Source organism: Streptomyces capparidis, from assembly GCF_054782095.1.
The window spans coordinates 9398-66102 of record NZ_BAAGTD010000001.1 but is presented as its reverse complement, the minus strand read 5'-3'; the positions used below and the strand labels follow the sequence as shown (position 1 = coordinate 66102).

Below are 56705 nucleotides of genomic sequence, written 5' to 3'. Positions count from 1 at the left end.
CAGCCGCACCCGCCGCCGCACCCACTCCTCGGTGACCGGCCCCCCGTCGAACACGAACACCACCAGCGGCAGCCGCTCCGCCCGCCCCGGCACCCAGTCCACCCCGAGCAGCCGCCCCCGGCCCAACTCCAGGTCCAGCTCCTCCTTGACCTCGCGCCGGGCCGTCTCCCACGGGAACTCCCCCGCCTCCATCGCCCCGCCCGGGACCTCCCAGGTCCCCTCCCGATAGGCGGGCTTCACCAACAGCACCCGCCCCGCCTCGTCATGGAACAGCACCCCCGCCCCGGCGATGCTCCGGGGCAGCGACGCGTAGTACTCGGCGGGGGGCAGCGGGGGAGTCGTCATATGACGGAACGCTAGGCGCCGAACTCGTACTCGAGGATGTAGGAGGACGCGTCCAGCGTCATCAGATTCACCTCGACGGGCGAGCCGCCCGCCGTGTACGCGGTACGGCACAGATCCACGACCGGCGTCCCCGCCGGAAGCGCCAGACGCGCGGACTCCTGAGCCGTGGGCATCCTGCACCTCACCTCCTCCCGAAACCGCACCGGCTCGTGCCCGAGCTCGGCGAGCCGCGCGTAGATCCCGCCGTCGGGTGTCGGCCGCTCCTCCACCTCGACCTCGTCAACGATCAAGTCCCGGCCCTCGGTGTCCGTGGACCAGATGGACCGCCCCGTTCCCCACTGTTCCCGGCTCAGCCGCCGGAGGCCGCTCCGCCGCAGCGGCCGGAACGCCCGGACGAAGACGCCCGCCCCCTTGCGCGACTCCACCAGCCCCGGACCACCACGTCCGCCCGGGAGGCGGGGTCGGTCGTGGCGAGGTAGTGGTCCTCGGCGGCACGCCAGCGCAGGATCCACTCCTCGGAGTTCTCACCGCGGGCCCGTAGCCGCTCCAGACAGACCTCGCGGGGCGTGTCCACGTACACCGTCAGGTCGTACAGGTCCGCCAGCTCAGGACGGGCCGCGTACACGCCCTCCACCACGACCAAGCCACCGGGTGCGACCTCCGCCCGCTCCCCCAGGTCCCCGCTTCCCCAGTCGTACCGCCGGTACCGCACCGGGCCGCCGCCGTCGCGCAGGGGCCGCAGCACCTCGGCGGCCAGCCGCTCCCAGTCGAAGTACCACCGATACCCGCCCTCGGCGTCCAGCTCCCGCCGCTCCGCCTCCGGCATCGGCCGGTAGAAGTCGTCCCCGTGCACCAGCCGGACCCCGGCCACCCGGCGGGCGACTTCCCGCGCCAGGGTCGTCTTGCCCGAGCCCCCCGCCCCGTCGACCGCCACGATGCGTGTCCCCGCACCGGCCAGCCGACCGACGGCGTCCAGCACCTCCGTCGGCGGCGGCTTTTCCGTCGTCATGCGAGGGCTCCGTCCTGTCCGGTGGCCCATGATCGCCGTACAACGACAGAGGGGCCGCTCACCAACGCTGGTGAGCGGCCCCTCTGTCTGCTGCGCGCTCGGCAGGACTCGAACCTGCAACCTTCTGATCCGTAGTCAGATGCTCTATCCGTTGAGCTACGAGCGCTTGCTCGGCCTTGCTGCGGTTTCTCGCCGCTCGGCGTTGCGGGGACAACATTACATGAGCGGTGGCCGGACATGAAATCGAGTATTCGGGGGTGCGAGGGGGTGCGAGGAGAGGGGCCGGAGAACGCCGCAGCCCCGGCGGCCGGGGGCCGACGGGGCTGGGTGGAGTGCGGAGGCTCCGGGATTTGAACCCGGGAGGGGGTTGAAGCCCCCAACCGCATTAGCAGTGCGGCGCCATAGACCAGACTAGGCGAAGCCTCCTCGCACACGACCGCGTGCGCGATGTGTGTGATGCAGATGATGGCACAGCCTGTGCGAGTGCCACCAACCAGAAGCCTACGGTACTCGCACGGTAGTCGGCACAGCAAAAACCGGGGGCCCGCGGGGGCGCGGCGCGGGGGGATTGGCGGCGGTGCGGCGGGGAGACAGCCGTACACTCCCCTAGTGACATGCCTGGGGGGAGCGGCGAAGATAGGCCGTCGGCGCAGGGGTCGTAGCTAGGGAGGACGCGTCGTCGTGAGCAGCAGGCCATCCCGAGGCGCTGCTCGCCTCGCAGCCATACTCGACGCCCTCCCTGACGCGTTGCTGCTGGTCAACTGCAACGGCACGGTGGTCAACGCCAACGCGATAGCGCTGGAGACGTTCGAGACTCCGGGCACCGCCCTGGTGGGGCGGGGGCTGCTGGATCTGCTGCCGTCGTTCGACAGCAAGCGGATCCCCGGAGGCATGCGGCGCGCGGACGAGCCGGTGGTGGGCCGTACCCGGCCGACCCGCATGATCGCGCGCAGGACGGACGGGGTGGAGTTCCCCGTCGAGGTGACCAGCGCGAACCTGGAGGACGGCCGCACCCCGTACGCCCTGCCCGACCACTACACCGGCGACGAGCTGCTGATGCTGGTGGTGCGGGACCTGACCGGCACCCTCGACACCGAGGCGGAGCTGGCCCGGCAGCAGCGGCAGACGGAGATGATCCTGCGGGCCGCCGCCGAGGGCGTGGTGGGCGTGGACATCGAGGGGAAGGTCGTCCTGGTCAATCCGTCGGCGGCGCAGATCCTCGGGTTCCGGGCCAGTGACCTGGGCGGCCAGGAGCTGCACCCGCTGATCCACCACTCGCGGCCGGACGGCTCGCCGCTGCCGGCGGAGGAGTCGCCGCTGACCGACACCCTGCGCTCGGGCCGCAAGCACCGGGTGCGGGGCAGTGTGCTGTGGCGCAAGGACGGGCAGCCGGTGCCGGTGGACCTGACCACGGCGCCGGTGCGGGACGGGGATCAGTTGGTCGGCGCGGTGATGACGTTCACCGACCGGTCCCGCCTGGACGAGCTCACGGCCCGGAACGAGCAGTTGCGGGCGGTGCTGGAGACGTCGCTGCTCGGGCCGCTGGTGGAGCTGCGGCAGCAGTTGGCCGGGCTGGCCGACGACTCCGCCGGGCAGTTGTGGCCCGAGGCGAACCAGATCCTGCACCACCTGGCCGCCGGCTACGGCCGCATCACCACGCTGCTGGACAACGTGCTGGCCTTCCAGCGCCTGGAGAGCGGCGAGGAGCGGCTGGACCGGCAGCCGGTGGGCCTGGACAAGGTGGTCGCCGCCGGGGTCGAGGGCGCCGTCGAGCTGATCGGTCCCGGCCGGGCCCAGTACGCGGTGCACGCGCCGCCCGTGGAGGTGGTCCTCGACGGGGAGCGCATGGCGCAGGCGCTGGCGCACCTGATCGCGGACACCGTCGGGGTGGACGCCACCGGGACGAGCGCCACCGGGGACTCCACGGTCGTGGTGGCGGCGGCGCAGCGCGGCGATGTGGCCCGTATCGAGGTGCGGGGTCCGCAGAGCGGGGGGCACCCGGTGCACCTGCCGATGGCGCGCGGCGTCGTGGAGCGGCACGGCGGGGTGCTCCAGGTGCACGAGGTGCCCGGCGGGCAGGGCAGCGCCTACGTGGTGGAGGTGCCCGTCGGCCCGGACGGCGCCGGGTCCGAGGACGGGGCGCCGCAGGGCGGCACGGCGGAGCCGACCCCGAGCAGCGGCACCACGGTGATGCCCGTCCCGGCGGAGCCGATGCGCGGCACCGCCCCCGCGCAGGCGCCCGCCCCGGAGCGCAGGACGGACCGGCCGCCGCGGCAGCGGCAGGCCCCGCCGGAGGGCGCGCTGGCGCTGCCCGCGGGTCCTTCGGGTGAGCTGACCCCGGTGGCCGCCCCGGCGCTGCCAGCGGTGCCGGAGCAGCCGACGGGGCGGCGACGCGCGTTGCGCCCGGCCGACCCGCGGGGGCTGCCCGAGGGCGCGGCGGCCGCGGTGCCCGCGCCGCAGCCGGTGCCCGCGGACGGGTCCGGCGCCGAGCAGCGGGCGGCCACGGGACGGCGGGGCAGGCGGGCGCTGCCCCAGGCCCCGGCGCAGCCCGCGGACGGGCCGCCGTTCGCGATCCCGGCGCAGGTGCCGCCGTACGAGGTGAGCGTGCGCACGCTGGGGCAGGGGGTGCCGCTGGCCCCGCCCGCGGGTGACGGTTCCACGGGCGGGCAGAACGTGCTGGTGCCGGCGCCCTCGGGGCGGCGGCGCAAGCTGGCGGCGCCGGAGAACCGGCCGGTGCGGGCGCCGGGGGAGCAGGGCCCGCCGCCCGCGTCCCGGCGCGTCCCCGCGGGGGGCGGCGGCCCGGTGGACGTGAGCGACGGGCGGGGGTTCGCGACGGGGGCGGGGGCGGCCGACGCCCCGGCGGCACCCGAGGGCGCGGAGGCGCAGACGGGTCCGGCGGCGCAGACGGGTCCGGCGGCGCGGCAGGGCCCGGCGGCGCAGCAGGGCTTCCCTGAAAGGGCGGTGGCGGGCGACGGAATGCAAAGCAGCAGCCCGCAGGGCTTCCCTGAAAGGGCGGTGGCGGGCGACGGGCGGGCGTTCACGATAGGCGCCCCCGCCGAAGGCGCCGAGGGGCCGGAGCACCTGGACGAGGTGACGTCCGTGGCGGAGCCCGACGACCCGGACGAGAGCCACCCGCGGCGGCTGCTGGTGTGGCCGGAGCCGGACGTCTCGACCCGGCAGGCGCTGACCGAGCGCGGCTACCGGCCGGTCATCGTGCGGTCGCGCGAGGAGGTGGACGCGCAGGTCGCGGAGTTCCCGGCGGCGCTGTTCGTCGATCCGCTGACCGGCCCGATCACCCGGACGGCCTTGCAGTCGCTGCGGACGGCCGCGGTGGCGGCGGAGGTCCCGGTGCTGGTGACGGCGGGGCTCGGGCAGGCCACCAGGGAGGCGGCGTACGGGGCGGATCCGGCGGTGCTGCTGAAGGCGCTGGCGCCGCGGGACGGTGAGCCGGTGCCGCCCCGGGTGCTGCTGGTCGAGGGGCACCAAGACATCGCGGCGGCGTTCACGGCGACGCTGGAGCGGCGCGGGATGATGGTGGCGCACGCCCCGTCGGACGCGGACGCGGTGGCGGCGGCCGAGCAGGTGCGGCCGAACCTGGTGGTGATGGATCTGATGCTGATCCGGCGCCGCCGGGTGGGGATCGTGGACTGGCTGCGCGGCAGCGGGCAGCTCAACCGCACCCCGCTGGTCGTCTACACCTCGGTGGACATCGACCCGAACGAGCTGCCGAGGCTGCGGTCCGGGGAGACGGTGCTGTTCCTGGCGGAGCGTTCCACCAGCCCCGATGTGCAGCGGCGGATCGTGGACCTGCTGGGGAAGATCGGCTCCCGGCTGCCGGGGCGCTGAGCGGGCCCCGGCGGCCGGAGGGGCTGCCGGGGCGCGGGGCGCCCGGGCGGGCGCGGGTCAGGCCAGCGTGGTGACGTCCAGCTCGCCTTCGGCGTAGCTCTTCCTGATCGTCTTCTTGTCGAACTTGCCGACGGACGTCTTGGGGACGGCGGGCACCACGGCCCAGCGCTCCGGGAGCTGCCACTTGGGGACGCGCTCGGCGAGGAAGGCGCGCAGCGCGTCGAAGTCCGCCCGCGCCCCCTCCTTCAGCACGACGGTGGCCAGCGGCCGCTCGTCCCACCGCTCGTCGGGGACGGCGACGACCGCGGCCTCGGCCACGTCCGGGTGGGCCATCAGGTGGTTCTCCAGCTCCACGGAGGAGATCCACTCGCCGCCCGACTTGATCACGTCCTTGGCCCGGTCGGTGAGCACCAGGTAGCCGTCGGGGCTGATGCTGCCGATGTCGCCGGTGCGCAGCCAGCCGTCGCGGAACTTGTCCTCGGGGCGCTCGGGTTCCCGGCCCGCGCCGCCGTGGTACGCCGCGGCGATCCACGGGCCGCGCACCTCGAGCTCGCCCACCGACTGCCCGTCGTGCGGCATGGCCTCCCCGTTCGGGCCGACCAGCCGCGCCTCCACGCCCGCGGGGAAGCGGCCCTGCTTGGCGCGGTACTCCCACTCGGTGTCCTCGTCCAGGCCGACGGGCGGGTGGGAGACGCAGCCGAGCGGGGAGGTCTCCGTCATGCCCCAGGCGTGGGTGAGCCGCATGCCGTGGCGCTCTTCGAACGCCTTCATCAGCGTGGGCGGGCAGGCGGAGCCGCCGACGATGACCTCGCGGACGGAGGAGGTGTCGCGGGGGCGGGCGTCGAGTTCGGCGAGCAGCGCCGTCCAGATGGTGGGGACGGCGCCGGCGACGGTGGGCCGCTCCCGCTCGATCATGTCGGCCAGCGGCGCCGGCTGGAGGAACCGGTCGGGCATCACCTGGGAGGCGCCCGCCATGAACGCGGCGTACGGCAGCCCCCACGCGTTCACGTGGAACATGGGCACCACCGGCAGCAGCCGGTCGCGCCAGCTCAGGCCGAAGGACTCCGCGGCGTTGACGTGCATCGCGTGCAAGTACATCGAGCGGTGGCTGTACACCACGCCCTTGGGCTCGCCGGTGGTGCCGGAGGTATAGCACATGGCACCGGCGGTGCGCTCGTCGAGCTCGGGCCAGGGGTACTCGACGGGGCGGCCGGCCAGCAGTTCCTCGTAGTCGTGCACGTCCTGGCGGCAGTCGCCGAGCACCGAGCGGTCGCCCGGGCCGACGACCACGATGTGCCGGACGGTCTCCAGGTGCGGCAGCACCGAGGCGAGCAGCGGCAGCAGGGTGCCGTTGACGAGGATCACCCGGTCGGCGGCGTGGTTGGCGATCCAGGTGAGCTGGTTCTGGGGCAGCCGCAGGTTCAGGGTGTGCAGGACGCCGCCCATGGACGGGACCGCGAGGTACGCCTCCAGGTGCTCGGCGTTGTTCCACATCAGCGTTCCCGTGACCGCGCCCTCGCCGGCGCCGAGGTCCCGCAGGGCGTGCGCCAGCCGGGCCGCCCTGGCGCCGATCTCCTGGTAGGTGCGGCGCCGCGGCTCGGCCCCGGTCCAGGTGGTCACCTCGGCGGCGCCGTGCACGGTCGCACCGTGCCGGAGCACGCGTGAGATCAGCAGCGGGACTTCTTGCATGGTGTGGTGCACGGCTACCTCCCGAGGTGAGGTGGGTGTCGCGGGTGATTCTCACGTAGTGGGACGCACGGTGTCACCACCTGCGGCCCCGCTTTCCGCCGGTCGGGGCGGCGGGGACGGCGCGGTCGCCGCGAGCCCGGCGGGGACGGGCGCCGCGGGGGCGCGGCGGACCCACAGCGCGGCGCCCGCCAGGAGCACCGCGGTGGCCGGCAGCCACGCCGGGGCCCCGCCCGCCAGCGCGCCCGCGCCGAGCCCGGCCAGGGCGCCCGCCGCCTGGAGGCACAGCGACTGCACGGACAGCGCGGTGGCGCGCACCGCGCCGGGGACGCGGTGGTGCAGCAGGTCGTTGCCGTTGGGGGAGGCGGCGCCCAGGCCGACGTAGACCAGGGCGTAGCCGGCGGCGGCGAGGGCCAGCGCGGCCGGGCCGGCCCACGGCGCGGTCACGGCGAGCAGCACCAGGCCCGCCCCGGCCACGGCCAGGCTCACCAGGACCGCGCGCTCCCCGCCGCGCGCGGCCCTGGCCAGCCATGGCGCGCCGTGGCTGCCCGCGGCCGTGCAGGCGAACCCGGCGCAGGCCAGCGACGCGTACAGCAGCGCCCCCGAGTCGGTGCCGCCGGTGACGTCCGCGGCCCGCATGGGGGAGAGCAGCTCGACGGTGGCCAGGGCCGCGCCCATCGCGCCCGCGGTGAGCAGCAGCCTGCGGACCAGGGTGTCCGTGCCGCCCAGGCGCAGGCCGTCCCGCACGGTGCCGGGGACCCCGCGCAGCACGCCGCGCAGCGTCGCCGGGGGGCGGGGCGGCTCGGGCAGGGCCGTCAGCACGTACCCGGTGTACGCCGCGGCGACGGCCGCGCCGAGCAGCACCGGCAGCGACAGCGGCAGGACCAGCCCCGAGGTGGCCGCGGCGAGCCGGGCGCCCGGGTCGGCGCCGAGGCCGAGCAGCCAGGGCAGGCCGCCGCCGGCCAGGGTGCCCAGCGCCAGGGCGGCGGCGGAGGCGGTGCCGGAGCGGGCCAGGCCGCGGCGCAGCTCCGCGCCGGGGCCGGAGTGGGCGTGCACGGTGTCCACGTACCACGCCTCCGCGGGCCCGCTGGACAGGGCGCGGCCGCAGGCCAGCAGCAGCTTCGCGGCGACCAGCGGCGCGAGGGAGGTGCCCAGGGCGAGCAGCGCCAGGCCGCCCGCGGTGAGCAGCCCGGCGGCGGCCAGCACCACCCGGCGGCCGATCACGTCGGACAGGCCGCCGGTGGGCAGCTCCAGGGCGGCGACGGTGCAGGAGTAGACGGCGAACAGGGCGGAGACGGCCGCCGGGCTCATCCCGCGCTCGGTGAGCAGCAGCACGTTCGCCGGTATGTAGAGGCCGACCGGCAGCCAGAACAGGAAGGTGACGGCGGTGAACCTGCGGCGGGCGGCGTCCGGGGTCAGCGGCGCACCGGTCACGACGCCGCCCCGCCCGGCTCGTCCGCGCCGGGGTCGTCCGCGCCGGGGTCGTGCGGGGCGGGGTCGTGCGGGGCGGGGTCGTGCGGGGCGGTGGGGTCGTGCGGGGCGAGCGGCAGGGCGGCGTGGAAGAGGACGGTCTGCCGGGCGCGCGGGTCGCCCTCGTCGCGGGCGGCGAGCGCGTCCACCGTGCGGTCGATGACCTCCCACAGCTCGGCGACGGACTCGGGCGTGAGGTGGGCGAGCCGGTCGGCGAGGTTCGACGGCTCCACCCACTCCGGGCCCAGTCGCCCGGAGGCCAGGTCCCGCCGGTGCCGCTCGACGGAGCGGGCGAGGTTGTCGAGCTGCACGCTCCGGGTGACGTCGAGGAAGGCGCGGCTGTCCGGGGCGGCCTCCATCGCCGTGTTGCTCCAGGCCGTCACCTCGTGCACCGCCCGCCACCGGCGCTCCCGGGCGTCGCGGTGCTCGGCCTCGGCGACGAACGCGTACTTCGCCAGCACCCGCAGGTGGTAGCTGGTGGACGCGGACGACTCCCCGGTGGCGGTGGCCAGCTCACTGGCGGTCGCGGGCCCGTCCCTGCGGAGCAGGCCGAGCAGCCGGATGCGCAGGGGGTGGGTGAGGGCCTTCAGTGCCGCCGCGTCCCGCTCGGGGTCGAGGACGCGCCTGCGTGCTTCGCTGACCATGGCGGGAGGGTAGGCGCCGGCGGACCGTTCGCAAAACTATTTTTGCAGAACTTGTTCGGGGAAGCGGAGGCGCGGGGTCGCGGGATCGCGAGGGGCGCGAGATCTGCGAGGGGCGCGAGCGCGGCGGAGGGCGCCGTCCTTCAGGGTGGGCCGCCCCCCTGAGGCCCTCACGCCGCGGTGCGGTCCGCCGGGTCCGGGAGGCGCGGGGAGGAGCCGGGGCGGCGGAGGTGGGGGTCGTGGCGGAGTTTGGTGAGGGCGCGGGAGACGGCGCTCTTCACCGTGCCGACGCTGGTGCCCATGACCGCGGCGGTCTGGGCCTCGGTGAGGTCCTCGTAGTAGCGCAGCACCACCATCGCCTGCTGGCGCGGCGGCAGGCGGCGCACCGCCCGCCACACCGCGTCCCGCAGGGCGTGCTGCTCGGCGGAGTCGGGGCCGGGGTGCGGGCGCTCGGGCAGTTCGTCGGTGGCGTACTCGTCCACCCTGCGGCGGCGCCACTCGGAGGTGCGGGTGTTGACCAGCACCCGGCGCACATAGCCCTCGACCGCGTTCTTGTCGTCGATGCGGTCCCACGCCTGGTACGTCTTGGCGAGGGCCGTCTGGAGCAGGTCCTCGGCGTCGGCGGGGTTGGGGGTGAGCGACCGCGCGGTGCGCAGCAGCACTGTCTTCCTGGCCTGCACATAGTCACTGAAGGCACAGACCTCGCCGGCCGGGGAGGAGGCCGGGGACGCCGTGCCGCACCACGCGGTACTCATGGCGCCAACGCTATGCAGCGCGCCGAGGGGCCGGGATCGGCCGCAGGTGCCGACCCGGGTACATCTCAGGGTGGAGCCGGGTGCGACCACGGTATCCCTGGGGGATGACGGCACCCGGGGGGCGGCTCAGGGGTGGGCCCCGGGGGGGTCACGGGGAGACCACCGCCACGGGGGCGTCGACGATGTTGCGGTCGATGACCAGGGTGTGGCCGCCGTGGCGCTCGCGGACGTTGCCCCGGTACTGGTGGGCGCGGCGGTGCGGGTGCCACTCGGCGGCGCGCAGGACCGGGTCGGTGAGGACGGCGCGGTTGTTCCAGCGGGCGAACCAGACCGCGTCCGGCAGGTACGTCGTCTTCTTGCGCCTGGCCTCGGCGAGCTGCCGCACGGCCGAGGTGGAGTTGCCGTACACGCCCGCGAGGTAGCCGTGGGAGCGCACGGTGCGGGACCACCGCCGGGTGAAGGCGAGCACGGCGCGGGAGCAGGCGGCGTTGCGGATGTCGTAGTGCTCGATGTCGAGATAGAGGGCGCTGCCCTTGGCCATGCCCAGGGCGCGGGCGCGGCGCACCGCGTCCTGCCCCTCGCGCAGGCCGTGGCGGTAGGGGTGCTTGGCGTCGATGGGGAACCTCCGCTTGGCCTTGGCGTACACGCACGGGGCCTGAGAGCCGAGGTACAGCGGCAGCAGGCGCCAGCCCGCCCGGTCGGCGGCGCGCACCCAGGAGCGGGTGAGCCTCGGCTGCGCGCAGGCGCGGGCCCGGCCGCCCATGTACACGCCGACGGCCCGGTAGCGGCTGGCCTTCCGCCAGGCGGTCAGCGTGGCCAGGGACGGGGCCGTGCAGGTGTCGAACGCCAAGCCGCGGAAGTGCCGGGCGGCGGCGGGCGCGGCCGGGACACCGCCCGGCGCGCTCCCGGGCGGTGCCGCGGTGGCCGCGGCGGGCGCCACCGGGGTGGCGGCGGCGGGGGTGAGCAGGCAGGCGATCAGGACGAGGAGGGCACCCGGGGTGAGCAGGACAGTACTACGAGTAGTCATTCCGTCAGATTAAGTGACAGTGAGTGATGACGGGGTGAGGCTCGCCCGCGCCCGGCGCGCGGGGTGCGCGCCCGGCGCGTCAGGGGGCCGCGCTGAGCACCAGCGCGGACGTCGGCACGCCCGTCCCCGCCGTCACCAGCACGTGCTCCACCTCCGGCACCTGGTTCACCGAGGTGCCCCGCACCAGGCGCACCGCCTCCGCGATCCCGTTCATCCCGTGCAGGTACGCCTCCCCCAACTGCCCGCCGTGGGTGTTCAGCGGCAGCCGGTCCTCGGCGACGAACGCCGCCGCCTCGCCGCGCCCGCAGAAGCCGTACTCCTCCAGTTGCATCAGCACGTACGGGGTGAAGTGGTCGTACAGGACGGCCGCGGACATCTCCCGGGCGCCCATGCCGCAGGACCGCCACAAGTTGCGGGCGGTGACGCCCGCCTCGGGCAGCCCCGCGAGGTCGCCCCGGTAGTAGTTCGTCATCTGCTCCTGCCCGCGCGCCGCGCCCTGCGCCGCCGCGGTGACCAGCGCGGGCGGGTGCCGCAGTGCCGCGGCCCGCTCCGCCGTGGTGACGACCAGGGCCTGCCCGCCGTCCGTCTCCTGGCAGCAGTCCAGCAGCCGCAGCGGCTCCACGATCCAGCGCGACGCGGCGTGGTCGGCGAGCGTGATCGGGCGGCCGTGGAAGTGGGCGGCGGGGTTGCGGGCGGCGTGGCGGCGCGCGGTGACCGCCACATGGCCGAACGCCTCCGGGGTGAGGCCGTGGGCGTGCAGGTAGCGGCGGGCGGTCATGGCCACCCACGACGCCGGGGTGAGCAGCCCGAACGGCAACCCCCAGCCGAGCGCGACACCCTCCGCGGACGGCTCCCGGTGCCGCACCCCGGCCCCGAAGCGGTGCCCCGAGCGCTCGTTGAACGCCCGGTAGCACACGACGACCTCGGCGGCGCCCGCCGCCACCGCGAGCGCGGCCTGCGCCACGGTGGCGCAGGCCGCGCCCCCGCCGTAGTGCACCCGGGAGAAGAACGCCAGCTCCCCGATCCCCGCGGCCTGGGCGACGGTGATCTCCGGGTTGGTGTCCATGGTGAACGTGACCATGCCGTCCACGTCGCCGGGGGCCAGCCCGGCGTCGTCCAGCGCCGCCCGCACCGCCTCCACGGCGAGGGACAGCTCGCTGCGGCCCGAGTCCTTGGAGAACGCGGTGGCGCCGATCCCGGCCACGGCCGCCCGGCCGCCCGCGCCCCTCACCGCTCCCCCAGCCGCAGCCGGACCGTGCCGGTGACGTGGTCGCCGAGCCGGTTGGCGCCGGTGACCGCGACCTCGGCCCGCGCGCCGTCCACCGCGGTGACCCGGCCGGTGAGGACCATCTCGTCGCCCGGGTGGTTGGGGGCGCCCAGGCGGATGGCGATGCCGAGCAGCTCGGCGTCCGGGCCCGCCCAGTCGGTGACGAAGCGGCCGACCAGGCCGTTGGTGGTCAGGATGTTCATGAAGATGTCCGGTGCGCCCTTGGCCCTGGCCAGCTCCGGGTCGTGGTGGACGTCCTGGTAGTCCCGGGAGGCGATGGCGCCCGCGACGATCAGGGTGCGGGTGACCGGGACCCGCAGCACGGGCAGGGCCAGGCCGGGGGCGACGGTGGCGGGGGTGGGGGGCGCGGCGGGTGGCGGTGGGGGCGGGGGCGGCTCGGGCGGGCGGGGGCGCGGGGCCCCGGACGGCCGGAACAGCGGCAGGGTCAGCTCCTCGTCCACCCGCCGGAACTCCAGCTCCACGGGCATGCCGACGACGACCTCCTCCGGCGGCACGTCCACCACGTTGCTCAGCACCCGCACGCCCTCGGCGAGCTCCACCAGGGCGACCACGCACGGCGGTGGGATGCCGGGCGGCGCGGGGTGGTGCACGACGATGTGCGAGTACACCGTGCCGCGCCCGCTCACGGCGAACGGCTCCCAGTCGCCGCTGCCGCAGTCGTTGCAGCCGGGCAGCCAGGGGAAGCGCGGCGCCTGACAGGCGCGGCAGCGCTGGACGAGCAGCCGGTGGGCGGCGACGCCGTCCCAGAAGCCCTGGTTGTCCCGGTTGACCACGGGCCTGGGGCGCCTGGCGTCCGGCCGCCCCGCCGCCGCCCGGCCGCGCCCGGCGGGGCGGTACTTCAGGATGCGGAAGCGGTGCGTGCCCGCGAGTCGCCCGTCCACCTCGACGTCGGTGCGGGTGGTGACGAAGTGGCCCGCGCCGAGGGCGGTCTCCTTGCGGGCGGAGACGGACTCGACGACCTCCCGGTAGGCGACGCGGTCGCCGGGGCGCAGCGGGCGGGCGTAGGTCTGCTCGCAGTCGGTGGCGACGACGGCGGCGCAGCCCTCGGCGTCGAGCCGGCCGAGGAGCTCGTCGTAGGCCCCGGCGCGGGCGGTCCTTCCGGACAGGCCGGCCATGAGCCACGCCTGGAGCATGGCCGGGGGCGCGACGATCCCGCCGAAGTGGGTCCGCGCCGCGCGCTCGGGGTCGGTGTAGACGGGGTTGGCGTCGCCCATGGCCTCGCACCAGTGCCGGATCATGGGCTCGTTGACCGGGTCCTTCCCGATCCCGGAGGCGGCGGGCTCGCCCTGGTAGGAGTCGAGGGTGCGGGTGGTCGGCATTTTCTGACTGTCCGTCAGTTGCCGGAGGGGTGTCAAGGGGTGTCCGCGGCGGGGGATGGCGGTTGGCACTTCCCGGGTTTTGTCCACAGGCGGCGTCCACAGGGTGTGGACAAGTGTTCGATAAGGGTGGGGTGGGCTGGGGCGCTTGGTTGTCCACAGGCTGTGGAAACTCCGGGCGGAGTGGGCGGGGAGTTCGCGGGGCGGGGTGGGGTGCGACGGAGCGGAGCGGCCGAGGAGGGGCGGCAGCCCGGTCGCGGGGCGGCCTCGGCCTCCCGGGCGTCGCGGCACTGACCCGATGTCAGCGCCCTGCCGCCGGCGGTCCGCCCCCGGCGGGGACACGGGCGAGCGCCACCCGCGCAACCGCCCGGCACCCCGCAGACCCATCCCGCCAAGCGCGGGCGCGGCCCCGATCCGCCGCAGGCCGCCCTCACGTCCCGCCCCGCCGGTCCGCCCCGGGGCCCGCGAGCCGTCCCCTCAGCCCGCGTTCGACAGGTGTCTGCCCCTGCGCAGGGCGTCCACGCGGCGTTCCACCGCGCGCAGGGCGCGGTCGGAGGTGCCGGGGACCTTTCGGCGCAGGTCCAGCATCTGCGGGCCCAGGCGCAGCGCGGCCTCCTGGTCGGTGAGGCGCTGCCAGACGTGGTGGGCGTTGTCCACCGCGCTCACCGCGTCGGGGTGGTCCGCCGGGTGCCAGGCCAGGCGGCCCTGGGCGGCGATGATCCAGCGTTCGGCGGCGCGGGTGAGCTGCCCGGACTCGAAGGCGATCTGCGCCTGCGCCTCGATGACGTGCACCATCTCCATCGACTGCGGGCCGTGGGAGCGCAGCGCGTACTGCTCCCACCCCGCGGCGAGCGCCGCGGCCTCGCTGAACCGCTTGGCCCGCAGCGCCTCCCCGATGGCCGCCCTGGGATCGTGCGCCGGGGGCGCGGCGGGGGGCGGCGCGGGGCGGGCGGCCGCCGCCTTCGACACGGCGGGCGCCGAGCCCAGCTCCTCCGCGGAGAAGCCCGCGCCCTGCGTGACCGGGAACCCGGTGGGCAGGGGCGGCGGGGGCGGCGGGGTGAAGCCCGCGGGAACCTGCGGCGGCGCCACCGGCGGGGACGGGGGCGCGGACGGCGGGGCGGGCGCGGGCACCGGCTCCCGCACCGGCTCCCGCACCGGCTCAGGGGGCAGCTCCGGCGGCTCCGCTCCCGGCGAGGCCGCCACCGGAGGAGCCGCGGCCGGAGCGGCCGGCACCCGGGGCGCCGCGGGAGCGGTAGCGGGCGCAGGCGCAGGCGCAGGCACGGGAGAGGCAGCGGGAGCGGGAGCGGCCGCAGGCACGGGAGCAGCCGCCGCCACCGGTGGCACCGAAGGCAGCTCCGGCGGCAGCCCGCCCGGCTCCAGCAGCACCGCGGCCGTCCCCAGGCCGCTCTGCCCCGCCGCGTGCAGGCGGGCCATCTCCGGCCGGGTGGCGCAGTCCCGCAGCAGCCCGGCCAGCGCCCGGGTGTAGCCGGGGGCGTCGCCGTCCCCGCGGCCCGGCGCGCACACCGCGCCCCACAGCGGCAGGTCCCGCACCAGCTCCACCGGATCGAGGCGCGCCCACGCCTCCTTGTCGGCGACCAGGTCGGCGATCACGGTGGTGCTGCCGGGTCTGCGTCCGCGCAGTTCGACGGCGAGCCAGTCCCAGGGCAGGGCGGTGTACCGGACCGTGTGCGCGGTGGTGTTGGCCAGCGCCAGGTGGGGGCGGTGCTGCTTGCGGTCGACGGTGAGCCGCCCGGCCAGGTAGACCAGCAGCGGGCCGGGGGTCTCCGCGGCCGTGCGCAGATGCGTCAGCAGCGCCTGCGGCTCGGCCGGGTCGACCACCCGCACCACGTCCACCGGCGCCTTCGTCCCCACCAGCACCGAGGGCGGCACCGCGGCGAGGCCCGCCAGGGACGGCGCGGGCGGCTCGGCGCCCCTGCGCCGCCTGCCCGCCCCCGCAACGGATATCAGCAGCGCACAGCCTCGGCCGCCGCCCTCTCCTGTCACCCGGCTGATCCCCATGGCAGCACCGTATCCGGCGCACCGTGTCCCCGTCCCGGGGTGGCGGGTGGCCCGGACCGGGCACGAAGGGTGCGGGCGGAGCGGGCCGGCGCGCCGGTGACCGCTTCGCCGCCGCCGGGCGCGTCACCGCCGGGGGCGGCGGTCACCTCGTCGGTGAGCGGCGCCGGGGCGAAGGCGCCGCCGGCCCGGGGCGGGGTCATACCTGTTCGATCATGGAGCGCAGCAGCTCGGGGGTGCGCTCCGGGGGTTCGCTGTCCGCCATCAGCCGTTCCATCGCGCGGGCGTACAGGCCGACCTCCTCCTTCTTGTCCAGGTACATCGCCCCGGTGAGCTGTTCCAGGTAGACGACGTCCGGCAGGTCGCCCTCGGGGAAGTACAGGATGCTGAACGCCCCGCACTCCGCGGCGTGGCCGCCGAACCGGAACGGCATGATCTGCACGGTCACATTGGGCCGCTCGGCCGCCTCGGCGATCCACCGCAACTGGCCGCGCATCACCTCGGAGCCGCCGAGCGGGCGGCGCAGCGCGGACTCGTCCAGCACCGCGACGATGCTGGGCGCCCGCTCGGACACCAGCACCTTCTGGCGCTCCATCCGCAGGGCGACGCGGCGCTCCACCTCCTCGGGGGAGTCCGAAGGCCGGCCCACGGAGATGACGGCGCGGGCGTACTCCTCGGTCTGGAGCAGTCCCGGGACGTACTGCACCTCGTAGGTGTGGATCTCGGCGGCGGCCTCCTCCAGGCCCACATAGGTCTGGAACCAGGCGGGCAGGACATCGCCGTACGAGTGCCACCAGCCGCCGCTGCTGGCCTGGCGGGCGAGGCCCAGCAGGGCGGCGCGCTCGGTGTCGTCGGTGACCCCGTACAGGCTCAGCAGATCCGCTACGTCCCGGTCCTTGAAGCTCACACGGCCCAACTCCATACGGCTGATCTTCGATTCGGATGCACGGATGTGATACCCGGCCTCCTCTCGGGAGATGCCTTTGGACTCGCGCAGACGTCGCAACTGGGAGCCCAGCAGGATGCGACGCACCGTTGAGCTGCTGTTCTGGTGCAAGGTGCTCATCGTGGACCTCCGCCGCCGGCCGTTGCGAAGTCTGCCACTTGCCCCTACATCCTGGGCACAGGTGATGACGGTCTTTTTACCGGCTGTTACCGCCGGTTAGCAGGCGAGGCCCAGGTCAGCGGGGTGGGGCTGACGACGGCAATGGCTGGAAGCGGTCGGCGCGCGGGCTCTGGGCGCACCACCGGCGCACTCCGCGGAGCACTGGATTCCGCAAACGCGCGACGGCCGCCGGCCGGGGGTCACCCGGTGTCCGGCGGCCGTCGGGACCGGTTCACATCTCCTTGAGGATGGAGTGCAGCAGCTTGACCGCCTGCTCGGGCTGGAGGCTGTCCACGCACAGCCGCTCCATGGCCTGGCTGTACTGGTCCACGTCCTCGCGCTTGTCCAGGTAGAGCGCGCTGGTGAGCTGCTCCAGGTAGACCACGTCCGGCAGATCCTGCTCGGGGAAGCGCAGGATGGTGAAGGCGCCGCCCTCGGCGGAGTGCCCGCCGAACTGGAACGGCATCACCTGGATGGTGACGCCGGGCTGGTCCGCCGCCTCGATCAGCCGCTCGATCTGGCCGCGCATCACCTTGCGCCCGCCCAAGGCGCGGCGCAGCGCCGCCTCGTCGATGACCGCCCACAGCCGGGGCGCCCGCTCGGAGACGAGCAGCTTCTGACGCTGCATCCGCAGCGCGACGCGGCGCTCGATGTCCTCCGGCGACGCGGAGGGCTGGCCGAGCCGGGTGACGGTGCGGGCGTAGTCCTCGCTCTGGAGCAGGCCGGGGACGAACTGCACCTCGTAGGTGCGGATGAGTGCCGCCGCCTCCTCCAGGCCCACGTACGTCTGGAACCAGTTGGGCAGCACGTCCGTATAGGAGTGCCACCACCCCGCCGCGTTGGCCTCGCGGGCCAGGCCGAGCAGCGCCGCGCGCTCGGTCTCGTCGGTGACGCCGTAGAGCGTCAGCAGATCCGCGACATCGCGCTCCTTGAAGCTCACTCGACCGAGCTCCATGCGGCTGATCTTGGACTCGGACCCGCGGATGGAGTAGCCCGCGTCCTCGCGCGTGATGCCCTTCGACTCTCGCAGTCTTCTCAGCTGGGAGCCGAGAAGGATGCGGCGCACCATCGATCCGCCGCCACCGCTGGGCTGAACCGTGCTCATCCTTGCGTTCCTCCTCTCTCCAGCTCCCTCGTGACTCACGACAGTGTGCCACTCGAACGCTCCTCTGAGTACGTGCACGGGACGATGAGAGTGACGATGCACAGTCTGCTGCACACCCCGCTGCACGTGCACGCTGCACGTGCATATGCCAACCCGCCGCTTGCACGGGAATCCGCTCTTGCATCAGCAGGAGGCATTGTGGAGGATGGTGCACGTGCACTTGCACGATCACTTGCGATCACACGGGGTGCCGCACATGGGGACTGGTGGCTCAGTGGTACTCGAGCCCTTATGGGAAGAGCTGCTCGCGACCGAGGAGCTCACGTCGTCCAGTGCGGTCTCGTGCGAGTACGCACTCCCACCGCGGTACGAAGCCGTCAAGGACGCCCGTGACTTCGCGTTGACGACGCTCCGGCGGTGGAACCTGGCGGAGCTGTTCGACTCGGTCTCGCTGGTGGCTTCCGAACTCGTGACCAACGCGCTGCGCCACGGCCTGTCGGCCGAGTCCGCCCGATGGGACTCACCCATACAACTGTGTCTGGTGCGCCGCGCCTCGCGCGTGCTGTGCGTGGTGCGCGACCCGAGCAGCAAGGGTCCGGTCTCCAAGGAGCCCGACTTCATATCCGAGTCGGGTCGCGGACTGCATCTGGTGGACTGCTTCAGTGACACCTGGGGCTGGCACCCCCTCGGGAGTCACGGAAAGATCGTCTGGGCTCTGTTCCAGTCGCAGAGCGAAGGTTTCGGTACCACGGGGCGACGTCACGTCGCCCTGTGAATCGGGGGAGTGGCCACCCGTTCCCCCGTCCGCCCCGCAACGGACGGACGGGGGAACGGGCGGGCTGCGCGCGCCCCCTTCTTTCCCGGCGGCCCCTTTCCCGGGCCCCGTCGCGGGCTGCGTTCGCGGGCTCCCCGGTCCGGCCGGGTGACGCGGCGTCGGCCGGTGTACGCCGCGCCGGGACGTCACCGCGCACACCGGCCGTTCGGGATTTCGGCCACGCCCGCCCGGAATCCGGCCGCGCCCGCTCCCGCGCCCTTGCGGAATCCGCCGCGGGTGTGACGCTGTGTTCACCACCGTACGGCGGCGGGGCCGCCGAACCGGACACCGCCCTGCCGGACGTGAACGCCGTCCACGAGCGGAGCGGGCCGTCCCGGTATTCGCCGCGTTACCCCGGTCGCCGCTTTCCCGTGCGCCTCTATTCACGGCACACGACTCACCACCGGTGCCGGACCGCGTCCGAAGCGGGCTTTGCGCGGGTATTACGGGCGGTCTTTCCGGGCTGTCGCGGGCGGCGGTATTTTGTCCGGCCCGCGTTCGTCCGGACGTCAGGTGCCGTTGGTGACGCCGGTGCCGACGGGGCCCCAGGGCGCCGATTGCCCACGCATTGCCGACCGGAATGGCACGGCGGGCCCGGCCGCCCGCTGCCCCGGGCAGGCCGTTCGCGCGCGCCGTGCGGACGAGTCCGGGGAAGGCGTCGTCCAGGGTTCGCCTTCCCCGGGGGAGGGCTGTTCGGCCACGTGGTCGGCGCCGGCCCCTGCACCGCCGCCGATCAGGGCCGTCACCGGATCACTACTGGATCAGCCCGTCGAACTCGCCGTCCTTGACACCCAGGATGAGTGCCTCGATCTCAGCGCGTGTGTAGATCAGCGCCGGCCCGTCGGGGTGGCGGGAATTGCGCACCGCCACATCCCCTCCAGGAAGTTTCGCCATCTCCACACAATTGCCCTGTGAGTTGCTCCTGCGGCTCTTCTGCCAGACGACCCCCCGGAGGTCCGTGGCGGTCATGCCGTTGTACGTATGGCGCATGAATGTCTCCCGGGGCAGTGCGGTGCTGATTGTCCATCACCAGGGCTGATGATACCTCCGTGCACGTGCACCGGCATGTGCGTGTGCGCGTGCACGTGCCTTCACCTGGAGTAGCGGAATTTCTCAGGAATACATACGCACACGAGCTGCGGAAGGTTGTCCCGGGGCGCGATTTGTTTCTGAACGGGTGCAGAAGGGAGAGATCGGGCGCCCCTCCCGGGCGAGCTCCGACACGGAGCGTGAGCACGGGAGGACTATTTGATGCGGCCGGTACCGCAGTCGCTCAAGTTAGTGCAGAGGCAGGAAAGAACAGGGTGGCGAATACCACAGTGTGAGGTAGCAAGCGCGTTCCCCGAACGGCGGGCGGGGGGTGTTCCGGCCCTCCCGGGCCCTCTCCGCCCCGAGCGCGAAAAGGCGGTGGGAGGGCGGATCACCGCCCTCCCACCGCCGTCGTACTCGCCCGGCGCGAGCCGTTCCGCGCCGCGCCGGCCGCCACCCGTTCGGGCGGCGGCAGCCCTACGCGTGCTCGGCCGGGATCCGCCCGAGCCGTCCGGCCTGGAAGTCCTCGAAGGCCTGGGCGAGTTCCGCCTTGTTGTTCATCACGAACGGGCCGTACTGGACCATCGGCTCGCGGATCGGCCGCCCACCGAGCAGGATCACCTCGAACCCGCTGGTGCGCGAGTCCTGCGCGCGGTCCGCCCGGATCGTCACCGAGCCGCCCTTGCCGAACACCACGGCCTGGCCCATCCGGAACGGACGGCCCTCCGCGCCCGCGGTGCCGCTGCCCGCCAGCGCGTACGCCAGGGCGTTGAAGTCCTCCCGCCACGGAAGGGTGACCTCGGCGCCGGGGCTGACGGTCGCGTGCACCAGGGTGATCGGGGTGTGCGTCGCACCGGGGCCCGCCTGGCCGCCGAGCTCGCCGGCGATCAGCCGGAGCAGCGCCCCGCCGTCGGGCGTGGTGAGCAGGGCGACCCGGCCGCCGCCGATGTCCTGGTAGCGCGGCGCGGTCATCTTGTCGGCGCGCGGCAGGTTCACCCACAACTGGATGCCGTGGAAGAGGCCGCCGCTCATGACGAGCTCCTCCGGCGGCGCCTCGATGTGCAGGATGCCGCCGCCCGCGGTCATCCACTGGGTGTCGCCGCCGTTCAGCACCCCGCCGCCGCCCGCGGAGTCGCGGTGCACGAACGAGCCGTCGAGCAGGTACGTCACGGTCTCGAAGCCCCGGTGCGGGTGCCAGGGGGTGCCCTTGGGCTCACCGGGCGCGTACTCCACCTCGCCCATCTGGTCCATGAGGATGAACGGGTCCAGGTGGCGGTGGTGGATGCCGTGGAAGGCGCGCCGCACCGGGAAGCCCTCGCCCTCGAAGCCGCTGGGCGCGGTGTTGACGCCGAGCACGGGGCGGGGGGCCGCGGTGCCGGGCTCGGGCACGGCGACACGGGGCAGGGGCAACGGGTTGTCCACGGTCACGGCGGGCATCGGGGCCTCCTCAGTTTGTTCAACGTTCAACTTACTTGCTCGCAGAACAACGGGCAAGGAGGAGAACATTCCCGGCGGTAGGGGCGCGGGAGGCGGGCCGCGAGGATGGAGGCGGCGCGGGCGCGCCCGGAGGCACGAAACGCGGGGCACGGCCGGTGCGGGGCCGGGAGGGGTGGTGCGGGCCCGCGGGGCAGGGTGCGGTACGCGCGCAGGCCGGAAGGGCCGGGGTCGGCCGGAGGCGGACCGCGTCAGCCGGGGACAGGCGTCAGCCGGGGACAGGCGTCAGCCGTACATCCGCCGCATCGTGAAGTCGACCATCTGCTCCACCGCCTTGGCGTCGAACACCATCCGGTGGTCGCCCTCCATGTCCAGCACGAAGCCGTACCCCGTGGGCAGCAGGTCCAGCACCTCGGCCCCGGTGATCACGAAGTACTTGGAGTCCTTGCCCGCGTAGCGGCGCAACTGCTTCAGCGAGGTGAACATCGGGATCACCGGCTGCTGGGTGTTGTGCAGGGCCAGGAATCCGGGGCGCTCCCCGCGCGGGCAGTACACCCGCGACGAGGCGAAGATCGACTGGAAGTCCTCCGCCGACATCGACCCGGTGGTGAAGGCGCGCACCGCGTCCGCGAGCGAGGGGCTGGACGGCTCCGGGTAAAGGGGCTGGTCCGGGTAGGCGCCGTCGGCGGCCGGGGGCTGGTACGCCGCGCCGGTACCGCCGCTCGCACTCTGCTCGTAGCCGTACACGCCGTACAGCGTAACCAGTTCCGGGACCGTCCCGGAGCGGCCCGGGTGAGATCCGCCTCAGGGTTGACGAGCGGTAACCGCTTGATTTGGGTTACCGGCGGGTAGCATCATGGAGAGACTACCGACCGGTAAAAAGATCGCCCCCCACTCGATCACCGCATCAGCGCACACCGGGATCACTGCCTGGGAACGGAGACCTGCTGTCATGGGCCACTACAAGTCGAATCTCCGCGACCTGGAGTTCAACCTCTTCGAGGTACTCGGACGCGACAAGCTCTACGGCTCCGGCATCTTCGCCGAGATGGACGTGGACACCGCCCGCAGCATCCTCGGCGAGATCGAGCGCCTGGCCACCAACGAGCTGGCGGAGTCGTTCGCCGAGGCGGACCGCACCCCGCCGGTGTTCGACCCCGAGACGAACACGGCCCCGCTCCCGGAGTGCTTCAAGAAGACCTACCGGACCTACATGGACGCCGAGTGGTGGCGCCTCGGGATCCCAGAGGAGATCGGCGGCACCACCGTCCCCCACTCGCTGAAGTGGGCCGGCGCCGAGATGATCCTGGGGGCGAACCCCGCGCTGTGGATGTACGCCTCCGGCCCCTCCTTCGCCGCGGTCATCACGCAGGAGGGCACCGAGGAGCAGCGCAAGATCGCCACGCAGATGGTGGAGAAGGGCTGGGGCTCCACCATGGTCCTCACCGAGCCCGACGCGGGTTCGGACGTGGGCGCGGGCCGCGCCAAGGCCGTGCGCCAGGAGGACGGCAGTTGGCACATCGAGGGCGTCAAGCGCTTCATCACCTCCGGTGAGCACGACCTGTCGGACAACATCGTCCACTTCGTGCTGGCCCGCCCCGAGGGCCACGGCCCGGGCACCAAGGGCCTGTCGCTGTTCATCGTCCCCAAGTACCTCTTCGACTGGGACAGCGGCGAGCTCGGCGAGCGCAACGGCGTGTACGCCACGAACGTCGAGAAGAAGATGGGCCTGAAGATCTCCAACACCTGCGAGATGACCTTCGGCGCCAAGCACCCGGCCAAGGGCTGGCTGCTCGGCGAGAAGCACGACGGCATCCGGCAGATGTTCAAGATCATCGAGTACGCGCGGATGATGGTCGGCACGAAGGCCATCGCCACCCTGTCCACGGGCTACCTCAACGCGCTGGAGTACGCCAAGGAGCGTGTGCAGGGCGCGGACCTGACCCAGTCCACCGACAAGACCGCGCCCCGGGTCACCATCACCCACCACCCGGACGTGCGCCGCTCGCTGATGTTCCAGAAGGCGTACGCCGAGGGGCTGCGCGCCCTGGTGCTGTACACCGCGTCGGTGCAGGACGAGGTGCAGGCCAAGGAGGCCGCGGGCGAGGACGCCTCCGCGGTGGACCGGCTCAACGACCTGCTGCTGCCGATCGTGAAGGGCTACGGCTCGGAGAAGTCCTACGAGCTGCTCGCCCAGTCCCTCCAGACCCTGGGCGGCTCCGGGTACCTCCAGGAGTACCCGATCGAGCAGTACATCCGGGACTCCAAGATCGACACCCTCTACGAGGGCACCACGGCCATCCAGGGCCAGGACTTCTTCTTCCGCAAGATCGTGCGGGACCAGGGCCAGGCCCTGAACGCGCTGTCGGAGGAGATCAAGAAGTTCCTGGGCGCGGAGACCGGCGGTTCCGACCTCGCCCACGAGCGCGGGCTGCTCGCGCAGGCGGCGGTGGACCTCGAGGCCATGGTCGGCGTGATGATCAAGGACCTGGTGTCCACCGAGGAGGATGTCAAGAACATCTACAAGGTGGGCCAGAACACCACCCGGCTGCTGATGGCCAGCGGTGACGTGGTGGTCGGCTACCTGCTGCTGCGCCAGGCCGCGGTCGCGCTGGAGAAGCTGCCCACCGCTTCGGTGAAGGACAAGGCGTTCTACACCGGCAAGGTGGCGGCCGCCCAGTTCTTCGCCCGCAACGTGCTGCCGCTGGTCGCCACCCAGCGCGCGCTGACCGAGGCGGTGGACAACTCCCTGATGGAGCTTCCGGAGGAGGCGTTCTGACCCGGCCGCTTCCCGGTTCCCGCGAGCGGTGACCGGCCGCGGGACCGTACGGCCGAGGAGCCGGTCCCAGGGGTGATCCGTCCGCGCCGGACCCCCGCCCCCGCCGAGAGGGGGCGGGGGTCCGGCGTTCGCGTCCCTGCGTCCCCGCGGCCCCGCCGGTCCCCTAGATTGGCCTTCCGGACAGCCAGGACGGACACGACAAGCCGCGAGCGCCGCGACGCCGGGGACCGCCCGGGGCGGCGGGAGACGGGATCACCGAGGCGGCCCCCGGGGCCGCAGGGAAGCAGGGAGCGCCCATGCCCACAGCCTTCGACCGGAGCCACACCGACGACCTGATCACCTTCCTCCAGTCCAGTCCCTCCCCCTACCACGCCGTGGCGAGCGCGGCCGAGCGCCTGGAGAAGGCCGGGTTCCGCCAGGTGGCGGAGACGGACGCGTGGAGCGGGGAGAGCGGCGGCCGGTACGTGGTGCGCGGCGGCGCGATCATCGCCTGGTTCGTGCCCGAGGGCATCGCGCCGTCCACCCCGTTCCGCGTGGTGGGCGCGCACACCGACTCCCCCAACCTGCGGGTCAAGCCGATCCCGGACACCGGTGCCGAGGGCTGGCGCCAGATCGCCGTGGAGATCTACGGCGGCCCGCTGCTGAACTCCTGGCTGGACCGCGACCTCGGCCTGTCGGGGCGTCTGGTGCTGCGGGACGGCTCCACCCGGCTGGTGCACGTCAACCGGCCGCTGCTGCGGGTGCCCCAGTTGGCCATCCACCTGGACCGCGCCGTCAACGAGGGCCTGAAGCTGGACAAGCAGCGCCACCTCACCCCGGTGTGGGGCCTGGGCCGGGCCGAGGAGGGCGCCCTGGTCGCGTTCGCCGCGGGCGAGGCCGGGGTGGCCGCGGACCTGGTCACCGGGTGGGACCTGATGCTGCACGACGTCCAGCCGCCCGCCTACCTGGGCCGGGACAACGAGCTGCTGGCCGCGCCCCGCCTGGACAACCTGCTGTCCGTGCACGCGGGCACCGCCGCGCTGGCCGCGGTCGCGGGCGGGGAGGCGCCGGTGCACATCCCGGTGCTGGCCGCGTTCGACCACGAGGAGAACGGCAGCCAGTCGGACACCGGGGCCCAGGGGCCGCTGCTCGGCACGGTGCTCGACCGGTCGGTCGCCTCCCGCGGCGGCACGTTCGAGGACCGGGCCAGGGCGCTGGCCGGAACGCAGTGCCTGTCCTGCGACATGGGCCACGCGGTGCACCCGAACTACAGCGAGCGCCACGAGCCGGGCCACCACCCGGTGCCCAACCGCGGGCCGATCCTGAAGGTGAACGTCAACCAGCGCTACGCCACCGACGGCACGGGCCGGGCGGTCTTCGCCGACGCGTGCGAGCGGGCGGGCGTGCCCTGGCAGACGTTCGTCTCGAACAACTCCATGCCGTGCGGCACCACCATCGGGCCGATCACCGCGGCCCGGCTCGGCATCAGCACGGTGGACGTGGGCGTGGCCGCGCTTTCCATGCACTCGGCCCGCGAGCTGTGCGGGGCCGACGACCCGTTCCTGCTGGCGAGCGCGGTGAAGGCGTTCTACGAGGGCTGACGGGCCGGGGCGCGCGCCGGCTCCGCCGACGGCGGCTCAGCCCGCGCTGCGGGCCGCGGCGGCGGGCCGGGGACGGTGCGCGCCGCACCGCCGGGCGGTGGGGTGAAAGCCGCACCACCGCCCGTTCCGGCCCCATCCGGGCACATACCGCCGATGCCCACGGGTAGGCGAAGACCAGTCAGACACCGGAAACAGGCGGGAGATTGGTCATCATGGGCATCGGCGGTTGCATCCTTCTGATCGCGGTCGGGGCCATCCTCACGTTCGGGATGAACCTCGACATCCCCGGGGTCCATACCCAGCTCATCGGGGTGATCCTGATGGCGGTGGGCGCCATCGGGCTCGCCGCGTACGTGAGCATATTCAAGCGGCGGCACATCCAGCCCCCGGCGCCCGCGGCCCGCGTGGTCGAGGAGGACCACCGGATCACCTACTGACGGGCCCCCTGCTCAGCCCGCCTCGGGAACCCGGTCCAGGAACCCGTGGACGGTGTGGATGCGCCCGTCGGCGTCGGTGGCGATCACGTCGAAGCCGACCACCGGCGCCTCGCCCCCGCCGTCCGGGACCGCTTCCCAGGTGAAGCGCGCGATGTGGTGGTGGGCGTCCACCGGCCCCGCGCGCCTGATCGTGAAGCCGGGGAGCTGCGCCCTGACCTGCTCGACGACCGCGCCGAGCCCCTGCGGGCCGCGCACGTCGGCCAGCGGGTCGGTGTAGCGGGCGTCCTCGGTCAGCAGCGCGGCCAGGGCCGCGCCCCGGGCCGGCGCGTCCGGCTCGTTCCAGACGGCCAGGTAGCGGTCGACGACGGCGGTGAGGTCGATGTCGGTCATGGCGGGACTCCTTCTCGTGCATCGCTGCGGCGGGTGAGGACCGCGGTCCCCCGCGGCACACTCACCCTCGCACCGGGCGCGGAAGGGGTCGATTACGCCGGAGGTAATGCCCCGGCCCCGCTCCGACGGCCCCACCACCAGCAGGAGAGCCCTCACCGGCCCGGCCCCATCGGCTCAGCCCTCGGCGTCCTCGGCGTCCAGCCCGGCCAGCACCAGCGGCAGCCGCCGGGCGCCGCCCTCGGCGAGCCGCACCGGCACCCCCCAGTCCTGCTGGTGGACGTGGCACGCCGGGTACTCCACCGCCGGGTCGTCGTCGCAGGACGCGGCCATCGCGGACACGTGCAGCACGCCCTCGGCCGGCCCGTCCGCGGCCAGCACCAGCTCGCGGCGCAGCTCCGTGCCGGAGCCCGCGCCCGAGGCGAGCAGCTCCGGCGGGGTGGCGCTGACCAGCAGCCGGGTGGAAGGGCCGTAGCGCTCGTCGAGCTTCTGGCCCGCGGGCGGGCTGAAGACGACATCCAGGGCGAGCGGTCCCGGGGCGACCTCGGTGGCCGGGCGCCGGGTGCGGTGCGCCGCAGACTCCACGCGCACCGCCTCCTCCGGCAGGCGCAGCCGGGTCAGGCGGTGGCGGGCCGACTCCACCACCGCGATGTCCTCGCCCACCAGGACCGCGCCGGAGGGCTCGCGCAGATCGGTGGCGAGGGTGGTGACCTCGTCGGTGGCCGGGTCGTAGCGGCGCAGCGCGTGGTTGTAGGTGTCGCTGATCGCCACGGAGCCGTCGGGCAGCGCGGTGACGCCCAGCGGGTGCTGGAGGAGGGCCTGGTCGGCGGGCCCGTCGCGGTGCCCGAAGTCGAACAGGCCGGTGCCGACGGCGGTGCGCACGGCGAAGCCGCCGGCGTCCTCGTCCCACTCCACCCAGCGCAGCGCCGAGGTCTCCGAGTCGGCCACCCACAGCCGGTCCCCGGTCGCGGCAAGACCGGACGGCTGGGCGAACCACGCCTCGGCCACGGGCCCGTCCACCAGGCCCTCGTTGGTGGTGCCCGCCGCCGCCCGGACGGTCTCCGTGCCGGGGTCGTACGTCCACAACTGGTGCACCCCGGCCATGGCGATCCACAGTTGCCCGCCGAACCAGGCCAGGTCCCACGGCGAGGACAGGTCCACCTCGCGCGCGGGCCCGGAGGTGGCCGAGCCCTGCCACCACTGCCTGCCGGTGCCCGCGAGGGTGGTGACCTCGCCGGTGGCCGGGTCGTAGCGGCGCAGCGCGTGGTTGACGGTGTCGGCGACGGCGACCGTGCCGTCGGGCAGCAGCGCCAGCCCCTGCGGCTCGCTGAACAGCGCCTCCTCGCCGACGCCGTCGGCGAGGCCGCGCCGTCCGCCGCCGATGCGGCGCAGCACGGTCTCGCCGTCCGCGTCGAGTTCGACCAGCGAGTGCCGGGTGGAGTCGGAGACCAGGAAGGTGCCGCCGGGCAGGGCCAGCGCCTTGCCGGGGAAGCGCAGCGCGGTCGGCTGCGGCTCCGGCGGCACGTACGGGCCCTCGCCGCGGCGCAGGGTGCCCTTGGCGGCGTGCTCGGCCTCCAGCTCGGCGACCAGGGCCTCGATGGCGTGGGCGTGGCCCTCGCCGGCGTGCTGGGCGACGACGTAGCCCTCGGGGTCGATGACGACGAGGGTGGGCCAGGCCCGCACCGCGTACTGCTTCCAGGTGACCAGGTCCGGGTCGTCCAGCACGGGGTGGTGCACCTCGTACCGCTCGACGGCGTCCACGACGGCCCGGTGGTCCGCCTCGTGCACGAACTTCGGGGAGTGCACGCCGATGACCACGAGGGTGTCGCGGTGCTTCTCCTCCAGCTCGCGCAGCTCGTCCAGGACATGCAGGCAGTTCACGCAGCAGAACGTCCAGAAGTCCAGCACGACGATGGAACCCCGCAGGTCGGCGAGGCGCGGCCGGCTGCCGCCGGTGTTGATCCATCCACCTCGGCCCACCAGCTCGGGGGCCCGGACACGTGCGCGCTTGGTCATGATCCAAGGTAACCCGCACGACCCGCCCGGCATTCCCCGGGTGGCGCGGCCGCCGCGGCGGCGCGGCCGGACGGCGGCGGCCCGCGGGTCGGGTCCGAGCACGGTGGCGCGGCCGCCGCCGGGGCGGAGCGGAAGTTCCACGAACCCCTGAAACCTCCGAGAGAACTAGGATCGCGGCGGGGCGGCCCGCGGGCCGCCCGGAGCCCGGAAGGAGCGCGCACCGTGGCCGACGGGTCCGCAGCGGCCGAGCACAAGGCACCGCCGTCCACCGAGGTGGGCACGCGGCGGATGAGCGCGCGGGTGCGGGCCGCGGTCCCCGCCCCCGCCTCCCCGGACGCCGGCGAGGGCGCCGCGGGCGGGCGCGGCGCGGGCGGGCGCGGCGCGTGAACTTCGAGCAGGTCTTCACCTACGCGTGGCACGACGAGCCCCGGGGCGGCACCTCGGTGATCTCCGTGGCGTACGAGGTCGTGGACAAACTCCAGGAGCGCCGCTGGCTGCTGCTCGCCGGGCTGCCCGGCTACAGCGAGCTGCTGCCGTTCCCCGGCGCGGCGGACGCCGCCGCGTTCGCGCGGGCGGTGCTGGAGCTGCCCGCGGCGGCCGGGGCGTACGAGCGGGAGTTCCTGGTCGGCCGGACGGAGACCAGGGCCATGGCCTGGGGCATCGCGGAGCAGTGGCACCACGCGACGCTGTGGGTCGGCCGGGACCCCGCCGACGGCCTGCGGCCCTACCTGGCCTACCAGTCCTGGGTGACCTTCCCCGGTCCGCCGCGCATGTTCGGTCAGGGGATCGACGTCTGCTGCGACGACATCGACCTGGACGTGGCGTGCGCCGAGGCCCGGGCGCTGCTCGCGGAGCTGGGCCGGGTGTCCTAGGGCCTGTCGTCAGCGCCTCGGCTCGGGCAGGCCGAGGACGCGGTCGCGCAGGACCGGGAAGGCGGCGCGGACCTTCGCCACCGCCTCGGGGTCGAGCTCGGCGCGCAGCACCTCCTCGCCGTCGCCCGCCTCGGCGAGCACCTCGCCCCACGGGTCCACGACCACGCTGTGCCCGGCCTGCTCCACCCCCGCGTGGGTGCCCGCGTCGCAGCAGGCCAGCACGTACGCCTGGCACTCCACGGCGCGGGCCCTGGCCAGCAGCAGCCAGTGCCCGCGGCGGCGCGCCGGCCAGCCCGCGGGGACGACGAGCAGCTCCGCGCCCGCGTCCGTCAGCAGCCGGAACTGCTCGGGGAACCGCAGGTCGTAGCAGGTGGCCAGGCCCCAGGTGCCGTACGGGGTGGGCACGGTGACGATGTCGCGGCCGCCGCCCATGGCGACCGCCTCCCCGGTGTCGAAGCCGAAGCGGTGGATCTTGCGGTAGACGGCGCGCCGCCCGCCGCCGGGGCCGAAGACCAGGGAGGTGTTGTACAGCCGCCCGTCGCGCGGATCGCGCTCCACGACGCTGCCCGCGTGCAGCCACACCCCGGCGTCGCGGGCCGCCGCCGCCATGGCCCGCGCGGTGGGCCCGTCCAGCGGCTCGGCCGCCTCCTCCCACGCGTCGTACGCGAACGCCCCGGCGTGCCACAGCTCGGGCAGCACCACCACGTCGGCGGCCGACTCGGCGCGCACCGCGGCCGCGGCCCGCTCCCGGCGCTCCGCCACCGGTTCCGCGGGGTGCACGGCGATCTGGAGCAGTGAAGCGCGCACGGTACCACCGCCGGGGAGTTGGCGAGCCTGGTTCGGCCCTACGATCGTCAGTCGAAAGCACTGCCACGCTACCCGTGCGCAGCGTAACTTAAGCCTCAGACCAGCGCGCTCCCAACCGTTCGAGGGGTCACGTGACCGTCCATCAGAATCTTCAGCCCTACATCGACGCCTGGACCCACTCCATAGAAGCCGTCTCCGAGCTGTGCGCGCCGCTCGCCGAGAGTGACTGGAACCGCGCGACCGCGTGCCCCGGCTGGTCGGTGCGCGATGTCGTCTCCCACATCATCGGCGTGGAGTGCGAGCTGCTCGGCGACCCCCGGCCGATCCACTCCCTCCCCCGCGACCTGCGGCACGTCGTGGACGAGGCGTCCCGCTACAACGAGGTCCCGGTGGACGTGCGCCGCTGCCACACCGGCCCGGAGATGACCGCGGAGCTGGAGTACGTCGTCATCCGGCGGGCCCGCCAGTTGCGCAACGAGAAGCGCGCGCCCGACGCCCCGGCCCGCGGCCTGATGGGCCGCGAGACCACGGTGGAGGAGCTGCTGCGCCGCCGGGTGGCGGACCTGTGGGTGCACGAGCAGGACCTGCGCCGGGCACTGGGCCGGCCGGGGAACCTGGACTCGCCCGGCGCCCTGATCACCCGGGACGTGTTCGTGGCCACGCTGCCGGAGGTCGTCGCCACCAGGGCGGGCGCGCCGCCGAAGTCCGCCGTGGTGTTCGACGTGCACGGCCCGGTGGAGTTCATGCGCACCGTACGGGTGGACCCGGACGGCAGGGGCCGGGTGGACGGCACGGTGTCGCTGGGGCCCACGGTCACGCTCACCATGGACTGGGAGACCTATGTGCTGCTCCAGGCCGGGCGGATCCGTCCGGCGCTGGCCCAGGTCAAGACGGAGGGGGACGAGGAGCTCGCGGGCGCGGTGCTGACGGCCATGGCCGTCACCCGCTGACCCGCCGGGCGGCGGGCGGTACGCGCGGCCGGCCGGTCAGTTCGCGGCGGCCGGGACATGGACGGTCTCGACCCGGCTGGCCGTGATCCGCTCCCGCTCCAGCCTCGCCGCCCGGCCGCGCAGCCGCAGGATCTGGCTGAGCCCGACGGCCTGGATGACGAACAGCGAGCAGAACGCCACCCGGTAGGCGTCCGGGGAGTGCGCCGCGCCCGCCGAGCCGCCGTCCACCCGGTCCAGGAGCAGGCCGATCGTCAGCAGGGTGATCATGCTGGCGGTGAAGCCGCCCATGTTGACGATGCCGGACGCGGTGCCGAGCCGCTGCGGCGGGTTGGCCGGGCGGGCGAAGTCGAAGCCCACCATGGACGCGGGGCCGCAACTGCCGAGCACCAGCGCCAGCACCACCAGCAGCCACATCGGCGCGTGCGCCGACGGCCAGGCGAGCACCGCGGCCCACACGGCGGTGTTGGACAGGATCACACCGAGGGTGATGGGCATCCTGGCGCGGTTGTGCCGGGCGATGACGTTGCCGAAGACGACGCCGAGCACCATGTTGGACAGCACGATCAGGGTCAGCAGCATGCCCGCTGTGCCCCGCCCGAGCCCCTGCGCCTCCACCAGGTACGGCATCCCCCACAGCAGCAGGAACACCATCCCGGGGAACTGGGTGGTGAAGTGCGTCCACATCCCCAGGCGGGTGCCGGGCTCGCGCCAGGCGGCGGCGATCTGGGCGCGCAGCGGCGGGTGCCCGGACCTGGGGCGCGGCGGGGGGCCCGCCGGGGAGCCCGGCCGGTCCTTGAGGAACACCAGCACCAGCACCAGCGCGAACGCGCCGCCGAGCGCGGTGCCCACGAAGGTCCGCGTCCAGCCCGCCGAGTGCAGCAGACTCGCCAGCAGCAGCGTGCTCACCAGGTTGCCCGCCATCCCGAACAGCGCCGCGAACTGGGCGATCAGCGGGCCCCTGCGCGCGGAGAACCACAGCCCGCCCAGGCGCAGCACGCTCACGAACGTCATCGCGTCGCCGAGCCCGAGCACCGCGCGCGAGATCAGCGCGGGCTCGTACGCCGTGGACAGCGCGAAGCCGAGCTGGCCGGCGGTGAACAGCACGATGCCGCAACTGAGCACCCGCTTGGGCCCGTGCCGGTCCACCAGCAGCCCCACCGGTATCTGCATCCCGGCGTAGACCAGCACCTGGAGGATGGAGAACGTGGACAGCGCGGAGGCGCCGACCCCGAACCGCTCGGCCGCGTCGATCCCGGCGACGCCGAGGCTGCTGCGGTGCACCACCGCCACGACGTAGACCAGGACGCCGATGCCCCACATGGCGGCGCCGGTCCGCCCGCCGGGCGGCTCACCGGTCGGCAACTGCTGCTTCATGCTCCCCCCACCAGTGCCTGGACCCGGCTGACGTGCGCCCGCACCAGGGCGGCCGCGGCGTCGGCGTCCCCGGAGCGCAGGGCGTGCAGGATCTCGGTGTGCTCGGCGATGTTCTTGGTGATCCGGTCGGGTTCGGCGTGCATCACGGCGACGCCCATGCGCAGTTGCCGGTCGCGGAGCTGGTCGTAGAGCTGCGTGAGGATCCGGTTGCCCGCGGCGCCGACGACGGCGGCGTGGAACGCCCGGTCGGCGACGGCGAAGGCGGCGAGGTCGCCGGCCGCGGCGTGCTCGCGCTGGCTGCGCAGGTTCCGCTCCAGCTCCTCGATGAGCCGCGGGGGCGCGGGGCTGACCTTGCGGACCGCGTGCTCCTCCACCAGCCGGCGGGTCTCCACCACGTCGGCGATCTCCTGCGCGGACACCGGCAGGACCAGGGCGCCCTTCTTCGGGTAGAGCTTGATCAGCCCCTCGGCCTGGAGGCGCAGCAGGGCCTCGCGGACGGGGGTGCGGGAGACACCCACGGCCTCGGCGAGGTCGCCCTCGGTGAGCAGGGTTCCGCCCTCGTAGGTGCGGTCGAGGACGGCCTGCTTGACGTGGGCGTAGACGCGTTCGGCGGCGGGGGGCCTGGCGGTGGTGACGGGCATGATGAATGCAGCATAGATACAACAGGCATGCATCCGCCGACCCGTCCGCGATGCGGAACGGCCCCGGGGGCGGGCCCGCCCCGGGCGGACCTGCGTGGTGCTCCCGCCGCACCCGCCCCCGTACGGGCGCGGCGGGAGCAGATCAGGTGGGGCGGGACGCCCCGCGGCGGCCGGCCAGCCGCCGCCCGGCGTCCCGCAGCGCCAGCACCAGCACCGTCGTCTCCGGCGCCAGCAGCAGCACCGCGCACACCAGGCCGTACCAGAACTGCCCGGCCAGCGGGCCCTCGGCGAGCCCGTCCGCGGTCCAGGACAGCACCTCGACGATCACCGGCAGCATGAAGAAGCCGAACCACGCCGCCACCCCGGCGAAACCGCCCAGCCACAGCCAGCGGAACCACCGCCCCGCGCGCACGTCCGCGGGGGACGCCGCCTCCAGCTCGGCCCGCTCCGCCTCGTCCAGCCGCCCGAACGCGCGGGCCAGCATCAGCGACTTCACCCGCCACAGGTCGCGGCAGCCGAGCACGTTGACCAGCACCGCGTACAGGTCGGTGCGCAGGAACACCATGCACTGCCACAGCATCTGCGTCAGCTTGACGAACACCCACGCGGCCAGCACCGCGTCCACCGTGGACGGGGCGGACAGGGCGCCGGTGTGGATGGCCAGGCGCGCCCCGAGCAGCGCCGCCAGCAGCACCGCGTCCACCGCCATCCCGGCCAGCAGCGGCCCGTACCGGCGGCGGCGCGGCAGCGTCCAAAGCTGCGTCAGGTCGGTCTCGAACACCAGCATCGTCATCCGGCGGTCCACGCCGAACCGCGACTCGATGCCCGCGGCGCGCGCCGCCAGGAAGTGCCCGCACTCGTGCAGGGCGACGGCGATCCAGATGAACGGCACCAGCAGCAGGGCGCTGGCCCCGATGTCGCCGAAGACGAACGCGTCGTCGCCCGGGTCGGGGAACAGCGCCGGCTCCAGCGCCAGGACCAGCACGCCGAACAGCGCGCACGCGGCGTACACGGTCCACGCGACCCGCCCGAAGAACGGGCGGACCGCCTCCTGGCGGACCCCCGTCAGCCACCGCCCGCCCTGGATGGGCGCGGTGCGCACCGGCTCGGCCGCCTGCCCGTCGTCGACGAAGCCGAGCTCGGTGAGCACCTCCACGAACGCGGGCACGTCCACCGGCTCCCCGGCGAACTCCTCCGCCTCCGCGGCGGCCTCCTCCACGGTCGCGCCGCGCCCCAGCGCGGCGATGACCACGCCGCCCACCGCGGGGATGGTCACGAACGTGCCCGAGGCCGGGTCGCCGACGAGGACCTCGTCATCGCCCTCCTCGACCACGCTCAGCGGCCGCAGCCGCACCGTCGTCCGCCCCGGCGCGCTCATCGCGCCCCCGCGCCCGCCGCGCGCAGCGGCGCCTGCGCGCACACCGGGCAGTCCGGGTTCCGGGTGAACGGCTGCCACTCGGGGGTCAGCCCGGTCTTCAGGTCCAGCACCACGCGGGTGCCCGCGGCACGGGGCGGTTCGAAGCCGGTGAGGTAGCGCATCGCCTCGTAGGCGATCAGCGAGCCGACCTGCATGGCGATCGGCGCGATCAGCGGGTTGCTGCGCTGGGTGCCCTCGTTCAGCGCACGGGCGATGCCCCCGGTGGTGGCCGGGTCGGGCCGGTCGACGTCGTCGCAGGCCAGGCAGGCGGAGTTGCCCGGGTCCACGGAGACGTAGTTCAACTGAGTGCGGCCGGCCCCGCCGCACACATAGGGCACGCCGACGCGCACCGCGGCCTCGTTCACCCACAGGTTGGCCCGCGGGTCGCCGTCCAGGCCGCCCGCCACCAGGTCCACGCCGTCCACCAGGTCGGCCAGGTCGTCGGGCCCCGACACCCAGCGGTCCACGGCGCGCACCTCGATGCGGGGGTCGTAGTCGGCCACCCACTCCGCGGCCCGCTCCACCTTGGACCTGCCGATATCGCGGTCGCGGTAGAGGAACTGGCGGGCGAAGTTGCGGGCCTCGACCCGGTCGTGGTCCAGCAGCGTCAGCCGGCCCACACCGAGTCCGGCCAGGCACTGCACCAGGGAGGACCCGCCGCCGCCGACGCCCAGCACCAGTACGTGCGCCTCGCGCAGCCGCCGCACGTACTGCGCGCGCGGCCGGTCGGGGCCCGCCCAGGTGCCGAAGAAGGTGAGGTTGGAGAAGTGGCGCTCGTCCGCCACGGGGTCGCCCAGCCACCGGTGGTCGGCGTCCTCCACCAGGCCGAGGTCGGCGAGCCCCGCCAGGCCCTCGCGGACGTCGGCCTCGGTGAGCGGGAAGCCGCGCTCGGTCATGCGGGCGGCGAGCTCCGCGGGCGTCGACGGTGCGGCGGCCAGCTCGGTCAGCAGCGCCGCGACGGTGCCGTCCGGGTCGCCGAGGGTGATCGCCTCCCGCGGGTCGAACACGACGACGAGTTCGTCCCCCGCCGTCTGCCAGACACATTCCTTCACAGTGACGCGCATCGGTTCTCCGGAGCAGCGGAAGAAGGTGCGGGTTCCCGCGGGGAGGGGCCGGGCAGGGCCCCTCCCCGCGGGCTGCCGGGCGTCGGCCTCGACCGGGACCGCACCGGCGGGCGGCTCTCCCCGTCAGGAGCCCGACCTCACCGGGACGCCGTCCCTCTCACGCCCGGGACACGAAACCGCCTCAGGTGGCGTTCTGGGTGGCCTTCACGGCCTCGACCTTGCGAACCTGGATCTTCATGGGTGGCACCCCCTTCCTTCCCCGTGGTGCCGATGCGGAGGGCCGGCGGTGACACCGGCCGGTTTCCGACCCCGTGAGCGATCGGTGCCGGAATTTCAGGTGGCGTTCTGGGTCGCCTTCACGGCCTCGACCTTGCGGACCTGGATCTTCATGCGTCGCACCTCCTCCATTGCCGGGAGTTCACGCGGCTCCGGGCCGGGGGGGTCGGCCCGGATCGCGCTCGCACAAGCGTGCTGCCGGTGGCTGAAACCCCACTGATCCACCGCTGAATCGGTAGGCTGCTCGCCTGGCCAACAGCGCACATCACGGGGAGAGCGCATGGACGGGCTGGAGTTTCGCCTTCTGGGTCCTGTGGGCGTGTGGGAGGAGGGACGGCATCTCGGGCCGGCCACCGCCCAGCAGCGAACGGTCCTGGCCACCCTGCTGCTCGACCCCGGCCGGGCCGTGCCCGTGGACCGCCTGGCGACCGCGCTGTGGGGCACCGAGCGCCCCGACTCGGCCCGCAACGCGATCCAGGGCCACATCTCCCGGCTGCGGCGGCTGCTCGCCCCGTGGCCCGACGTGGAGCTGACCACCACCCCGCAGGGCTACCGGCTCGCCGTGGACCGCGCCCGGGTGGACCTGCACCAGTTCCGCGACCTGGTCAGGGAGGCGCGGCGCAGCGAGCCCGAGCCCGCGGTGAAGCTGCTGCGCTCCGCGCTCGCGCTGTGGCGGGGGCCCGCGCTCGCCGAGGTGTCGGGGCGGTGGCTGCCCGAGGCGGTGGGCGCGGGCCTGGAGGAGGAGCGGCTCACCGCGGTGGAGGAGCGGGCCGGGCTCGACCTGCGGGCGGGCCGGCACGAGGAGGTCGTCGAGGAGCTGTCGGCGCTGGTGGCCGAGCACCCGCTGCGGGAGCGGCCGCTGTGCCTGCTGCTGACCGCGCTGCACCAGTGCGGCAGGAGAGCCGACGCGCTCGCCCTGTTCCGGCGGGTGCGGCAGCGGTTCGTGGACGAGCTCGGCATCGAGCCGGGCGAGGAGGCGCAGCGCGTCCACCAGGCCGTCCTCAGCGGGCAGGGCGCGGTCGGGCAGGGCGCGGTCGGGCAGGGCGCGGTCGGGCAGGCCCCGGGAGGGCACGCCGCCGCGGCCGGGCAGGTGGCCGGGGGCGGGCAGGCCGCCGGGCCCGAGCGGGTCCCGCCGCAGCCCGCGGACGGGCAGCCGTTCCCGGCGCCGCGGCAGTTGCCCCTGGACACCGAGTACTTCACCGGCCGGGAGGCGGAGCTCGCGGCGCTGGACGCGCTGGCCCTGGACGCGCCGGCCCCGCCCGCCGGGCGCCCGCCGGGCAGGGCGGTGATCTGCCTGGTCACCGGCGCCGGAGGGGTCGGCAAGACCGCGCTCGCGGTGCACTGGGCGCACCGGGTGCGGGAACGTTTCCCCGACGGGCAGTTGTACGTCAACCTGCGCGGTTTCGGACCCGCCGAGACGGCGCTGCCGCCGCCCGAGGCGCTGCGGACGCTGCTCGACGCCTTCCGACTGCCGCACGACCGCATACCCGACGGGTTCGAGGCGCAGACCGCCCTGTACCGGGAGCTGCTGGCGGAGCGCAGGTTACTGATCCTGCTGGACAACGCCAGGGACGCCGACCAGGTGCGGCCCCTGCTGCCCGACTCCCCCGGCAGCGTGGTCCTGGTCACCAGCCGCAGCGAGCTGTCCGGGCTCGTCGTCGCCGACGGCGCCCACCCGCTGCCGCTGGACCTGCTGTCCGCGCCGCAGTCGCGGCAACTGCTGCTGCGCCGCCTGGGCCGGCGGGCGGCGGACGCGGCCCCGGAGGCCGTGGACGGCCTGGTGACGATGTGCTCGGGGCTGCCGCTCGCCCTGGCCGTCATGGCGGCGCACGCCGTCGCCCATCCGGCCTCGTGGCTGGAGACCCCCGTCCCCGACCCGCGCGAGATCCGCGGCACCCTGGACGCGTTCGACACCGGCGACGCCAGCACCGATCTGCGGACGGTGTTCTCCTGGTCGTACGCGGCGCTCAGCCCCGACGCGGCGCGGCTGTTCCGGCTGCTCGGCCTCGCCGACGTCCCCGACATCACCCTGGACGCCGCCGCCAGCCTCGCCGGGGTGCCGGTGCCCGCGGCGCGGAAGCTGCTGGGCGAGCTGACCCGGGCGCACCTGGTGGGCGAGCGCTCGCTCGGCCGCTACTTCCAGCACGACCTGCTGTGGGCGTACGCCCGCGAGCTCACCCAGCTCCACGACCCGCCCCCCGACCACCGGGCGGCCCTGAAGCGGCTGCTCGACCACTATCTGCACTCCGCGTGGCACGCCGGGGAGCGGCTGGACTGGGCGTACCAGGTGCCGATCACGCTGGCCCCGCCGGGGCGGGGCGTCGCGGTGACCAGGATCACCGACCGCACGCAGGCGCTGGCCTGGTTCCGCGCGGAGCAGCCCAAGCTGCTGGCGGCGTCCCGGCAGGCGGCGCGCTGCGGGTTCGACGTGCACACCTGGCAGTTGGCCCGCGCCGCCTGCTCGTTCCTGACCAAGCAGGGGCTGTACGACGACCAGGCGGCCATGCACCGCCTGGGCCTCACCTCCGCCGAGCGGCTGGCCGACCCGCACGCGCGGGCCTGGTCCCACCTGGGGCTCGGGCACGCGCTCAGCCACCGGGGCCACCGCGAGGAGGGCAACGCGCACATGCGGCGCGGCCTGGCGCTGTTCGAGTCCATGGACCACCACATCGGGCAGGCCATCGCCCACAACTGCCTGGGTCACGCCTATCTGGAGGACCCCGCAGCCGACCCCCGGGAGGGGCTGCGCCACTGCGAGCGGGCCCTGGAGCTGAACCGGGCGGCGGGCCACCGCGTCGGGGAGGGCCGGAACCTGAACAACACCGGCTGGCTGTACGCGCAGCTAGGGCAGTACGAGACGGCGCTGCGGCGCTGCGAGGAGGCGCTGGAGATCCTGACGGAGGTGGGGGACGCGGTGGGCGAGTCGGCGGCGCTGGACAGCCTCGGCTACGTCCACCACCACCTGGGCAACGCGGATCTCGCCATCGGCCACTACGAGCGGGCGCTGGCGGGCGCCCGGGGCGAGGACCAGGTCAGGACGGCGCAGACGCTGACCCGTCTGGGCGAGGCCCGCCTGTCCGCGGGCCGCCGCGCGGAGGGCCTGGACGCCCTGCGCTCGGCCCTGGCGATCCTCACGGACGTCGCCCACCCCGACGCGGAGTCCGTCCGCGCCCGCCTGGGGCAACTGACCCCCGGCGGCCCCTGACCCGGCCGGGCGGGCGCCCCCGCCCGGCCCCGGGGACGCCGCGGGCCCGGCCGCCCCGAACGGAGCGACCGGGCCCACCGCCCACGGGGGTGGGTCACCCCCAGGTGATCAACCGCTTCGGCCGCTCCAGCACCGCCGCGACGTCCGCCAGGACCTTCGAGCCCAGCTCCCCGTCCACCAGGCGGTGGTCGAAGGACAGGGCCAGGGTGGTGACGTCCCGGGGGACGACCTTGCCCTTGTGGACCCACGGCTGCTGGGTGATCCGGCCGAAGGCCAGGATCGCGGACTCGCCCGGGTTCAGGATCGGCGTCCCGGTGTCCACCCCGAACACCCCGACGTTCGTGATCGTCACCGTGCCGCCCGCCATGTCGGCGGGCGAGGTGCGGCCCTCGCGGGCCGTGGTGACCAGGTCGCCGAGGGCGCGCGCCAGCTCCGGCAGGGTCATGGCGTGCGCGTCCTTGATGTTCGGCACGATCAGCCCGCGCGGGGTGGCCGCCGCGATGCCCAGGTTGACGTAGTTCTTCCGGACGATCTCCTGGTTGGCCTCGTCCCAGGACGCGCTGATCTCCGGGTTCCGCCGGATGGCGATCAGCAGCGCCTTGGCGACCAGCAGCAGCGGGCTGACCCGCAGCCCCGCCATGTCCGGGTCCTGCTTCAGCTCGCGGACCAGCTTGGTGGTGCGGGTGACGTCCACCGTGACGAACTCGGTGACGTGCGGCGCGGTGAAGGCGCTGGAGACCATCGCCTGCGCGGTGGCCTTGCGCACGCCCTTGACGGGGACGCGGACCTCCCGCCCGGCCGGCTCGGCCGGGGCCGCCGCCGGCTGCGCGGCGGCCGGTGCCGCCGGTGCGGGCGGGGCCTCGGGTGCGGCGGGGGCCGCGGCCGCCGCCGCGGCGTGCACGTCCTCGCGGGTGACGATCCCGCCGGGGCCGGTGGGCCGCACCGAGGCCAGGTCCACCCCGAGGTCCTTGGCGAGCTTGCGGACCGGGGGCTTGGCCAGCGGCTTGGGCCCGCCCGCCGCGGGCGGCGGGGAGGGGGGCGCGGCCGGGGCGGAGGGAGCGGACGGGCTCGCCGGTATCGACGGCGGCGCCTTGCGGGGCCGCCGCTTGGCGCTGCCGGTCCGCGGGCCGTAGCCGACGAGCACGGACTGCCGCTCGCCCTCCTTGGCCGCCTTCTCCCCGTTCCCGGCGTCCCCGGCCCCGGCCCCGGCCGCGGGCGGCTCGGGCTCGGCGGCGCGCCCGGCGGGCGCGGGCTCCGCCGGGGCCGGGGCGTCCCCGGCCGAGGGGTCGGTGTCCACGGTGATGATCACATCACCGACGTCCACGGTGGTCCCCTCGGTGTGGCGCAGCTCGTGCACCACGCCGTCGTAGGGGATGGGCAGCTCCACGGCCGCCTTGGCCGTCTCCACCTCGCAGACGACCTGCCCGTCGGTGACGGTGTCGCCCGGGGAGACGTACCACTTGAGGATCTCCGCCTCGGTGAGTCCCTCGCCCACGTCGGGCATCCTGAACTCGCGGAAGCGCTGCGCGGTCACGGTCACAACTCTCCTCGATCCCTGTTCAGTACGCCAACGCGCGGTCGACGGCGTCCAGCACCCGGTCCAGGTCGGGCAGGTAGTCGTCCTCGAGCCTGGACGGCGGGTACGGGGCGTGGAAGCCGCCGACCCGCAGCACCGGCGCCTGGAGGTGGTAGAAGCAGCGCTCGGTGATCCGCGCGGCGATCTCGGCGCCCAGCCCCAGGAACACCGGGGCCTCGTGCGCCACCACCAGGCGGCCGGTGCGCTCCACCGACGCCTGGAGGGTCTCGAAGTCCAGCGGGGACAGCGAGCGCAGGTCCACCACCTCGATGCTGCGGCCGTCCTCGGCCGCGGCGGCCGCCACCTCCAGGGCGACCCGCACCAGCGGGCCGTAGGCCGCCAGGGTGAGGTCGGTGCCCCGGGCGACGACCCGAGCGGTGTGCAGCGGGTCGGGGATGGCCTCGGGGTTGACCTCGGCCTTGTCGTAGTAGCGGGCCTTGGGCTCGAAGAACAGCACCGGGTCGTCGGTCTGGATGGCCTGCTGGAGCATCCAGTACGCGTCGGAGGCGTTGGCGGGGGTGACGACCTTCAGGCCCGCGGTGTGCGCGAAGTACGCCTCGGGGGACTCGCTGTGGTGCTCGACCGCGCCGATGCCGCCGCCGTAGGGGATGCGGACGACGACGGGCAGCTTGACCTTGCCCAGCGAGCGGGCGTGCATCTTGGCCAACTGGGTGACGATCTGGTCGAACGCCGGGTAGACGAACCCGTCGAACTGGATCTCCGCCACCGGCCGGTACCCGCGCAGGGCCAGGCCGATCGCGGTGCCGATGATGCCGGACTCGGCGAGCGGGGTGTCGATGACCCGCTCCTCCCCGAAGTCCTTCTGGAGTCCGTCGGTGACCCGGAAGACGCCGCCGAGCTTGCCGACGTCCTCTCCCATGATCAGGACCTTCGGGTCGTTCTCCAGTGCCCTGCGCAGGGAGGCGTTCAGGGCCTTGACGATGGGCATGGTGGTCATGGTCAGCGCCCCTCGGTGTCGGAGAACGGTACGGCTGCGGACTGGTCCGTGTCGGCGAACGACTCCTGGTACGCGGCGAACGCGGCGCGCTCCTCGTCCACCAGGGCGTGGCCGTCGGCGTACACGTGGTCGAACATCGCCATGCGCTCGGGGTCGGGCATGCTCCGCACGCCCTCCCTGACCCGCTTGGCCAGCTCGTCGCTCTCGGCGTCCACCGTGTCGAAGAACCCCTCGTCGGCGCCGCCGCTCTCGGCGAGGTGGGTGCGCAGCCGCAGGATCGGGTCCTTGCGCTTCCACGCCTCGCGCTCCTCGTCGTGGCGGTAGCGCGTGGGGTCGTCGGAGGTGGTGTGGGCGCCCATCCGGTAGGTGAACGCCTCGATGAGCATCGGGCCGTTCCCCGCGCGCACGTACTCCAGCGCCGCGCGGGTCACCGCCATGACGGCGAGCACGTCGTTGCCGTCCACCCGGACGCCGGGGAAGCCGAACCCGGCGGCGCGCCGGTACAGCGGCACCCGGGTCTGCCGCTCGGTGGGCTCGGAGATGGCCCACTGGTTGTTCTGGCAGAAGAAGATCACCGGCGCGTTGTACACGGCGGCGTAGGTGAACGCCTCGTTGACGTCGCCCTGGCTGGAGGCGCCGTCGCCGAAGTAGGCCACCACCGCGGAGTCGGCGCCGTCCTTCTGCACGCCCATGGCGTAGCCGGTGGCGTGCAGGGTCTGGGAGCCGATGACGATCGTGTACAGGTGGAAGTTGTTGGAGTTGGGGTCCCAGCCGCCGTGGTTCACGCCGCGGAACATGCCCAGCAGGTTCAGCGGGTCCACCCCGCGGCACCAGGCCACGCCGTGCTCGCGGTAGGTGGGGAAGACGTAGTCGTCGTCGCGCAGCGCGCGGCCGGAGCCGATCTGCGCGGCCTCCTGGCCCAGCAGCGACGCCCACAGGCCGAGCTCGCCCTGCCGCTGGAGGGCGGCGGCCTCGGCGTCGAAGCGCCGGGTGAGGACCATGTCCCGGTACAGGCCGCGCAGCTCCTCCGCGGTGAGGTCGATGGCGTAGTCGGGGTGTGTCACCCGCTTGCCCTCGGGGGTGAGGAGCTGGACGAGCTCGGTGCCGTCCGCCGCTCCCGGAGCCGTCCGCTTCCTGGCCGTCCTGGTCGCCGGGGTCTTCGCCGCCTGGGTCGTCTTGGCCTGCTGCGCCTTCTTCGCCTGCTGGGGCGTCCCCGCCGGCTTGGCGCGCGCGGCGGTCTTCCTGGCGGCAGTCGGCGCCTTGCGGGCCCCGGCCCTGCTCTCGACGGTCACGTTCACTCCTCGGTGTGTCCGGCCCCCGGGGTCTCCGACGGCCGTTCCGGTTCACCCGAAAGCCGCCGCTGTCGCACGGGGTGGGTGCGGCTGGGCCCCTCCTGCCTGATGACGGGCGAGAAGGGAGGCTCCGGGTGTGACAGTGCCCCGGTGACGAGCCTGCAAGGACGAACGTTACCCAGTGGGAGCGCATCCGCGCGAAGGGCCCCGTTCACCCCCGTTTACTAGGTATTCCCAGCATTCGCCGCCCCCACAGGCCACCAGGACAACCGCACGGTATCCCGAGCTCCGCCCCCGCGTAAGGGGCTGTGGACGGCGATCGTTGTGCGAGGCTTGGCCTGTGGAAGAAAACGGGCATATCACTGTTTTCCTTCTTGACGATCACGAACTGGTGCGGCGCGGCGTGCGGGATCTGCTCGCCGGCGAGCCGGGCCTCACCGTGGTGGGCGAGGCGGGCACGGCGGCCGAGGCGCTGGTGCGCATCCCCGTCCTGCGCCCGCGCGTCGCCCTGATCGACCTGGACCTGCCGGACGGCAGCGGGGTCGAGGTGTGCCGGGAGGTGCGGGAGCGCTGCCCCGGCACCGCCTGCCTGATCCTGGCCGCCCACTCCGACGACCGGGCGCTGCTGGACGCGGTCACCGCCGGGGCCAGCGGCTACCTGCTCAAGGCGGTGCGCGGCGGCGACCTGGTGCACGCGGTGCGGGACGCCGCGGAGGGCCGCTCGCTGCTGGACCCGCAGAGCACGGCGCACGCGCTGGCGCGGCTGTGCGGACCGGAGGAGGTGCCGGGGGAGCCGGCCGACGTGGCGCGGCTCGCGGAGCTGGGCGAGCAGGAGCGCCGGATCCTGTTCCTCATCGGGGACGGGCTCACCAACCGGCAGATCGGCGAGCGGCTCAACCTCGCGGAGAAGACCGTCAAGAACTACGTCTCCGGGCTGCTGGCCAAGCTGGGCATGGAGCGCCGCACCCAGGTGGCGGCCTACGCGGCCCGCCTGAGGGCGGGGCAGGCTAGCTGAACCACCGCGCCAACGCAAGCGGCCCGGGAGAACTTTTGAACGGGACTTCGGCCGCGCGGGGGGTGGGGGCGGCAGCCGCGCGGTCCGGGAGAACGCCGTGCCGGGGCCCGGCGGGCAGCGCCCCCGGGTCCGCGCGGGGACGCGCTCCGCCCGCGCCGGGCCTCGCCACGAGCCGTTCCGTCCAGGTCAGAGCCCTACGGCGGGGGTCAGGGAGCGGAGCCCTCGCACCTCGGAGAGCACCCTCCCGCCCCAGCAGGACCCGCCGCGCGGCCACCGACCCGAGGGGGCGTGCTCAATTAGTGATAGGAGTGGCCCGAGCGCCGGTTGTGCGCCCCAGCGTGAAATAGCATCTGGCCGTGACTCCTCAGGCAACGGCGCCTACGGAGAGCATGCTCGGCGCGCTCCTGCGCCGCTACGGCGCCGGTCACCCGATCTCCTGCGAACCGGTCGCGAAGGGACTGCTGAACCGGAGCTACCGGCTGTCCACCACCAGCGGCGAGTTCTTCCTCAAGCACTACCTCGACGGGGACGAGGCCGCCATCGCCCACCAGCACCGGGCCACCGTCCGCCTCGGCGAGCTCGGCGTCCCCGTCGCCCCGCCCCTGGCCGACGGGCAGGGCCGCACGGTCGCGGTGTTCGGCGGCCGCTGCTTCGGGCTCTACCGGTGGGTCGAGGGACGGCACCGCAGCGGGGCGGAGCTGAGCGAGGAGGAGTCCGCGCAGCTCGGCTCGCTGCTCGGCCGGGTGCACACCACGCTGGCCCAGGTGCAGGGCCGCCCCGCGGGACCGCACGGCCCCCGGCAGGCCGCGGCGCCGGCCGCCGACCCGGAGGACACCTACTCCCTCATCGAGGAGCTGCTCGGCCTCATCGGCCGCAGATCCGCCCGGGACCCCTTCGACGACCTCGCGGAGCGGCGCCTGCGGGAGCGCCGCGAGCTGCTCGCCCAACTGGCGCACCGGCGCCCCGAGGACGGCTCGGAGCCCCAGGTCGGCTGGGTGCACGGCGACTTCCACCCGCTCAACGTGCTCTACGACGGCCCCCGGCCGGTGGCGATCCTGGACTGGGACCGGCTCGGGGAGCAGCCGCGCGCCGAGGAGGCGGTGCGGGCCGCCGCGATCTTCTTCCTCGACGACACCTCGGACGGCGACCTGGACCTGGCCAAGGTGCGCCGCTACGCCCGCGCCTACCGCGACGAGGCCGGAGTGCCGGTGGAGGAGATGGGCGCGGCCGTGCACCGGGTGTGGTGGGAGCGCCTCAACGACTTCTGGATACTGCGCTGGCGCTACCAGCGCCTCGACCGCAGGGCCGACCCGCTGTTCCCCTCGGCCGCGGCCCTGGTGGTGTGGTGGACGCGGGAGTACGAAGCGGTGCTGGACGCGTTCACGGGCTGAACGCGCCCCCGCCTCGGAGGGCCGGGCCCCGCGGCGTCCGGCGCCGCGGGGTCCGCTCGGGCGCCCCGGTCAGGGGGTGGTGCCGGTGCCCTGGGCGTTGCCCTGGCCGGCGTCGGTGCCGCCGTCGCCGGCGGAGCCCTCGACGGTGCCCTGCCCCTCGTTGGTGGAGCCCCCGGAGTCGTCGCCCTCGGTGGTGCCGCCCTCCTGGCCCTCGGAGTCCGAGCCGCCGACGTCGTCGCCCGGGGGCTCGCTGCTGCCGCCGCCGGACTCCGAGACGGACGGGTCGGGCGAGGCGTCGGTGCCGCCGTCGGTGGTGCCGTTCTGCGGCGGGGGCGAGTGGGAGTACGACGGGTCGGGCGAACGGGAGACGCCGCCGGAGGTGCCGGGCTGCTGCCAGGTGCCGCCGCCGCTCTGCTGCGGGGAGCTGCTCTGCCCGGGGTCCCGCGGCTGCTCGCTCTCCGGCTCCTTGCCGGCGCTCGACGAGGGCTTGGTGGTCCGCGTCTCGGTGGGGGTCTTGTCGCCGCCGTCGCTCAGCGCGCCGCTCGCCGCCGCGATCACGCCGACGCTGACCGCGAGCACCGCGGCCGCGGCGAGCAGCACCGCCTTGCGCAGCCCGCGGCCCTCCCGCCGGCCGCGCTGCCCCGGGACGGGCGGCCCGATCAGGTACGGCGCCTGGTTGGGCGTGCCCCGCGCGGGGGTGGCGGCGAGCGGCTGGGTGTCCCCGGACTGCCGCGGGGTGCCGTGCGCCGGGGTGGGGCCGAAGTGCCCGGTGGCCCAGGTGCCGGAGCCGGCGCCCTCGGTGCCGAGCATGCGCAGGGCGTAGTCGATCTCGCCGCGCATCTCCTCGGCGCTCTGGTACCGGTCGTCCGGCTCCTTGGCCAGGGCGCGCAGCACCAGGCCGTCCAGCTCGGGCGGCACCCGGTCGGAGATCTCGGACGGGACCCTGGGGTCGTCCTGCACGTGCTGGTAGACGACCGACAGCGGGGTCTCGCCGGTGAACGGCGGCCGCAGCGCCAGCAGCTCGTACAGCATGCAGCCGGTGGCGTACAGGTCCGAGCGCGCGTCCACGGCCCGGCCCAGCGCCTGCTCGGGGGAGAGGTACTGGGGGGTGCCCATCACCATGCCGGTCTGGGTCATGGTGGTGGACGCGCCGTGCAGCGCGCGGGCGATGCCGAAGTCCATCACCTTCACCGCGCCGGTGGTGGTGATGATCACGTTGGCGGGCTTGATGTCGCGGTGGACGATGCCGCGCTGGTGGCTGTAGGCGAGCGCCTCGAGCACCCCGGCGATGATCTCCAGCGCCCGCTCCACCGGCGGGGCCTCGCCGCCCAGCAGCAGGTCCCGGATGGTGCGGCCCTCGACCAGCTCCATGACGATGAACGGCACCGAGTCGCCGCCGGGCACCTGGTCCTCGCCGGAGTCGTACACGGCGACCACGGCGTGGTGGTTCAGGCCCGCCACGGCCTGCGCCTCGCGGGTGAAGCGGGCCTTGGCCACGGGGTCGGCGGCCAGGTCGGAGCGGAGCAGCTTCACCGCGACGGTGCGGCCGAGCCGCACGTCGTCGGCGGCGAACACCTCCGCCATCCCGCCCCGGCCGAGCCTGCGAGTGAGGAGGTAGCGGCCGTCGCCGACCGTGCCGCCGTTGCCCCAGCCCTCGGGGGCGTCCGGCTGGTTGTCCCCACCGGCGGCCGGGTCGGGCCCGGAACCTCGCGTCGGTGCCATCAGTCCTCGCCGTCGCTCATGCGCTCGTACACGGTCGTCTCTACCTCCAGCACGCTACCGCTATCCAGGGTGGCGGCGAGACCTGAGGAGTGGGCGAAGCAGGCTGAACACCATGAAATCCGACACACTTCGGCCCGCGCGCACCGGGGCCTGCGGGGAGCCGGGCGCCCGGCCGTGGGCCGCGAGACCCCTGGGGTAAACGAGACTGACCGGTGCGGGGGCACGGTTCCCGGATGGCTTGTTTTCTTCGCCACTGCTGTGGCCAGAGTTGCGGGTGTGCTCAGCGGGCCGCGACCCGGCCGCCGTACCGCCGCGAACCGGGCGCGGTCCGTCGGCGGTACCCACGCGGTCCGGCCGCGTTTGGTCGCGATCCCATAACCGTGGTGGCGGGGTATTGGGCATCCGGTGACGGAACGGTCAAGCAACTTGACGTGTCGGGGCACTGAGGCAGACTTGGCGGGCAGAGTACGACACGAGCGTTGAGGTGCAGCGGTGCGCCGAGGGGGATCCACAACATGAGCGGGGACGGCGCGCGGGGCCAGCACTCGGTCGGCAGCGGCCGGTACGAACTCCAGCACCTGCTCGGCCAGGGCGGCATGGCCTCCGTCCACCTTGGCCTCGACAAGGTCCTCGACCGCCGTGTCGCGGTCAAGACCCTGCACACGGACCTGTGCCGGGAGGCCGCCTTCCGGGAGCGCTTCCGCCGCGAGGCCCAGGCCGTCGCCAAGCTCAACCACACCAACATCGTCTCGGTCTTCGACACCGGCGAGGACATGATCGACGGCGCGCCCGTGCCGTACATCGTCATGGAGTTCGTCGAGGGCAAGCCGCTGCGCGACGTGCTGGACGAGGACATCGCGCAGCACGGCGCCATGCCCACGGAGAAGGCCCTGGAGATCACGGCCGACGTGCTGGCCGCGCTGGAGGCCAGCCACGAGATGGGCCTGGTCCACCGCGACATCAAGCCGGGCAATGTGATGGTCACCGCGCGCGGCGTGGTGAAGGTGATGGACTTCGGCATCGCCCGGGCGCTCCAGTCCGGCGTCACGTCCATGACCCAGACCGGCATGGTCGTCGGCACCCCGCAGTACCTCTCCCCCGAGCAGGCGCTGGGCCGCGGCGTGGACGCGCGCTCCGACCTGTACTCGGTCGGCTGCATGCTGTTCGAGCTGCTCACCGGCCGGCTGCCGTTCGACGGCGACTCGCCGCTGGCCATCGCCTACCAGCACGTCCAGGAGGAGCCGCCCGCGCCCTCCTCGATCAACCAGGCCGTGCCCCCGGCCGTGGACGCCCTGGTCGCCAGGGCGCTGCGGAAGAACCCGGCGGAACGGTTCCCCACCGCGGACGCGATGCGCGAGGAGGCCAAGCGGGTCAGTGGCGGCGCGACCGTCAACACCCCGCTGATCATCAGCGAGGGCCCTCGCGCGCACAGCGCCTCCCAGGCCGTGGCCTCGCAGGTCTTCCCGCAGGTCTCCGGCAGCCTGCCGGGGCCGCCCGCGGCGTCCGTGCAGACCCCGTACGTCCCGCCGACCCCGCCCCCGGCGTTCGGCCCGCAGACCCCGCCGCCCGCGCCGGCCCCCGCCCCGCTGCCGCACCAGAGCCCGACCCCGCCGCCCGCCCCGCAGATGGGCATGGGCGGCTACCCGCCGCCGCCCGGCCCGGCCACCCCGCCGCCGTTCAACCTCGGCCCGTCCGCCCCGCCGCCGCCCGGCTCCAGCTCCAAGAAGGTCATCGGGGTCATCGCGGCGGTGCTGGTGCTCGCGGTGGTGGTGATCGTCGCGGTCTCGGCGGCCAACAAGGGCGACGAGGACAAGCCCGACCCGTGGGCCAGCAGCTCGACGACCTCCTCCCCGCAGGGCGGAGGCACCGACGGCGGCACCACCACCACCGGCGGCGACCGCACCGGCGGCACGGACGTCTCCACCAGCCCGTCCGCGTCGGCCGGCCAGAGCATCAAGCCCGGCCAGCCGTACCAGCAGGTCGAGAAGTCCGAGTGCACCGACCCGGAGGAGATCGGTGGCGAGATCATGATCCCGAGCTTCGTCGGTGCCACGGTGGAGGACGCCCGGGCGTGCACGGAGGCCGCGGGCTGGGAGCTGGTCGAGGAGAGCGAGAACGAGAGCCTGTACGGCGAGGGCATCGTGATCGACCAGGACCCGAAGATCGACTGGGTGGACCCGGACTCGGACATCGAGATCACGGTCTGGGTCTCCACCGGCCACGACTAGACCGGCCCGCCGGGCCCCTCCCGCCGCCGTCCATGGCGGAGGCGGGAGGGCGGCACGCGGACGGGGCGGGGTCCGCCCCGGGAAGCCCGGTGACGGTCCCGGCGCGGGATTCCGCTACAGGTAGGGCCCCGACCGGTGGGTGCCCATCTCGTCGCCCTTGTCCTGGGCGATGACGCCGGGGGGCAGGGCGCGGCGCATCTGCTCCAGTTGGGCGCGCGCCGCCATCTGCTGGGCGAACAGCGCCGTCTGGATGCCGTGGAAGAGGCCCTCCAGCCAGCCCACCAGTTGCGCTTGGGCGATGCGCAGCTCGGCCTCGCTGGGCACCGACTCGTCGGTGAACGGCAGCGAGAGCCGCTCCAGTTCCTCGACCAGCTCGGGGGCGAGCCCCTGCTCCAGCTCCTTGACCGAGCTGGCGTGGATCTCCTTGAGCCGGGCCCGGCTGGCCTCGTCCAGGGGTGCCGCGCGGACCTCCTCCAGCAGTTGCTTGATCATGCTGCCGATCCGCATCACCTTGGCCGGTTGCTCGACCATCTCGGTGATCGGTGTCTCGCGGTTCTCGTCGTCCTCGCCGGTCCCCGAGGCACCGGCACCGAGCGCCATGCCGTCGGGGCCGACGACGAGGACGTGCGGGCTGTCCTGGGAGGGTTCGTTGCTCGGCTTGTCCATACGGACATTCTCCATGACGGCTCCCGGGCGGCCCCGCCGCCTTCGGACCCGCCCGTACCCCGCCACCGGCACCCCCGCCGCGGTACGGGCGGGGGTGCCGGTGGCGGGGAAGCGCGGAGGCGGGGCCGGGCGGGGAACCGCGGGGGCGGGGCGGCCGGAAGGGCCCGCCTACTGGGCGGCCCGCCGCGCCAGGGCGGTCCTGGAGCGGGTGAACAGCGCCGCCAGCAGCGCCGCGCCCAGCGGCACCACCACCAGCAGCTCCAGCAGCGTCGTCCACGGGATCACGACCGGCACATGCACGTCCCGCATCTGCTCCCAGCCCATCCGCGCCGCCTCCTCCGCGTCGGCCTGCTCGTAGCGCTCCTCCGCCTTGCGCAGCCCGATCGCGGGCACCAGCCCGGCGGCGGTGCCGAGCACCACGCCCATCCCGGCGACCACCCAGCACTGGAACCCGGACAGGGTCCTGCGCACCCGCGGCGGCGCGCCGACGGCGGTGAGTGTGTTGAGGTCGGCCTCGGCGTCGGCTTGGGCGAGCCCGGTGGCGATGGCCGCGGCGCCGATGGTGACCAGGCCGGCGAAGATGGTCAGCGCCAGCGCGATCAGGTCGTCCCCGCCCTGGTGGCCGCGCTCCAGGTAGGGCTCGGCGGCCACGTTGAGCTTGGCCACCTCGCCGTCCAGTGCCTGCCGTTCGGCGCTGGAGGGCGCCCGCGAGGTGGTGTACAGGGAGCCGTACGGCGTGGTGCCCACGCCGGCGGCCTCGGCGGCGGCGGGCGGCACCAGCACCTCGAGGCCGTAGGCGTGCCCCTTGGCCAGGTGGGCGGGGAAGGCGACGGTCCGGTGCTTCTGCTTCTCCGTCTCCTCGATCTTCTCGTCGTAGGAGTCGATCAGCCGGAACCGGACCTTGCCGTCCTCCACGTAGGGCCGGTGGAAGACCACGGCCTCGCCCCGCTCCAGGGCGCGCCGGGCGCCCCGGTCGCGCACGCCGAGGGCGTCGAGCACCTCGGGGCCGCCCACCAACTGCCGCCCGTAGGCCATGAAGTGGCCGTCGCTCGCCATGTAGCCGCTCGCGCAGCGCCAGTCGTCGACCAGTTCCCTGCGCCGCTCTTCGCTGAGCGCCCCGGTGTCGCCGTCGTCGGACCACAGCTCGCACTCGTTGGCCTTCGGCACGACGACCTCGTACATCCCGCAGCCGTGCTGCTGGGTGGCGTAGGGCCCGCAGTCCTTGCCGTCGGCCACCACCCGGGAGACGTCGGCGCGTTCGGCGACCGGCAGGCTGTCCTGGACGACGCCGCGGATCCGGCCGAGCTGGCCCGCGTCCTGCTTGTCCACGAACACCGACAGGGTGTGGTCCGGCAGGGCCGCCCGGTACTCGTCCCGCGCCTCGCGGTCGGAGCTGGCGGTGTAGGTGACGACGGCGACGGTCCCGGCGACCGCGGCGAGCACCGCGGCCACGGCGGGCGCGGTGCGCCCGCGGTTGCGCACCGCGTCCCGCAGGGCGAGCCGCGGCGACAGCGGGAGCCACCGGCCGAGGCGGCCGAAGGCGCCGACCAGGGCGGGGGTGAGGGCGACGATGCCGAGCTCCGCGACGGCGGAGCCGGCGCCGACCGCCAGCACGCTGTCGGTGACCACGGTGCCGAACAGGGCGATCGCGACGCCGAGCAGCACGGCCGTCACACCGAGCGCGGGCAGCACCCGTGAGGCGCGCCGCACGCCGCGGCGGCCGGTCAGCGACTCCAGCACACTCTCCCGGGCGGCGGCGAACGCCGGGAAGACCGCCGCGAGCAGCCCGGTGACCAGGCCGACCAGGGCGATGCCGAGCAGGTCCAGGGGGTGGATCTCCAGGCCGCCGAACCGCTTGCCGACCGCTTCCTCCAGCGTGGGCCGCAGCACGGCGGTCAGGCCGAGCCCGAGCAGCAACCCCAGGACGGCGCCGGCGGTGCCGATGACCAGGCCGCCGGAGAGGACCACGGCGCGGATGTGGCGGCGGTCGCCGCCGTTGGCGCCGATCAGGCCGAGCTGGCGGCGGGAGCGGCGCGCGCCGACGGCGAACGCCGGACCGGCGAGCAGGCAGATCTCCAGCACGGCCAGGCCGACGACGGTGGCCGCGACGATCAGCACCTCGGGGTCGGCCCCCGAGTCGCCCCCGGGTCCGTTGTACGCGGCGTAGTAGGGGACCTCGGCCTCCGGCGGCGGGTCGAGCACGACGTGGCGTGAGGTGACGACCAGGCTGTGCCGGTTGGCCTCGCGGACCATGTCCCAGGTGACCGGGCCGTCCACGGCGACCAGGTAGCCGAGCCGGACCGTGGCGTAGTCCTCGCCCGCCTCCTTCCTGGCCTCGGCCAGGGCCTGGAGCATCGACCCCTGGTGCGCGAGGACGACGCTGTCGCCGAGCTGGTCGGGCAGCTCGATCTCGCCGACGATGGTGAACTCGCCGTGGGTGTCCCGGACGGTGGTGCGGTCACCGATGCCCAGGCCGCTCTCCTCCAGGAACTTCGCGCTCGCCGCGATCTCCCCGGCCCGGCTGGGGAACTCGCCCTCGCGCAGGGTGAAGATGCCGGCGGCCAGCGGGTCGGCGGCGTCCAGCTCGCGCACCTCGGCCTCGAGCAGGCCGTGCTCGCTGCGGAAGGAGGCGTAGCTGTCGGCCTGGGTGATCCAGCGGGCGCCCTCCGGCAGCAGCGGCGGGACGTCGACGTACTTCTCCTCCGCGGCCCGCGGGTCCTGCTCGTACTTCCGCTCGACGCCGTACGACTCGCCGTCCGGCGTCTGGAGGACCGGCAGGCCGCCCTGGCCCGTCGCCTCGTAGCGGGCGTCGGCGGTGCCCAGGGAGCGGTCGAGCTCCTCGGCCGTGCTCAGGCGGCTGCTGCGGACGGTGATGTCGAGCGCGCTCACCGCGAGGATCGGCAGGGCGATCATCAGCAGCACCAGCAGGCTCCGGCCCTTGTTCCGCCAGGCGTCGCGTCTGGCGATGCGGACGGCGGCCCGCCAGGAGTGGAAGCGGCCTGTCACCGGTGCGCCCCGTCCGTCAGCAGCGTCTCCGCCGCGGACCGGACCGTCTGGTCCACCACCCGGCCGTCGCGCACGAACACCACCCGGTCGGCCCAGGCGGCGAACCGCGGCTCGTGGGTGACCAGCACCCCGGCGGCGCCCGCGTCGCAGCGGCTGCGCAGCAGGGCGAGCACCGTCTCACCGGTCTCGGAGTCCAGCGCGCCGGTCGGCTCGTCGGCGAGCACCAGGCGGCGGTCGCCGACCAGCGCGCGGGCGAGGGCCACCCGCTGCTGCTGGCCGCCGGACATCTCGTCGGGGAAGCGGTCGGCGAGATCGGCCAGGCCCAGCTCCTCGAGCGCCGTCAGGGCCTCGCGGCGGGCCTTGCGGGACGAGACGCCGTCCAGCTCGCGGGGCAGGGCCACGTTCTCCGCGGCGGTCAGCGCGGGGATGAGGTTGTAGTCCTGGAAGACGTAGCCGATGCGGCGGCGGCGCAGGGCGGCGGCCTGGGCGCGGCTCGCCGTGACCAGGTCGGTGCCCTCCACCCGCACGACGCCCGAGGTGGGCCGGTCCAGGCCCCCGGCGATGGTCAGCAGGGTGGACTTGCCCGAGCCCGAGGGGCCCATGACGGCGACGAGCTCGCCGGGGTGGACGGCGAGGTCGACGCCGCGCAGGGCGTGCACCTCGGCGGCGCCGCTGCCGTGTATGCGGGTCACGCCCCGCATGTCCAGGACGGGGTCCGACGGTGTTGCGTTCACGGTGGAGTCCTTGGGTGGTGTGGTGGGGCCGGGCCGGGCGGCGCTCAGCGGCGGCGCAGGCGGGAGCGGGCGGGGGCCGGGGCGGGGGCGGGCGGGGCCGCCGGGTCCGGGTGCGCCGGCTGCCTCGACCGGTACTCGGCGGCGATCCGAGCCAGCCGGGCCTCGCAGTGGTCCAGCCAGCGGGCCTCCGCCTCGGTCTGGAAGATCAGTTGCTCCAGGACGAGCAGCCAGGCCACCTCGTCCCTGCCGGGTCCCGCGGCGCCGCCCTTGGCCATCTCGGCGAGCGCGCCGGCCTTCAGGCGGGTGTAGTCCTGGAGCGCCTGGACGGTGTGGGAGCGCTGGGCCTGGATGACGTCGCGGACGTCCACGCCGGGCGCGCCGACGGCCATGGCCAGCTTGATCGCCAGCTCGTCGCGCGGGGGGTTGGCCCGGTCCACGGGGGTGGCGAACCAGGAGCGCAGCTCGTCCCGCCCCTGGTCGGTGATGGCGTACAGGGCGTGGCCCGCGTCGTCCTCCCCGGAGGGCTCGACGAGGCCGTCACGCTCCAGGCGGCCGAGGGTCGTGTAGACCTGCCCGACGTTCAGCGGCCAGGTCGAGCCGGTGCGGGTCTCGAACTCGGTGCGCAGTTGGTAGCCGTAGCGGGGGCCGTGTTCGAGGAGGGCCAGCAGGCCGTGGCGGATCGACATACCGCGTATGTATACCGAGTATGCAGCGGGTCCACAAGCGTCGCCGGAGCGCGCGCACGCCCCCGGCCGGGGTCCGGGCACCACCCGAGCATCCGAGGAAACCGCAGGTCAGGACCGGCCATACCGAGTATGCAGGGCCGCGGTTCACCCCACGCGGTGTCAGCTTTGTCTCAGCCGGATCCCCAGCAGCGCCGCCCCCAGGCCCACCAGCGTCAGCCCCGTCCCCAGCGGCAGCAGATCGGCCGTCCCGCCGCGCGGCAGCGTCCGGGAGGCCGGGGCGGGCCCCTGCGCCGGACCGCCGGGACGCCGCCCCGGCTCCTCCGGCCTGACCCCGCCCCGGGGCGCGTCGGCGGCGGGCGCCGGGGCGTGGAAGACGGCGGGGGCCGCGCCCACCGCGGGGCCCGCCGCGCCGAGCAGGGCGGCGGCGAGCAGGGGCCCCAGCGCGGCGGAACGTATCAGCCGGCGCGCGCGGCGGCGCGGTCCCCGGTGTGCGGACACAGGCGGCCCTCGTCTCTCAGGCGCCCCATCGGCGAGCCGGAACGGATGACTGGCTTCAGGTTCGCACACCATGACGAAACGGGCATGCCGGGCGCCCCGGGGCGGTCACACCGTCAGCAGCACCTTGCCCACGTGCCCGCTCTCCTCCATCACCCGGTGCGCCTCGCCCGCCTCCGCCATCGGCAGCGCCCTGTCCACCACCGGCCGCACCCGCCCGGCCTCCACCAGCGGCCACACGTGCTCGCGCACCGCCGCCACGATCGACGCCTTCTCCCGGGGCGGGCGCGCCCGCAGCGACGTCGCCGCGACGGAGGCCCGCTTGGCGAGCAGCTTCCCGAGGTCGAGCTCGGCCCTGCGGCCGCCCTGGAGCCCGATCACCACGAGGCGCCCGTTCACCGCCAGCGCGTCCACGTTCCCGGCCAGGTACTTCGCCCCGACGATGTCCAGGATCACGTCCGCCCCCGCGCCACCGGTGGCCTCCCTGACCCGTTCGACGAAGTCCTCCTCCCGGTAGTTGACGGTCACGTCCGCGCCGAGCTCCGCGCACCGCTCCAGCTTCGCGGCGCTGCCCGCCGTCACCACCACCCGGGCGCCCGCCGCCTTGGCCAACTGGATCGCCATCGTCCCGATCCCGCTGGACCCCCCGTGCACCAGCAGCGTCTCGGCGGGCCGCAGCCGGGCCGCCATGAACACGTTGGACCACACCGTCGCGGCGACCTCGGGCAGCCCCGCCGCCGTGACCAGGTCCACCCCCCGCGGCACCGGGAGCAGTTGCCCCGCGGGCACGGCGACCCGCTCGGCGTACCCCCCACCGGCGAGCAGCGCGCACACCTCGTCCCCGACCCGCCACCCGGCGACCCCCGGCCCGAGCGCGGCGATCCGCCCGGAGCACTCCAGCCCCGGATACGGCGAGGCCCCCGGCGGCGGGTCGTAGAACCCCTTCCGCTGCATCACATCGGCCCGGTTCACCCCCGCGGCCACCACCTCGACCAGCACCTCGCCCTCCCCCGGCACGGGCTCGGCCACCTCCACCCACGCGAGCACCTCGGGCCCACCGGGTTCCTTGATCGCGATTGCCTTCATGTGGGGGACGGTACCCCGGGGCATGGTGGGTATGGGGGTGCGGTGGGGCCGGGGAATTCCGGGAATTCGCGATTTCGGGCACCCGAGTGCAATCGCGGCGCTAGCGTTTCTTTTGCCTGTCGGTGAATCAGATAGGCGTTCCCGCAGCCATCATGGGAAAACCAGGGGGTTTTCATGTCGCGCCCGCCGCACGAACTGGATCCGTACCGCTCGGCCCGCGACTTCTACGGCGCGGAACTCCGCCGCTGCCGGCAGAAGGCCGGGATGACGCTGGAGGAGCTGGCGGAGAAGCTGCTCAGCAGCCGAAGCCACCTGCAACGGGTGGAGATCGGGGAGGCGCTGCCGCCCGATCACTACTCCGCGATGCTCGATGAGTTGTTCGAGACGGACGGGCTTTTCACACGGCTGTATGAACTCGTCCGGCAGACCCAGGAAATCCACCCGCAGCAGTTCCGCCGCCGGATGCAGTTCGAGGCGCGGGCGCAACTGATCCAGGAGTACACGCCGCAGATCGCCCCCGGCCTCCTCCAGACCGAGGGGTACGCTCGCGCGCAGTTCGAGCTGTTCAACCCCCGGGCCACCTCGGAGGAGATCGAGAATCTGGTGACCGCTCGCCTGAGTCGGCAGGATCTGCTGAAGGCCGACGCCCCGCCGGAACTCTCCTTCATCATCGACGAGGCGTTGGTGCGACGTTCCTACGGCACTCCGGACATCATGCGGGAACAGCTCGCCCGCCTTGCCGACGCGGCACTCACTCCGACGACCATGGTCCAGCTCATCCCGTTCCGCCACGGAGGGCACGCCCTTGCGGGCGGCACGCTCACCCTCATGACGCTCCACGACGGAACACAGGTCGCCTACGAGGAGGCCGGCTCCACGGGAACGCTCCTGGAGAGTTCAGATAGTGTCACCGCCCGTCAGCGGGCCTACGATCGGCTCAGGGCGTGCGCCCTGCCGCCGAGCGAGACAGCGGCGTTCCTGCGGTCCGTGATGGAGGAGCTTCCGACATGAACGCTATCCCTGACCTGACGCACGCACAGTGGCTCAAGTCCACCCACAGCGGCAACGGCGGCGGGAACTGCGTCGAGTGGGCGCCGTCCCACGCCCCCACCGGCCTGATCCCCGTCCGCGACAGCAAGGACCCCCACGGCCCCGCCCT

Annotated in this window: 46 protein-coding genes, 2 tRNA genes and 1 pseudogene (1 of these 49 cut by a window edge); 14 read left to right on the top strand and 35 right to left on the bottom strand. The window is 74.3% G+C overall.

The features are described from left to right. The 5 genes and pseudogenes from ACYVO2_RS00305 to ACYVO2_RS00285 all read right to left on the bottom strand — a co-directional run. Positions 1 to 345, bottom strand: the 5' portion of a protein-coding gene (locus ACYVO2_RS00305; RefSeq protein WP_461005436.1) for an NUDIX domain-containing protein. 153 nt of this gene lie to the left of the window's left edge; only the first 345 of its 498 coding nucleotides appear in the window; it begins with the start codon at positions 343 to 345; the stop codon falls past the left edge of the window. A gap of 11 nt (positions 346 to 356) precedes the next feature. After that, positions 357 to 857 carry a UTRA domain-containing protein gene (locus ACYVO2_RS00300; RefSeq protein WP_461005435.1) on the bottom strand — a complete coding sequence of 167 codons (501 nt, stop codon included), beginning with the start codon at positions 855 to 857 and terminating at the stop codon, positions 357 to 359. Beyond that, positions 839 to 1354 (bottom strand): annotated as a pseudogene (locus tag ACYVO2_RS00295) (uridine kinase family protein); the annotation flags it as partial. The gene ACYVO2_RS00300 and the pseudogene ACYVO2_RS00295, both read right to left, overlap by 19 nt. 93 nt (positions 1355 to 1447) lie before the next feature. After that, a tRNA-Arg gene (locus tag ACYVO2_RS00290) sits at positions 1448 to 1520 on the bottom strand. A 169-nt stretch (positions 1521 to 1689) separates the two neighbouring features. Beyond that, positions 1690 to 1780: transfer RNA gene (locus ACYVO2_RS00285), tRNA-Ser, on the bottom strand. A 255-nt stretch (positions 1781 to 2035) separates the two neighbouring features. Here ACYVO2_RS00285 and ACYVO2_RS00280 point away from each other — a divergent pair. After that, a complete protein-coding gene (locus ACYVO2_RS00280) occupies positions 2036 to 5200 on the top strand; it encodes a response regulator (protein WP_461005434.1) in 3165 nt (1054 codons plus the stop codon). Positions 5201 to 5257: 57 nt separating this feature from the next. Here the strand turns inward: ACYVO2_RS00280 and ACYVO2_RS00275 are convergent, their stop codons facing one another. From ACYVO2_RS00275 to ACYVO2_RS00230, 10 genes are all read right to left on the bottom strand, one after another. Next, positions 5258 to 6901: a long-chain fatty acid--CoA ligase gene (locus ACYVO2_RS00275; protein WP_461005433.1), complete on the bottom strand. Its 1644-nt coding sequence runs from the start codon at positions 6899 to 6901 to the stop codon at positions 5258 to 5260. 39 nt (positions 6902 to 6940) lie between these two features. After that, positions 6941 to 8320 (bottom strand): MFS transporter, encoded by a 1380-nt coding sequence (locus ACYVO2_RS00270; RefSeq protein ID WP_461005432.1) that lies wholly within the window; start codon positions 8318 to 8320, stop codon positions 6941 to 6943. Beyond that, positions 8317 to 9000, bottom strand: a complete 684-nt coding sequence (locus tag ACYVO2_RS00265) for a helix-turn-helix domain-containing protein (protein ID WP_461005431.1) — start codon at positions 8998 to 9000, stop codon at positions 8317 to 8319. The genes ACYVO2_RS00270 and ACYVO2_RS00265 overlap by 4 nt, the downstream gene beginning before the upstream one ends. A 167-nt stretch (positions 9001 to 9167) precedes the next feature. After that, positions 9168 to 9752, bottom strand: coding sequence for a SigE family RNA polymerase sigma factor (locus ACYVO2_RS00260; protein WP_461005430.1), 585 nt, complete (start codon positions 9750 to 9752; stop codon positions 9168 to 9170). Positions 9753 to 9900: 148 nt separating this feature from the next. Further along, positions 9901 to 10779 carry a glycoside hydrolase domain-containing protein gene (locus ACYVO2_RS00255; protein WP_461005429.1) on the bottom strand — a complete coding sequence of 293 codons (879 nt, stop codon included), beginning with the start codon at positions 10777 to 10779 and terminating at the stop codon, positions 9901 to 9903. Between the two features lie 79 nt (positions 10780 to 10858). Then, positions 10859 to 12010: a lipid-transfer protein gene (locus tag ACYVO2_RS00250; protein WP_461005428.1), complete on the bottom strand. Its 1152-nt coding sequence runs from the start codon at positions 12008 to 12010 to the stop codon at positions 10859 to 10861. After that, complete coding sequence (locus ACYVO2_RS00245; RefSeq protein WP_461005427.1) at positions 12007 to 13386, bottom strand: FAS1-like dehydratase domain-containing protein; 1380 nt, start codon at positions 13384 to 13386, stop codon at positions 12007 to 12009. The genes ACYVO2_RS00250 and ACYVO2_RS00245 overlap by 4 nt, the downstream gene beginning before the upstream one ends. A gap of 474 nt (positions 13387 to 13860) precedes the next feature. Beyond that, on the bottom strand, positions 13861 to 15402 hold the full coding sequence (locus tag ACYVO2_RS00240; RefSeq protein ID WP_461005426.1) for a hypothetical protein: 1542 nt from the start codon (positions 15400 to 15402) through the stop codon (positions 13861 to 13863). Positions 15403 to 15598: 196 nt separating this feature from the next. Beyond that, positions 15599 to 16465, bottom strand: a complete 867-nt coding sequence (locus ACYVO2_RS00235) for a helix-turn-helix domain-containing protein (RefSeq protein WP_461005425.1) — start codon at positions 16463 to 16465, stop codon at positions 15599 to 15601. A gap of 271 nt (positions 16466 to 16736) precedes the next feature. After that, the gene (locus tag ACYVO2_RS00230) at positions 16737 to 17609 is read right to left on the bottom strand and encodes a helix-turn-helix domain-containing protein (RefSeq protein ID WP_461005424.1); all 873 of its coding nucleotides are present in this window, start codon (positions 17607 to 17609) and stop codon (positions 16737 to 16739) included. A 274-nt stretch (positions 17610 to 17883) separates the two neighbouring features. Between ACYVO2_RS00230 and ACYVO2_RS00225 the strand changes: the two genes are divergently transcribed. Beyond that, on the top strand, positions 17884 to 18384 hold the full coding sequence (locus ACYVO2_RS00225; RefSeq protein WP_461005423.1) for an ATP-binding protein: 501 nt from the start codon (positions 17884 to 17886) through the stop codon (positions 18382 to 18384). Between the two features lie 792 nt (positions 18385 to 19176). Here the strand turns inward: ACYVO2_RS00225 and ACYVO2_RS00220 are convergent. From ACYVO2_RS00220 to ACYVO2_RS00210, 3 genes are all read right to left on the bottom strand, one after another. Continuing rightward, a complete protein-coding gene (locus ACYVO2_RS00220) occupies positions 19177 to 19413 on the bottom strand; it encodes a DUF397 domain-containing protein (protein WP_461005422.1) in 237 nt (78 codons plus the stop codon). 516 nt (positions 19414 to 19929) lie between these two features. Further along, a complete protein-coding gene (locus ACYVO2_RS00215) occupies positions 19930 to 20889 on the bottom strand; it encodes a pirin family protein (RefSeq protein ID WP_461005421.1) in 960 nt (319 codons plus the stop codon). A gap of 282 nt (positions 20890 to 21171) precedes the next feature. Further along, positions 21172 to 21633, bottom strand: a complete 462-nt coding sequence (locus tag ACYVO2_RS00210) for an SseB family protein (RefSeq protein ID WP_461005420.1) — start codon at positions 21631 to 21633, stop codon at positions 21172 to 21174. 205 nt (positions 21634 to 21838) lie between these two features. Between ACYVO2_RS00210 and ACYVO2_RS00205 the strand changes: the two genes are divergently transcribed. From ACYVO2_RS00205 to ACYVO2_RS00195, 3 genes are all read left to right on the top strand, one after another. Next, positions 21839 to 23665 (top strand): acyl-CoA dehydrogenase, encoded by a 1827-nt coding sequence (locus tag ACYVO2_RS00205; RefSeq protein WP_461005419.1) that lies wholly within the window; start codon positions 21839 to 21841, stop codon positions 23663 to 23665. Positions 23666 to 23961: 296 nt separating this feature from the next. Next, a complete protein-coding gene (locus tag ACYVO2_RS00200; protein ID WP_461005418.1) occupies positions 23962 to 25245 on the top strand; it encodes a M18 family aminopeptidase in 1284 nt (427 codons plus the stop codon). A gap of 212 nt (positions 25246 to 25457) precedes the next feature. Beyond that, positions 25458 to 25682, top strand: a complete 225-nt coding sequence (locus tag ACYVO2_RS00195; protein WP_461005417.1) for a hypothetical protein — start codon at positions 25458 to 25460, stop codon at positions 25680 to 25682. Between the two features lie 12 nt (positions 25683 to 25694). Here ACYVO2_RS00195 and ACYVO2_RS00190 read toward each other — a convergent pair whose 3' ends face one another. Both ACYVO2_RS00190 and ACYVO2_RS00185 read right to left on the bottom strand, forming a co-directional pair. Next, complete coding sequence (locus ACYVO2_RS00190; RefSeq protein ID WP_461005416.1) at positions 25695 to 26072, bottom strand: nuclear transport factor 2 family protein; 378 nt, start codon at positions 26070 to 26072, stop codon at positions 25695 to 25697. A gap of 174 nt (positions 26073 to 26246) precedes the next feature. Next, positions 26247 to 28085, bottom strand: a complete 1839-nt coding sequence (locus ACYVO2_RS00185) for an NHL domain-containing thioredoxin family protein (protein WP_461005415.1) — start codon at positions 28083 to 28085, stop codon at positions 26247 to 26249. A 222-nt stretch (positions 28086 to 28307) separates the two neighbouring features. Between ACYVO2_RS00185 and ACYVO2_RS00180 the strand changes: the two genes are divergently transcribed. Both ACYVO2_RS00180 and ACYVO2_RS00175 read left to right on the top strand, forming a co-directional pair. Next, positions 28308 to 28472 (top strand): hypothetical protein, encoded by a 165-nt coding sequence (locus ACYVO2_RS00180; protein WP_461005414.1) that lies wholly within the window; start codon positions 28308 to 28310, stop codon positions 28470 to 28472. Then, positions 28469 to 28957, top strand: coding sequence for a hypothetical protein (locus ACYVO2_RS00175; protein WP_461005413.1), 489 nt, complete (start codon positions 28469 to 28471; stop codon positions 28955 to 28957). The genes ACYVO2_RS00180 and ACYVO2_RS00175 overlap by 4 nt, the downstream gene beginning before the upstream one ends. 9 nt (positions 28958 to 28966) lie before the next feature. Here the strand turns inward: ACYVO2_RS00175 and ACYVO2_RS00170 are convergent, their stop codons facing one another. Continuing rightward, positions 28967 to 29764: a nitrilase-related carbon-nitrogen hydrolase gene (locus tag ACYVO2_RS00170; protein ID WP_461005412.1), complete on the bottom strand. Its 798-nt coding sequence runs from the start codon at positions 29762 to 29764 to the stop codon at positions 28967 to 28969. A 131-nt stretch (positions 29765 to 29895) separates the two neighbouring features. Between ACYVO2_RS00170 and ACYVO2_RS00165 the strand changes: the two genes are divergently transcribed. Continuing rightward, entirely contained in the window at positions 29896 to 30714 is an 819-nt protein-coding gene (locus tag ACYVO2_RS00165) for a maleylpyruvate isomerase family mycothiol-dependent enzyme (RefSeq protein ID WP_461005411.1), read from the top strand. A gap of 36 nt (positions 30715 to 30750) precedes the next feature. Here ACYVO2_RS00165 and ACYVO2_RS00160 read toward each other — a convergent pair whose 3' ends face one another. The 4 genes from ACYVO2_RS00160 to ACYVO2_RS00145 all read right to left on the bottom strand — a co-directional run bounded on the left by ACYVO2_RS00160 (position 30751) and on the right by ACYVO2_RS00145 (position 35210). Next, positions 30751 to 32088: an MFS transporter gene (locus tag ACYVO2_RS00160; protein WP_461005410.1), complete on the bottom strand. Its 1338-nt coding sequence runs from the start codon at positions 32086 to 32088 to the stop codon at positions 30751 to 30753. Continuing rightward, on the bottom strand, positions 32085 to 32729 hold the full coding sequence (locus ACYVO2_RS00155) for a GntR family transcriptional regulator (RefSeq protein WP_461005409.1): 645 nt from the start codon (positions 32727 to 32729) through the stop codon (positions 32085 to 32087). The genes ACYVO2_RS00160 and ACYVO2_RS00155 overlap by 4 nt, the downstream gene beginning before the upstream one ends. Before the next feature lie 142 nt (positions 32730 to 32871). Next, the gene (locus ACYVO2_RS00150) at positions 32872 to 34107 is read right to left on the bottom strand and encodes a hypothetical protein (RefSeq protein WP_461005408.1); all 1236 of its coding nucleotides are present in this window, start codon (positions 34105 to 34107) and stop codon (positions 32872 to 32874) included. Beyond that, positions 34104 to 35210 (bottom strand): HesA/MoeB/ThiF family protein, encoded by a 1107-nt coding sequence (locus ACYVO2_RS00145; RefSeq protein WP_461005407.1) that lies wholly within the window; start codon positions 35208 to 35210, stop codon positions 34104 to 34106. The genes ACYVO2_RS00150 and ACYVO2_RS00145 overlap by 4 nt, the downstream gene beginning before the upstream one ends. Positions 35211 to 35766: 556 nt before the next feature. On the opposite strand from ACYVO2_RS00145, the gene ACYVO2_RS00140 reads away from it, so the two are divergent. Continuing rightward, a complete protein-coding gene (locus ACYVO2_RS00140; RefSeq protein WP_461005406.1) occupies positions 35767 to 38691 on the top strand; it encodes an AfsR/SARP family transcriptional regulator in 2925 nt (974 codons plus the stop codon). Positions 38692 to 38785: 94 nt separating this feature from the next. Here the strand turns inward: ACYVO2_RS00140 and ACYVO2_RS00135 are convergent, their stop codons facing one another. From ACYVO2_RS00135 to pdhA, 3 genes are read right to left on the bottom strand one after another with little or no spacing between them, the layout of a single operon-like run. Next, a complete protein-coding gene (locus tag ACYVO2_RS00135; protein WP_461005405.1) occupies positions 38786 to 40231 on the bottom strand; it encodes a dihydrolipoamide acetyltransferase family protein in 1446 nt (481 codons plus the stop codon). Between the two features lie 19 nt (positions 40232 to 40250). Beyond that, the gene (locus tag ACYVO2_RS00130) at positions 40251 to 41225 is read right to left on the bottom strand and encodes an alpha-ketoacid dehydrogenase subunit beta (RefSeq protein WP_461005404.1); all 975 of its coding nucleotides are present in this window, start codon (positions 41223 to 41225) and stop codon (positions 40251 to 40253) included. Positions 41226 to 41227: 2 nt separating this feature from the next. Then, complete coding sequence (gene pdhA / locus ACYVO2_RS00125) at positions 41228 to 42517, bottom strand: pyruvate dehydrogenase (acetyl-transferring) E1 component subunit alpha (RefSeq protein ID WP_461005403.1); 1290 nt, start codon at positions 42515 to 42517, stop codon at positions 41228 to 41230. Positions 42518 to 42857: 340 nt separating this feature from the next. On the opposite strand from pdhA, the gene ACYVO2_RS00120 reads away from it, so the two are divergent. Both ACYVO2_RS00120 and ACYVO2_RS00115 read left to right on the top strand, forming a co-directional pair. After that, on the top strand, positions 42858 to 43532 hold the full coding sequence (locus ACYVO2_RS00120) for a response regulator (protein WP_461005402.1): 675 nt from the start codon (positions 42858 to 42860) through the stop codon (positions 43530 to 43532). 389 nt (positions 43533 to 43921) lie between these two features. Continuing rightward, positions 43922 to 44923 (top strand): phosphotransferase, encoded by a 1002-nt coding sequence (locus ACYVO2_RS00115; RefSeq protein ID WP_461005750.1) that lies wholly within the window; start codon positions 43922 to 43924, stop codon positions 44921 to 44923. A gap of 69 nt (positions 44924 to 44992) precedes the next feature. Here ACYVO2_RS00115 and ACYVO2_RS00110 read toward each other — a convergent pair whose 3' ends face one another. After that, positions 44993 to 46645, bottom strand: coding sequence for a protein kinase domain-containing protein (locus tag ACYVO2_RS00110; protein WP_461005401.1), 1653 nt, complete (start codon positions 46643 to 46645; stop codon positions 44993 to 44995). A gap of 515 nt (positions 46646 to 47160) precedes the next feature. Here ACYVO2_RS00110 and ACYVO2_RS00105 point away from each other — a divergent pair. After that, positions 47161 to 48873 (top strand): Stk1 family PASTA domain-containing Ser/Thr kinase, encoded by a 1713-nt coding sequence (locus ACYVO2_RS00105; RefSeq protein ID WP_461005400.1) that lies wholly within the window; start codon positions 47161 to 47163, stop codon positions 48871 to 48873. Between the two features lie 114 nt (positions 48874 to 48987). On the opposite strand, the gene ACYVO2_RS00100 is transcribed toward ACYVO2_RS00105, so the two are convergent. From ACYVO2_RS00100 to ACYVO2_RS00075, 6 genes are all read right to left on the bottom strand, one after another. Further along, positions 48988 to 49539 (bottom strand): bacterial proteasome activator family protein, encoded by a 552-nt coding sequence (locus ACYVO2_RS00100; RefSeq protein WP_461005749.1) that lies wholly within the window; start codon positions 49537 to 49539, stop codon positions 48988 to 48990. 168 nt (positions 49540 to 49707) lie between these two features. Next, positions 49708 to 52545 carry an FtsX-like permease family protein gene (locus ACYVO2_RS00095; RefSeq protein ID WP_461005399.1) on the bottom strand — a complete coding sequence of 946 codons (2838 nt, stop codon included), beginning with the start codon at positions 52543 to 52545 and terminating at the stop codon, positions 49708 to 49710. Next, positions 52542 to 53246 (bottom strand): ABC transporter ATP-binding protein, encoded by a 705-nt coding sequence (locus ACYVO2_RS00090; protein WP_461005748.1) that lies wholly within the window; start codon positions 53244 to 53246, stop codon positions 52542 to 52544. The genes ACYVO2_RS00095 and ACYVO2_RS00090 overlap by 4 nt, the downstream gene beginning before the upstream one ends. 77 nt (positions 53247 to 53323) lie before the next feature. Next, positions 53324 to 53965 carry a PadR family transcriptional regulator gene (locus ACYVO2_RS00085; protein WP_461005398.1) on the bottom strand — a complete coding sequence of 214 codons (642 nt, stop codon included), beginning with the start codon at positions 53963 to 53965 and terminating at the stop codon, positions 53324 to 53326. A gap of 159 nt (positions 53966 to 54124) precedes the next feature. Beyond that, positions 54125 to 54463, bottom strand: coding sequence for a hypothetical protein (locus ACYVO2_RS00080; protein WP_461005397.1), 339 nt, complete (start codon positions 54461 to 54463; stop codon positions 54125 to 54127). A gap of 105 nt (positions 54464 to 54568) precedes the next feature. After that, positions 54569 to 55546: an NAD(P)H-quinone oxidoreductase gene (locus tag ACYVO2_RS00075; RefSeq protein WP_461005396.1), complete on the bottom strand. Its 978-nt coding sequence runs from the start codon at positions 55544 to 55546 to the stop codon at positions 54569 to 54571. 174 nt (positions 55547 to 55720) lie between these two features. Between ACYVO2_RS00075 and ACYVO2_RS00070 the strand changes: the two genes are divergently transcribed. Beyond that, on the top strand, positions 55721 to 56557 hold the full coding sequence (locus tag ACYVO2_RS00070) for a helix-turn-helix domain-containing protein (protein WP_461005395.1): 837 nt from the start codon (positions 55721 to 55723) through the stop codon (positions 56555 to 56557). Continuing rightward, a partial coding sequence (locus ACYVO2_RS00065; RefSeq protein WP_461005747.1) for a DUF397 domain-containing protein occupies positions 56554 to 56705 on the top strand: 152 nt, incomplete at its 3' end. The genes ACYVO2_RS00070 and ACYVO2_RS00065, both read left to right, overlap by 4 nt.

Excerpts from the sequence above, each read along its gene's own strand:
- ACYVO2_RS00265 (WP_461005431.1), bottom strand. The coding sequence starts at position 9,000 with ATGGTCAGCGAAGCACGCAGGCGCGTCCTCGACCCCGAGCGGGACGCG.
- ACYVO2_RS00260 (WP_461005430.1), bottom strand. The coding sequence starts at position 9,752 with ATGAGTACCGCGTGGTGCGGCACGGCGTCCCCGGCCTCCTCCCCGGCC.
- ACYVO2_RS00255 (WP_461005429.1), bottom strand. The coding sequence starts at position 10,779 with ATGACTACTCGTAGTACTGTCCTGCTCACCCCGGGTGCCCTCCTCGTC.
- ACYVO2_RS00245 (WP_461005427.1), bottom strand. The coding sequence starts at position 13,386 with ATGCCGACCACCCGCACCCTCGACTCCTACCAGGGCGAGCCCGCCGCC.
- ACYVO2_RS00240 (WP_461005426.1), bottom strand. The coding sequence starts at position 15,402 with ATGGGGATCAGCCGGGTGACAGGAGAGGGCGGCGGCCGAGGCTGTGCG.
- ACYVO2_RS00235 (WP_461005425.1), bottom strand. The coding sequence starts at position 16,465 with ATGAGCACCTTGCACCAGAACAGCAGCTCAACGGTGCGTCGCATCCTG.
- ACYVO2_RS00230 (WP_461005424.1), bottom strand. The coding sequence starts at position 17,609 with ATGAGCACGGTTCAGCCCAGCGGTGGCGGCGGATCGATGGTGCGCCGC.
- ACYVO2_RS00220 (WP_461005422.1), bottom strand. The coding sequence starts at position 19,413 with ATGCGCCATACGTACAACGGCATGACCGCCACGGACCTCCGGGGGGTC.
- ACYVO2_RS00215 (WP_461005421.1), bottom strand. The coding sequence starts at position 20,889 with ATGCCCGCCGTGACCGTGGACAACCCGTTGCCCCTGCCCCGTGTCGCC.
- ACYVO2_RS00205 (WP_461005419.1), top strand. The coding sequence starts at position 21,839 with ATGGGCCACTACAAGTCGAATCTCCGCGACCTGGAGTTCAACCTCTTC.
- ACYVO2_RS00200 (WP_461005418.1), top strand. The coding sequence starts at position 23,962 with ATGCCCACAGCCTTCGACCGGAGCCACACCGACGACCTGATCACCTTC.
- ACYVO2_RS00195 (WP_461005417.1), top strand. The coding sequence starts at position 25,458 with ATGGGCATCGGCGGTTGCATCCTTCTGATCGCGGTCGGGGCCATCCTC.
- ACYVO2_RS00190 (WP_461005416.1), bottom strand. The coding sequence starts at position 26,072 with ATGACCGACATCGACCTCACCGCCGTCGTCGACCGCTACCTGGCCGTC.
- ACYVO2_RS00185 (WP_461005415.1), bottom strand. The coding sequence starts at position 28,085 with ATGACCAAGCGCGCACGTGTCCGGGCCCCCGAGCTGGTGGGCCGAGGT.
- ACYVO2_RS00160 (WP_461005410.1), bottom strand. The coding sequence starts at position 32,088 with ATGAAGCAGCAGTTGCCGACCGGTGAGCCGCCCGGCGGGCGGACCGGC.
- ACYVO2_RS00155 (WP_461005409.1), bottom strand. The coding sequence starts at position 32,729 with ATGCCCGTCACCACCGCCAGGCCCCCCGCCGCCGAACGCGTCTACGCC.
- ACYVO2_RS00150 (WP_461005408.1), bottom strand. The coding sequence starts at position 34,107 with ATGAGCGCGCCGGGGCGGACGACGGTGCGGCTGCGGCCGCTGAGCGTG.
- ACYVO2_RS00145 (WP_461005407.1), bottom strand. The coding sequence starts at position 35,210 with ATGCGCGTCACTGTGAAGGAATGTGTCTGGCAGACGGCGGGGGACGAA.
- ACYVO2_RS00140 (WP_461005406.1), top strand. The coding sequence starts at position 35,767 with ATGGACGGGCTGGAGTTTCGCCTTCTGGGTCCTGTGGGCGTGTGGGAG.
- ACYVO2_RS00130 (WP_461005404.1), bottom strand. The coding sequence starts at position 41,225 with ATGACCACCATGCCCATCGTCAAGGCCCTGAACGCCTCCCTGCGCAGG.
- ACYVO2_RS00115 (WP_461005750.1), top strand. The coding sequence starts at position 43,922 with ATGCTCGGCGCGCTCCTGCGCCGCTACGGCGCCGGTCACCCGATCTCC.
- ACYVO2_RS00110 (WP_461005401.1), bottom strand. The coding sequence starts at position 46,645 with ATGGCACCGACGCGAGGTTCCGGGCCCGACCCGGCCGCCGGTGGGGAC.
- ACYVO2_RS00105 (WP_461005400.1), top strand. The coding sequence starts at position 47,161 with ATGAGCGGGGACGGCGCGCGGGGCCAGCACTCGGTCGGCAGCGGCCGG.
- ACYVO2_RS00100 (WP_461005749.1), bottom strand. The coding sequence starts at position 49,539 with ATGGACAAGCCGAGCAACGAACCCTCCCAGGACAGCCCGCACGTCCTC.
- ACYVO2_RS00090 (WP_461005748.1), bottom strand. The coding sequence starts at position 53,246 with ATGCGGGGCGTGACCCGCATACACGGCAGCGGCGCCGCCGAGGTGCAC.
- ACYVO2_RS00085 (WP_461005398.1), bottom strand. The coding sequence starts at position 53,965 with ATGTCGATCCGCCACGGCCTGCTGGCCCTCCTCGAACACGGCCCCCGC.
- ACYVO2_RS00075 (WP_461005396.1), bottom strand. The coding sequence starts at position 55,546 with ATGAAGGCAATCGCGATCAAGGAACCCGGTGGGCCCGAGGTGCTCGCG.
- ACYVO2_RS00070 (WP_461005395.1), top strand. The coding sequence starts at position 55,721 with ATGTCGCGCCCGCCGCACGAACTGGATCCGTACCGCTCGGCCCGCGAC.